This window comes from Burkholderia sp. AW33-5 (assembly GCF_053427615.1).
On the sequence record NZ_JBSAXA010000017.1, the window covers coordinates 1 to 55,907 of the forward strand.

General features: G+C 68.0%; 50 protein-coding genes (1 of these 50 running past the window's edge). 23 read left to right on the forward strand and 27 right to left on the reverse strand.

Annotated features, from left to right (window positions below; translation table 11 throughout):
• Positions 1 to 46 precede the first annotated feature (46 nt).
• Entirely contained in the window at positions 47 to 2,203 is a 2,157-nt protein-coding gene (gene metG, locus ACV22V_RS23515) for a methionine--tRNA ligase (protein ID WP_448015699.1), read from the reverse strand.
• Between the two features lie 369 nt (positions 2,204 to 2,572).
• Positions 2,573 to 3,214 carry an OmpA family protein gene (locus ACV22V_RS23520; RefSeq protein WP_059527561.1) on the reverse strand — a complete coding sequence of 214 codons (642 nt, stop codon included), beginning with the start codon at positions 3,212 to 3,214 and terminating at the stop codon, positions 2,573 to 2,575.
• 350 nt (positions 3,215 to 3,564) lie between these two features.
• Here ACV22V_RS23520 and apbC point away from each other — a divergent pair, with 350 nt between their 5' ends.
• From apbC to ACV22V_RS23545, 5 genes are all read left to right on the forward strand, one after another.
• Positions 3,565 to 4,656 (forward strand): iron-sulfur cluster carrier protein ApbC, encoded by a 1,092-nt coding sequence (gene apbC, locus ACV22V_RS23525; RefSeq protein ID WP_059820258.1) that lies wholly within the window; start codon positions 3,565 to 3,567, stop codon positions 4,654 to 4,656.
• A 133-nt stretch (positions 4,657 to 4,789) separates the two neighbouring features.
• Complete coding sequence (gene sodC, locus ACV22V_RS23530; RefSeq protein WP_059527554.1) at positions 4,790 to 5,326, forward strand: superoxide dismutase [Cu-Zn]; 537 nt, start codon at positions 4,790 to 4,792, stop codon at positions 5,324 to 5,326.
• Between the two features lie 112 nt (positions 5,327 to 5,438).
• Positions 5,439 to 6,008, forward strand: a complete 570-nt coding sequence (gene dcd / locus ACV22V_RS23535) for a dCTP deaminase (RefSeq protein ID WP_006398615.1) — start codon at positions 5,439 to 5,441, stop codon at positions 6,006 to 6,008.
• Positions 6,009 to 6,089: 81 nt separating this feature from the next.
• Positions 6,090 to 8,369, forward strand: coding sequence for an Orn/Lys/Arg family decarboxylase (locus ACV22V_RS23540; RefSeq protein WP_448015700.1), 2,280 nt, complete (start codon positions 6,090 to 6,092; stop codon positions 8,367 to 8,369).
• Positions 8,369 to 9,196 carry a lysozyme inhibitor LprI family protein gene (locus tag ACV22V_RS23545; RefSeq protein WP_059701913.1) on the forward strand — a complete coding sequence of 276 codons (828 nt, stop codon included), beginning with the start codon at positions 8,369 to 8,371 and terminating at the stop codon, positions 9,194 to 9,196. The genes ACV22V_RS23540 and ACV22V_RS23545 overlap by 1 nt, the downstream gene beginning before the upstream one ends.
• 90 nt (positions 9,197 to 9,286) lie before the next feature.
• Here ACV22V_RS23545 and ACV22V_RS23550 read toward each other — a convergent pair whose 3' ends face one another.
• The 5 genes from ACV22V_RS23550 to ACV22V_RS23570 all read right to left on the reverse strand — a co-directional run bounded on the left by ACV22V_RS23550 (position 9,287) and on the right by ACV22V_RS23570 (position 15,245).
• Positions 9,287 to 9,970, reverse strand: coding sequence for an HAD family hydrolase (locus tag ACV22V_RS23550; RefSeq protein WP_059692251.1), 684 nt, complete (start codon positions 9,968 to 9,970; stop codon positions 9,287 to 9,289).
• A 94-nt stretch (positions 9,971 to 10,064) separates the two neighbouring features.
• Positions 10,065 to 11,474 carry an argininosuccinate lyase gene (gene argH / locus ACV22V_RS23555; protein WP_059701917.1) on the reverse strand — a complete coding sequence of 470 codons (1,410 nt, stop codon included), beginning with the start codon at positions 11,472 to 11,474 and terminating at the stop codon, positions 10,065 to 10,067.
• Positions 11,475 to 11,585: 111 nt separating this feature from the next.
• Complete coding sequence (locus ACV22V_RS23560) at positions 11,586 to 13,964, reverse strand: fimbria/pilus outer membrane usher protein (protein ID WP_448015701.1); 2,379 nt, start codon at positions 13,962 to 13,964, stop codon at positions 11,586 to 11,588.
• 24 nt (positions 13,965 to 13,988) lie between these two features.
• The gene (locus tag ACV22V_RS23565) at positions 13,989 to 14,702 is read right to left on the reverse strand and encodes a fimbrial biogenesis chaperone (protein ID WP_059527540.1); all 714 of its coding nucleotides are present in this window, start codon (positions 14,700 to 14,702) and stop codon (positions 13,989 to 13,991) included.
• A 6-nt stretch (positions 14,703 to 14,708) separates the two neighbouring features.
• A complete protein-coding gene (locus ACV22V_RS23570; protein ID WP_448015702.1) occupies positions 14,709 to 15,245 on the reverse strand; it encodes a Csu type fimbrial protein in 537 nt (178 codons plus the stop codon).
• A 299-nt stretch (positions 15,246 to 15,544) separates the two neighbouring features.
• Here ACV22V_RS23570 and ACV22V_RS23575 point away from each other — a divergent pair, with 299 nt between their 5' ends.
• Positions 15,545 to 16,540, forward strand: a complete 996-nt coding sequence (locus tag ACV22V_RS23575) for a Csu type fimbrial protein (RefSeq protein ID WP_448015703.1) — start codon at positions 15,545 to 15,547, stop codon at positions 16,538 to 16,540.
• 6 nt (positions 16,541 to 16,546) lie between these two features.
• On the opposite strand, the gene ACV22V_RS23580 is transcribed toward ACV22V_RS23575, so the two are convergent.
• A complete protein-coding gene (locus tag ACV22V_RS23580; protein WP_448015704.1) occupies positions 16,547 to 17,356 on the reverse strand; it encodes a helix-turn-helix transcriptional regulator in 810 nt (269 codons plus the stop codon).
• A 162-nt stretch (positions 17,357 to 17,518) separates the two neighbouring features.
• Here ACV22V_RS23580 and ACV22V_RS23585 point away from each other — a divergent pair, with 162 nt between their 5' ends.
• Positions 17,519 to 18,271 carry a class I SAM-dependent methyltransferase gene (locus ACV22V_RS23585; protein WP_059527529.1) on the forward strand — a complete coding sequence of 251 codons (753 nt, stop codon included), beginning with the start codon at positions 17,519 to 17,521 and terminating at the stop codon, positions 18,269 to 18,271.
• A gap of 147 nt (positions 18,272 to 18,418) precedes the next feature.
• On the opposite strand, the gene ppc is transcribed toward ACV22V_RS23585, so the two are convergent.
• The gene (gene ppc / locus ACV22V_RS23590) at positions 18,419 to 21,433 is read right to left on the reverse strand and encodes a phosphoenolpyruvate carboxylase (RefSeq protein WP_448015705.1); all 3,015 of its coding nucleotides are present in this window, start codon (positions 21,431 to 21,433) and stop codon (positions 18,419 to 18,421) included.
• A gap of 218 nt (positions 21,434 to 21,651) precedes the next feature.
• On the opposite strand from ppc, the gene hemC reads away from it, so the two are divergent.
• From hemC to ACV22V_RS23605, 3 genes are read left to right on the forward strand one after another with little or no spacing between them, the layout of a single operon-like run.
• Positions 21,652 to 22,653 (forward strand): hydroxymethylbilane synthase, encoded by a 1,002-nt coding sequence (hemC, locus tag ACV22V_RS23595; RefSeq protein WP_448015706.1) that lies wholly within the window; start codon positions 21,652 to 21,654, stop codon positions 22,651 to 22,653.
• On the forward strand, positions 22,653 to 24,629 hold the full coding sequence (gene hemDX / locus ACV22V_RS23600; RefSeq protein ID WP_448015707.1) for a fused uroporphyrinogen-III synthase HemD/membrane protein HemX: 1,977 nt from the start codon (positions 22,653 to 22,655) through the stop codon (positions 24,627 to 24,629). The genes hemC and hemDX overlap by 1 nt, the downstream gene beginning before the upstream one ends.
• A gap of 2 nt (positions 24,630 to 24,631) precedes the next feature.
• Positions 24,632 to 25,819 (forward strand): heme biosynthesis HemY N-terminal domain-containing protein, encoded by a 1,188-nt coding sequence (locus ACV22V_RS23605; protein ID WP_448015708.1) that lies wholly within the window; start codon positions 24,632 to 24,634, stop codon positions 25,817 to 25,819.
• 105 nt (positions 25,820 to 25,924) lie between these two features.
• Here ACV22V_RS23605 and ACV22V_RS23610 read toward each other — a convergent pair whose 3' ends face one another.
• The 3 genes from ACV22V_RS23610 to ACV22V_RS23620 form a co-directional block, all read right to left on the reverse strand.
• Positions 25,925 to 27,229: an MFS transporter gene (locus ACV22V_RS23610; protein ID WP_059527504.1), complete on the reverse strand. Its 1,305-nt coding sequence runs from the start codon at positions 27,227 to 27,229 to the stop codon at positions 25,925 to 25,927.
• 131 nt (positions 27,230 to 27,360) lie between these two features.
• Positions 27,361 to 28,119 (reverse strand): SDR family oxidoreductase, encoded by a 759-nt coding sequence (locus tag ACV22V_RS23615; protein WP_059527501.1) that lies wholly within the window; start codon positions 28,117 to 28,119, stop codon positions 27,361 to 27,363.
• 75 nt (positions 28,120 to 28,194) lie between these two features.
• Positions 28,195 to 29,634 carry an aldehyde dehydrogenase family protein gene (locus tag ACV22V_RS23620; protein ID WP_059527496.1) on the reverse strand — a complete coding sequence of 480 codons (1,440 nt, stop codon included), beginning with the start codon at positions 29,632 to 29,634 and terminating at the stop codon, positions 28,195 to 28,197.
• Positions 29,635 to 29,897: 263 nt separating this feature from the next.
• Between ACV22V_RS23620 and ppa the strand changes: the two genes are divergently transcribed.
• Positions 29,898 to 30,425, forward strand: coding sequence for an inorganic diphosphatase (ppa, locus tag ACV22V_RS23625; protein WP_011885693.1), 528 nt, complete (start codon positions 29,898 to 29,900; stop codon positions 30,423 to 30,425).
• A gap of 57 nt (positions 30,426 to 30,482) precedes the next feature.
• Here ppa and ACV22V_RS23630 read toward each other — a convergent pair whose 3' ends face one another.
• Together ACV22V_RS23630 and ACV22V_RS23635 are read right to left on the reverse strand one after the other, a co-directional pair.
• Complete coding sequence (locus ACV22V_RS23630) at positions 30,483 to 31,343, reverse strand: GIY-YIG nuclease family protein (protein ID WP_448015709.1); 861 nt, start codon at positions 31,341 to 31,343, stop codon at positions 30,483 to 30,485.
• Between the two features lie 105 nt (positions 31,344 to 31,448).
• Entirely contained in the window at positions 31,449 to 32,630 is a 1,182-nt protein-coding gene (locus ACV22V_RS23635) for a GNAT family N-acetyltransferase (RefSeq protein ID WP_059692260.1), read from the reverse strand.
• A 109-nt stretch (positions 32,631 to 32,739) separates the two neighbouring features.
• Between ACV22V_RS23635 and ACV22V_RS23640 the strand changes: the two genes are divergently transcribed.
• Both ACV22V_RS23640 and ACV22V_RS23645 read left to right on the forward strand, forming a co-directional pair.
• Positions 32,740 to 34,446, forward strand: coding sequence for an NAD+ synthase (locus ACV22V_RS23640; protein WP_448015710.1), 1,707 nt, complete (start codon positions 32,740 to 32,742; stop codon positions 34,444 to 34,446).
• A gap of 83 nt (positions 34,447 to 34,529) precedes the next feature.
• Positions 34,530 to 34,868, forward strand: a complete 339-nt coding sequence (locus ACV22V_RS23645; RefSeq protein WP_006398637.1) for a P-II family nitrogen regulator — start codon at positions 34,530 to 34,532, stop codon at positions 34,866 to 34,868.
• 168 nt (positions 34,869 to 35,036) lie between these two features.
• On the opposite strand, the gene ACV22V_RS23650 is transcribed toward ACV22V_RS23645, so the two are convergent.
• Together ACV22V_RS23650 and ACV22V_RS23655 are read right to left on the reverse strand one after the other, a co-directional pair.
• Positions 35,037 to 36,119, reverse strand: a complete 1,083-nt coding sequence (locus ACV22V_RS23650) for a porin (RefSeq protein ID WP_059528295.1) — start codon at positions 36,117 to 36,119, stop codon at positions 35,037 to 35,039.
• 577 nt (positions 36,120 to 36,696) lie between these two features.
• Positions 36,697 to 37,623: a LysR family transcriptional regulator gene (locus tag ACV22V_RS23655; RefSeq protein WP_448015711.1), complete on the reverse strand. Its 927-nt coding sequence runs from the start codon at positions 37,621 to 37,623 to the stop codon at positions 36,697 to 36,699.
• A gap of 136 nt (positions 37,624 to 37,759) precedes the next feature.
• On the opposite strand from ACV22V_RS23655, the gene ACV22V_RS23660 reads away from it, so the two are divergent.
• Entirely contained in the window at positions 37,760 to 38,257 is a 498-nt protein-coding gene (locus ACV22V_RS23660; RefSeq protein ID WP_448015712.1) for an N-acetyltransferase family protein, read from the forward strand.
• A gap of 55 nt (positions 38,258 to 38,312) precedes the next feature.
• On the opposite strand, the gene ACV22V_RS23665 is transcribed toward ACV22V_RS23660, so the two are convergent.
• The 4 genes from ACV22V_RS23665 to ACV22V_RS23680 form a co-directional block, all read right to left on the reverse strand.
• Positions 38,313 to 39,092 (reverse strand): ABC transporter ATP-binding protein, encoded by a 780-nt coding sequence (locus ACV22V_RS23665; RefSeq protein ID WP_059527484.1) that lies wholly within the window; start codon positions 39,090 to 39,092, stop codon positions 38,313 to 38,315.
• An 18-nt stretch (positions 39,093 to 39,110) separates the two neighbouring features.
• Positions 39,111 to 39,824 (reverse strand): ABC transporter permease, encoded by a 714-nt coding sequence (locus tag ACV22V_RS23670; protein WP_059527481.1) that lies wholly within the window; start codon positions 39,822 to 39,824, stop codon positions 39,111 to 39,113.
• Entirely contained in the window at positions 39,821 to 40,510 is a 690-nt protein-coding gene (locus ACV22V_RS23675; RefSeq protein WP_059527478.1) for an ABC transporter permease, read from the reverse strand. Before ACV22V_RS23675 ends, ACV22V_RS23670 begins: the two co-directional genes overlap by 4 nt.
• A gap of 227 nt (positions 40,511 to 40,737) precedes the next feature.
• On the reverse strand, positions 40,738 to 41,514 hold the full coding sequence (locus tag ACV22V_RS23680) for an ABC transporter substrate-binding protein (RefSeq protein WP_059451025.1): 777 nt from the start codon (positions 41,512 to 41,514) through the stop codon (positions 40,738 to 40,740).
• A gap of 367 nt (positions 41,515 to 41,881) precedes the next feature.
• On the opposite strand from ACV22V_RS23680, the gene ACV22V_RS23685 reads away from it, so the two are divergent.
• Positions 41,882 to 42,580 carry a pirin family protein gene (locus tag ACV22V_RS23685; RefSeq protein WP_448015735.1) on the forward strand — a complete coding sequence of 233 codons (699 nt, stop codon included), beginning with the start codon at positions 41,882 to 41,884 and terminating at the stop codon, positions 42,578 to 42,580.
• A gap of 70 nt (positions 42,581 to 42,650) precedes the next feature.
• Here ACV22V_RS23685 and ACV22V_RS23690 read toward each other — a convergent pair whose 3' ends face one another.
• On the reverse strand, positions 42,651 to 43,202 hold the full coding sequence (locus tag ACV22V_RS23690) for a Spy/CpxP family protein refolding chaperone (RefSeq protein WP_059701941.1): 552 nt from the start codon (positions 43,200 to 43,202) through the stop codon (positions 42,651 to 42,653).
• Between the two features lie 224 nt (positions 43,203 to 43,426).
• Between ACV22V_RS23690 and ACV22V_RS23695 the strand changes: the two genes are divergently transcribed.
• Positions 43,427 to 44,152, forward strand: a complete 726-nt coding sequence (locus tag ACV22V_RS23695) for a response regulator (protein WP_059527468.1) — start codon at positions 43,427 to 43,429, stop codon at positions 44,150 to 44,152.
• On the forward strand, positions 44,136 to 45,452 hold the full coding sequence (locus ACV22V_RS23700) for an ATP-binding protein (protein WP_059527465.1): 1,317 nt from the start codon (positions 44,136 to 44,138) through the stop codon (positions 45,450 to 45,452). The genes ACV22V_RS23695 and ACV22V_RS23700 overlap by 17 nt, the downstream gene beginning before the upstream one ends.
• 40 nt (positions 45,453 to 45,492) lie before the next feature.
• Here the strand turns inward: ACV22V_RS23700 and ACV22V_RS23705 are convergent, their stop codons facing one another.
• Positions 45,493 to 45,759 carry a double-stranded DNA-specific endonuclease gene (locus ACV22V_RS23705; protein ID WP_006398649.1) on the reverse strand — a complete coding sequence of 89 codons (267 nt, stop codon included), beginning with the start codon at positions 45,757 to 45,759 and terminating at the stop codon, positions 45,493 to 45,495.
• Positions 45,760 to 46,264: 505 nt separating this feature from the next.
• Here ACV22V_RS23705 and ACV22V_RS23710 point away from each other — a divergent pair.
• The gene (locus ACV22V_RS23710; protein WP_059692265.1) at positions 46,265 to 48,022 is read left to right on the forward strand and encodes an ABC transporter permease; all 1,758 of its coding nucleotides are present in this window, start codon (positions 46,265 to 46,267) and stop codon (positions 48,020 to 48,022) included.
• 22 nt (positions 48,023 to 48,044) lie between these two features.
• On the forward strand, positions 48,045 to 49,382 hold the full coding sequence (locus tag ACV22V_RS23715) for an ABC transporter ATP-binding protein (protein WP_059468207.1): 1,338 nt from the start codon (positions 48,045 to 48,047) through the stop codon (positions 49,380 to 49,382).
• A 70-nt stretch (positions 49,383 to 49,452) separates the two neighbouring features.
• Here ACV22V_RS23715 and ACV22V_RS23720 read toward each other — a convergent pair whose 3' ends face one another.
• Both ACV22V_RS23720 and ACV22V_RS23725 read right to left on the reverse strand, forming a co-directional pair.
• Positions 49,453 to 49,947, reverse strand: coding sequence for a hypothetical protein (locus tag ACV22V_RS23720; RefSeq protein ID WP_059527457.1), 495 nt, complete (start codon positions 49,945 to 49,947; stop codon positions 49,453 to 49,455).
• Entirely contained in the window at positions 49,944 to 50,534 is a 591-nt protein-coding gene (locus tag ACV22V_RS23725) for a hypothetical protein (RefSeq protein ID WP_257140722.1), read from the reverse strand. Before ACV22V_RS23725 ends, ACV22V_RS23720 begins: the two co-directional genes overlap by 4 nt.
• Positions 50,535 to 50,782: 248 nt before the next feature.
• Between ACV22V_RS23725 and ACV22V_RS23730 the strand changes: the two genes are divergently transcribed.
• The 3 genes from ACV22V_RS23730 to ACV22V_RS23740 all read left to right on the forward strand — a co-directional run bounded on the left by ACV22V_RS23730 (position 50,783) and on the right by ACV22V_RS23740 (position 53,111).
• A complete protein-coding gene (locus ACV22V_RS23730; RefSeq protein ID WP_059527452.1) occupies positions 50,783 to 50,968 on the forward strand; it encodes a hypothetical protein in 186 nt (61 codons plus the stop codon).
• Positions 50,969 to 51,118: 150 nt separating this feature from the next.
• Positions 51,119 to 52,540 carry an alpha,alpha-trehalose-phosphate synthase (UDP-forming) gene (gene otsA / locus ACV22V_RS23735; protein WP_223962544.1) on the forward strand — a complete coding sequence of 474 codons (1,422 nt, stop codon included), beginning with the start codon at positions 51,119 to 51,121 and terminating at the stop codon, positions 52,538 to 52,540.
• Entirely contained in the window at positions 52,533 to 53,111 is a 579-nt protein-coding gene (locus ACV22V_RS23740; RefSeq protein ID WP_059527446.1) for an AAA family ATPase, read from the forward strand. Before otsA ends, ACV22V_RS23740 begins: the two co-directional genes overlap by 8 nt.
• A gap of 25 nt (positions 53,112 to 53,136) precedes the next feature.
• Here the strand turns inward: ACV22V_RS23740 and ACV22V_RS23745 are convergent, their stop codons facing one another.
• Positions 53,137 to 54,504, reverse strand: coding sequence for an MFS transporter (locus tag ACV22V_RS23745; protein ID WP_448015713.1), 1,368 nt, complete (start codon positions 54,502 to 54,504; stop codon positions 53,137 to 53,139).
• Positions 54,505 to 54,687: 183 nt separating this feature from the next.
• Positions 54,688 to 55,068: a DUF5594 family protein gene (locus tag ACV22V_RS23750; RefSeq protein ID WP_448015714.1), complete on the reverse strand. Its 381-nt coding sequence runs from the start codon at positions 55,066 to 55,068 to the stop codon at positions 54,688 to 54,690.
• Between the two features lie 117 nt (positions 55,069 to 55,185).
• Here ACV22V_RS23750 and ACV22V_RS23755 point away from each other — a divergent pair, with 117 nt between their 5' ends.
• The gene (locus ACV22V_RS23755) at positions 55,186 to 55,587 is read left to right on the forward strand and encodes a hypothetical protein (protein ID WP_059689438.1); all 402 of its coding nucleotides are present in this window, start codon (positions 55,186 to 55,188) and stop codon (positions 55,585 to 55,587) included.
• Positions 55,588 to 55,770: 183 nt separating this feature from the next.
• Here ACV22V_RS23755 and ACV22V_RS23760 read toward each other — a convergent pair whose 3' ends face one another.
• A protein-coding gene (locus tag ACV22V_RS23760; RefSeq protein ID WP_059527437.1) for a hypothetical protein crosses the window boundary here: on the reverse strand, positions 55,771 to 55,907 show its 3' end. The gene runs 241 nt beyond the window's last position; only the last 137 of its 378 coding nucleotides appear in the window; its start codon lies beyond the right edge, outside the window; its stop codon occupies positions 55,771 to 55,773.

Below are 55,907 nucleotides of genomic sequence, written 5' to 3' on the forward strand. Positions count from 1 at the left end.
TCACATCGGTGCGGGGCTTTCTCGTGCAAGCGGCCGTGCGTGCGGCTTACTTCACGCGCATGCCGGGCTTCGCGCCGCTGTGCGGCTCGAGGATGTAGAGACCCGGCTCGGCCTTCTCGTCGGCAGCCGACGCGGCGAGCACCATCCCTTCGGACAGCCCGAACTTCATCTTGCGCGGCGCGAGGTTCGCGACCATCACCGTCAGCTTGCCGACGAGCTGCTCGGGCTGGTACGCGGACTTGATGCCCGAGAAAACGTTGCGGGTCTTTTCCTCGCCGATGTCGAGCGTGAGCTGCAGCAGCTTGTCCGAGCCTTCGACGGCCTGGCACGCGACGATCTTCGCGATACGCAGGTCGACCTTCGCGAAATCGTCGATCGAGATCGGACCGTCGTCGGCGCCGCTCGCGGCGGCCGCCTTCGCGTTCGCCTTGGCGTTCTTGCCTTCCTTCGCGGCGTTGGCCGTGGCCGCGGCAGCGGCGCCGGAGGCCTCCGCCTGCAGCGAATCGCGGTTCGCGGCGAGCAGCGCGTCGATCTGCTTCGGATCGACCCGCGTCATCAGGTGCTGGTACGCCTTGATCGGCCGCGTGGACGACAGCGGTTTCGCGGCGTCGGCCCACGCGAGCGGCGCGATCCCGAAGAAGGCCTCGACGGCTTCGGCCACGCGCGGCATCACCGGCTTCAGCGCGAGCGACAGCAGGCGGAACGCCTCGAGGCTCACGCTGCAGGTTTCGTGGAGGGCGACCGCATTGGCCGGATCCTTCGCGAGTTCCCACGGCTTCGCGCCGTCGACGTATGCGTTCACTTCGTCGGCGAGTTCCATCGTCTGGCGCAGCGCGCGGCTGTATTCGCGCGCTTCGTAGTGCGCGGCGATCGCGGGAATCGCATCGCGCAGCTTCGCGACGAGCGGATGGTTCATCGCGCTGTCCTGCACGCGGCCATCGAAGCGCTTCAGCAGGAAGCCGGCCGCGCGGCTCGCGATGTTGACGTACTTGCCGACGAGATCGCTGTTCACGCGCGCCTGGAAGTCGTCGAGGTTCAGGTCGATGTCTTCCATCGTCGCGTTCAGCTTCGCGGCGAAGTAGTAGCGCAGCCATTCCGGATTCAGGCCGGTGTCGATGTAGCTCTGCGCGGTGATGAACGTGCCGCGCGACTTCGACATCTTCGCGCCGTCGACCGTCAGGAAGCCGTGCGCGAACACGTTGGTCGGCGTGCGATGGCCCGAGAACTCGAGCATCGCCGGCCAGAACAGCGTGTGGAAATACAGGATGTCCTTGCCGATGAAGTGGTACTGCTCGGCGGTCGAGCCCGACCGGATCCACGCGTCGAAGTCGATGCCCTTGCGGTCGCACAGGTTCTTGAAGCTCGCGTAATAACCGACCGGCGCATCGAGCCACACGTAGAAGTACTTGCCGGGCGCGCCCGGGATCTCGAAGCCGAAGTACGGCGCGTCGCGCGAGATGTCCCAGTCGGCGAGGCGGGCTTCGCCGGCGTCGCCGAGCCATTCGCGCATCTTGTTGGTGGCTTCGGGCTGCGCGAGGCCGCTGACCCATTCGCGCAGGAACGACTCGCAGCGCGGGTCCGACAGGCGGAAGAAGTAGTGCGTCGACGTCTTGCGCACCGGCGTCGCACCGGACACGACCGAATACGGATTAAGCAGTTCGGTCGGCAGGTAGGTCGAACCGCACACTTCGCAGTTGTCGCCGTACTGGTCCTTCGCGTGGCACTTCGGGCATTCGCCCTTGATGAAGCGGTCCGGCAGGAACATTTCCTTGACCGGGTCGTACGCCTGCTCGATCTCGCGCTCGGCGATCAGGTCGTTGTCCTTCAGCGCGAGGTAGATCTTCTCGCTCAGCACGCGGTTCTCGTCCGAGTCGGTCGAGTAGAAGTTGTCGAACGACACGCCGAAGCTGTCGAAATCGCGCTTGTGCTCGGTCCACACGCGGTCGATCAGCTGCTTCGGCGTGAGGCCTTCCTTCTCCGCGCGCAGCATGACCGGCGTGCCGTGCGTGTCGTCGGCGCCGATGTAGTAGACCTCATGGCCGTGCATTCGCAGCGTCCGCACCCAGATGTCGGTCTGAATGTACTCGACCAGATGGCCGATATGAATCTGGCCGTTGGCATAGGGCAGTGCGGACGTAACGAGGATCTGGCGGCTGCCTTGCGGCGCCGCGGCCTGCACGGAAGTGAGGTCGGATGCGGACATAGGGTCTGTAGAAGAACGGCGGGAAACGACGGAAACTGCGATTCTAGCAGGGGCGCGGGCAGGTCAGCCGGCGCGGGCGCCATGGACCGGGCGCCGGAGGGGGCGGGGCCGCCGTGGCGGCGTGCCCGGCGGCGCGATGCTGCGGCGCAGCACGCAAATTCCGGGCAAAAAAAACCGGGGCGGATACGGCCCCGGAGCAACAACGACAAGAGGAGAATGGTGACGCGCCGGCTGCGCCAGCCGCGTACCGTAAAGACAGACCGCGGGCCGAGACAGAAGTTCGAAATTTTTTTCGATTTGTTACGGGCCCCGCGGGAAGCCTTGTGCGGCGGGGGCGCGCGCCCCCGTTTCCTCCTCTCGCGGCGATGCTTACTGCTGTGCTGCGCGCAGGTAGATCTCGACGCGGCGGTTTTGCGCACGGCCGGCTTCGGTCGCGTTGTCCGCGATCGGGTTCGACGGGCCCATGCCTTGTGCCGACAGGCGGCCGCCGGCGACGCCGCGCTGCACCAGCGCGTTCACGACGCTCTGCGCACGGTTCTGCGACAGCGTCTGGTTCAGCTGTGCCGAGCCCGTGCTGTCCGTGTAGCCGACGATCGATGCCGTCACTTGCGGGTTCTGGTTCAGCGTCGTCGCCAGGTCGTTCAGCAGCGGCGTGAAGGCCGGCGTGATCGCGTACTGGTTCGTCGCGAACGTCACCGAGCTCGGCACGTTCAGCTTCAGCGAGCCGTCCGGCTGCTCGGTCACCTGCGTGCCCGTCTTGGCTGCCGACGGCGCGAGCTTGTTCTTGATCGCTTGCCAGTTGTAACCCGTCACGCCGCCGACCAGTGCGCCGACGCCCGCGCCGATCGCCGCGCCCTTGCCGCCGCCGGCCAGCGCGCCGATGCCCGCGCCCAGCGCCGCACCCGTGCCGGTGCCGACGGCCGTATTGTTGCCTTGCTGCGTGGCGCAGCCTGCCAGCAGCGCGCCGGCGAGTGCGAAGACGGACAGGCGAGTCGCGATTTTCATGTTCATCTTGGATTCCTCTCTTGGTTGAACGAGTCGACAACGACAAACAACAGTTACGGCTCCCTGCACGGACGCCCGAAAAAGGAAGGGCAGGCCCGTGCTCGCGGCAGCCGCCGAGGCGGCTGCATGCCCTGTTCGCCAGCGGGGCTGTTCCGGACAGGGCGACGCATCAGCCTCTACAATATAGGCGGTGGGCGGCCGATTTGGCCCCATAGCATGCCGCACGCGAAGATTGCTCCGACGCGCGCGTTCGCGCAATGGCGTGCAACAGATTCTTTCACTTTTCCCGATTTTCGCAGCGTTATTTGATATTTTTTGACGTTCGCGCGAGAGAAAAACGTTTTCACGGAGTTTCGATGAGCATTGACCGGGCACAAGTCGACGCCGCATTGGCGGCTGTCGTCGACCCCAATACCGGCCGTCCGTACGCGGCGAACAAGGGCGTGCGCAACGTCGCGATCGACGGCGACGCCGTGGCGGTCGACGTGGTGCTCGGCTATCCCGCGCGCAGCCAGCACGACGACGTGCGCGCGCGCATTGAAGACGCGCTGAAAGCCGTGCCGGGCGTGCGCGACGCACGCGTCGCCGTGTCGCAGGAGATCGTCGCGCACACGGTGCAGCGCGGCGTGAAGCTGCTGCCGAACGTGAAGAACATCGTCGCGGTCGCATCGGGCAAGGGCGGCGTCGGCAAGAGCACGACGGCCGTGAACCTCGCGCTCGCGCTCGCCGCGGAAGGCGCGTCGGTCGGCATTCTCGACGCCGACATCTACGGTCCGTCGCTGCCGACCATGCTCGGCATTCACGGCCAGCGCCCCGAGTCGCCGGACAACCAGTCGATGAATCCGCTGGTCGGCCATGGGCTGCAGGCGAACTCGATCGGCTTCCTGATCGAGGAAGACAACCCGATGGTGTGGCGCGGCCCGATGGCGACGTCGGCGCTCGAGCAGCTGCTGCGGCAGACCAACTGGCGCGAGCTCGACTACCTGATCGTCGACATGCCGCCGGGCACGGGCGACATCCAGCTCACGCTCGCGCAGCGCGTGCCGGTGACGGGCGCCGTGATCGTGACGACGCCGCAGGACATCGCGCTGCTCGACGCGAAGAAGGGCCTGAAGATGTTCGAGAAGGTCGGGATTCCGATCCTCGGCATCGTCGAGAACATGAGCATCCACATCTGCTCGAACTGCGGCCACGAAGAGCACATCTTCGGCGCGGGCGGCGCCGAGCGGATGGCCAAGGATTACGGCGTGAACGTACTCGGCAGCCTGCCGCTCGACATCGCGATCCGCGAGCGCGCCGACAGCGGCACGCCGACGGTCGCGGCCGAGCCGGACGGCGCGCTGGCGCGGCGCTACCGCGACATCGCGCGCGGGGTCGCGCTGGCGATCGCCGAGCGCGCGCGCGACATGACGTCGAAGTTCCCGTCGATCGTTGTTCAAAATACGTAAAACCCTTGCGGGGCGGGGCCTCACGCTGTTTACGGCGCCGCGAGGCGCGGTATCATGGCGACTTTTCCCGGGTCCCTTTACCCGCCCGGCATGGCCGCCGTATCGAACGGCCGCCAGCCGGCATGAGGATCGAATGAACCAACGACATCACGGCGTGTACGCCGGCCGCGCGCGGCGCGCGCTGCTGGCCGCCGCCGCGCTGGGCCTGCTGGCCGGCTGTACCTCTTTTTCCTCGTCGCACGAGAAGCGCGCCGACGCGCAACTGCAGCCGACCGTCGGCTCGCAGACACGCGGCGCGGTAACGTTCGTCGAACGCCCGGACGGCGTCCAGGTCACGTACAACCTGGCCGGCCTGCCGCCGAACAGCGATCACGCGCTGCAGGTGCACGAGCGCGGCGACTGCAACGCGGGCGACGGCTCGAGCGCCGGCCAGGTGTTCGCGCCGGCCGCCGACCGGTTGCGCGCGGGCGCGCGCGTCGCCGGCGATCTCGGCAACATCCATGCGGATGCGAACGGCGTCGCGGCCGGTTTCATCGTCGCGCCCGATCTGGCCCTCGACGGCGTGCGCTCCGCGCTGAATCGCGCGGCGCTGGTGCACCGCGAACCGAGCGACCCGGCGTTTCCGCAGCATGCGGCGGGCCCCGCGCTCGCTTGCGGCGTGATCCGTTGACGGCCGCCGCGTGCGCGCGCCGATGATCGCGTAAAATGTCCGCCTTCCCCGGCCGCCGCCTTGAACCGGCGGCCGTCGTTTACCGTCACGCAGCGTTTCCTGGCGCCCCGTTATGAGCATCAAGTCCGACAAGTGGATTCGGCGCATGGCCGAAGAACACAAGATGATCGAGCCGTTCGTGCCCGATCAGGTTCGCGCGTCCGAGGACGGTCGCAGGATCGTCAGCTACGGCACGTCGAGCTACGGCTACGACATCCGCTGCGCGGACGAATTCAAGATCTTCACGAACATCAACTCGACGATCGTCGATCCGAAGAACTTCGACGAGGGTTCGTTTGTCGATTTCAAGGGCGACGTGTGCATCATCCCGCCGAACTCGTTCGCGCTGGCCCGCACCGTCGAATATTTCCGCATCCCGCGCACCGTGCTCACCGTCTGCCTCGGCAAGTCGACGTACGCGCGCTGCGGGATCATCGTCAACGTGACGCCGTTCGAACCCGAGTGGGAAGGCTACGTCACGCTGGAATTCTCGAATACCACGCCGCTGCCCGCGAAGATCTACGCGAACGAAGGTGTCGCGCAGGTGCTGTTCTTCGAAAGCGACGAAGTGTGCGACGTGTCGTACGCCGATCGCGGCGGCAAGTATCAGGGTCAGCGCGGTGTCACGCTGCCGAAAACCTGATCTGGTTGCATAACGTCTCACCAGTTTCCGGGTGACCGCTGCGCGTGACGCGCCGCGGTCGTTCTTTTTGGAGAATCGCCCATGAAGTTTCGTTTCCCCGTCGTCATCATCGACGAAGATTTCCGCTCCGAGAACATCTCGGGCTCCGGCATCCGGGCGTTGGCCGAAGCGATCGAGAAGGAGGGCGTCGAAGTCCTCGGCCTCACGAGCTACGGCGATCTGACGTCGTTCGCGCAGCAGTCGAGCCGCGCGTCGTGCTTCATCCTGTCGATCGACGACGACGAACTCATGCTCGGCGAAACGGGCCCGGACGGCGAGCTGCCCGAACTCGCGACCGCGATCATCGAGCTGCGCGCGTTCGTCACCGAAGTGCGCCGCCGCAACGCGGACATCCCGATCTTCCTGTACGGCGAAACGCGCACGTCGCGCCACTTGCCGAACGACATCCTGCGCGAACTGCACGGCTTCATCCACATGTTCGAGGACACGCCGGAGTTCGTCGCGCGCCACATCATCCGCGAGGCGAAGGTCTATCTCGACTCGCTCGCGCCGCCGTTCTTCAAGGAGCTGGTGAAGTACGCGGACGAAGGCTCGTACTCGTGGCACTGCCCGGGCCACTCGGGCGGCGTCGCGTTCCTGAAGAACCCGCTCGGCCAGATGTTCCACCAGTTCTTCGGCGAGAACATGCTGCGCGCCGACGTCTGCAACGCGGTCGACGAACTCGGCCAGCTGCTCGATCACACGGGCCCGGTCGCGGCGTCCGAGCGCAACGCGGCGCGCATCTTCAGCGCGGACCACCTGTTCTTCGTGACCAACGGCACGTCGACGTCGAACAAGATCGTCTGGCATGCGACGGTGGCGCCGGGCGACATCGTGCTGGTCGACCGCAACTGCCACAAGTCGATCCTGCACGCGATCACGATGACGGGCGCGATTCCGGTGTTCCTCACGCCGACGCGCAATCACTTCGGCATCATCGGCCCGATCCCGCGCGACGAATTCAAGCCGGAGAACATCCGCAAGAAGATCGAGGCGAACCCGTTCGCGCGCGAGGCGCTGCGCGAGAACCCGGACATGAAGCCGCGGATCCTGACGATCACGCAGAGCACGTACGACGGCGTCGTCTACAACGTCGAGATGATCAAGGACCTGCTCGGCGACCTGCTCGACACGCTGCACTTCGACGAAGCGTGGCTGCCGCATGCGACCTTCCACGATTTCTACCGCGACATGCACGCGATCGGCGACGGCCGTCCGCGCACGGGCGCGCTCGTGTTCGCGACGCACTCGACGCACAAGCTGCTCGCGGGCATCTCGCAGGCGTCGCAGATCGTCGTGCAGGATTCGGAGAACCGCACGTTCGACAAGCACCGCTTCAACGAGGCGTACCTGATGCACACGTCGACGAGCCCGCAGTACGCGATCATCGCGTCGTGCGACGTCGCGGCCGCGATGATGGAGCCGCCGGGCGGCACCGCGCTCGTCGAGGAATCGATCGCCGAGGCGATCGACTTCCGCCGCGCGATGCGCAAGGTCGACGCCGAATACGGCGACGACTGGTTCTTCAGCGTGTGGGGTCCGGACGAACTGTCGGAAGAAGGCATCGGCTCGCGCGAGGACTGGATGCTGAAGCCCAACGACCACTGGCACGGCTTCGGCCCGCTGGCGGAAGGCTTCAACATGCTCGACCCGATCAAGGCGACGATCATCACGCCGGGGCTCGACGTCGACGGCGAGTTCGGCGAGACGGGCATTCCGGCCGCGATCGTCACGAAGTACCTGGCGGAGCACGGGATCATCGTCGAGAAGACGGGCCTGTACTCGTTCTTCATCATGTTCACGATCGGCATCACGAAGGGCCGCTGGAACTCGATGGTCACCGAGCTGCAGCAGTTCAAGGACGACTACGACAACAACCAGCCGCTGTGGCGCGTGCTGCCGGAATTCGTCGCGCAGCATCCGCGCTACGAGCGCGTCGGCCTGCGCGACCTGTGCACGCAGATCCACGACGTGTACCGCGCGAACGACATCGCGCGCCTGACGACGGAGATGTACCTGTCGGACATGGAGCCGGCGATGAAGCCGTCGGACGCGTTCGCGAAGCTCGCGCACCGCAAGATCGACCGCGTGCCGCTCGACGAGCTCGAAGGCCGCGTGACGAGCATTCTGCTCACGCCGTACCCGCCGGGCATCCCGCTGCTGATTCCGGGCGAGCGCTTCAACAAGACGATCGTGAACTACCTGCGGTTCGCGCGCGACTTCAACGAGCGCTTCCCGGGCTTCCACACCGACATCCACGGCCTCGTCGCGGAAGAGGTGAACGGCCGCGTCGAGTACTTCGTCGATTGCGTGCGCGACTGATGGCGGCGCAGGGACGAATCCGGACGATGCGTGCGGCGCTGGCCGCGCTCGTCGTCTGGGCAGGCTGGTCGGCAGGGCCGGCGGGGCTGAACGCCGCGCATGCGGAAGTGGCGGCGGCCGACCCGATCGACGTCGCGATGCGGCAGTGTCTCGCGCGGCGCGACCGGTCGTCGACGGCCGGCCAGATCCAGTGCATGGGCGAAGCGCAGCAGCAGTGGCAGGCGGTGATGGACGGTGCGTACCAGCGCCTGTCGAACGACGCGCCGGCCGACGCGAAGCGCGGCTGGCAGGACAGCCAGCGCCGGTGGGTCACGTGGCGCAAGGATGAAGTTCATCTGCTGAAGGCCGTGTACGACACGACGCGCGGCACCGCGTACGCGATGTCGAGCGCCGACATGCAGTTGCAGCCGGTGCGCGATCGCGCATTGGCGCTGCGCGCGGCGGCCGACCGCTATGCGCCGCCTGCCGCCGTGCCGGTGGCGGCCACGAGCGGTGCGCAAGGCGACACCCGGGGCGGTGCGGGCACTGCCGCGGCAGCCACCGGCAAGCCGGCGAACGCGCCGCGCGAACCGGCCATTCGCCGCGTGCGGCCGTGCGTGCAGGATGCCGCGTGCGAGCACGCGCTGTTCGATTTGAATCGCTATTACCAGAAGCTGCGTCGCAAGATGCCCGCGCATTCGGCCGCGACGCTCGTGCGCGCGCAGCGCGCGTGGGTCGCGTTCAGCGATGCGACGGCGCCGCTCGTCGGCGAGGACGGACGCGTCGACCTGATCGGCGCGCGCATCGCGACGATGAAGCGTCTGTCGGAAACTGCCGGCAACGACTGACGATCGCCGCGACGCCGGTCATTCGGCGCGGAAACGGAAAACGGGCACCCGAGGGTGCCCGTTTTGCATGTGGCGTGCCGCGCGCGGCGCCTACGCGGGCTGCTGCGTGTCCAGACGGCCGAACCACGACGGCACGAGCGCGACCGCATCGTCGAGCGACGCGAGCACGTGCAGGCTCAGCGCGACGATTTCGGGCGTCGGCGCCTTCAGGTCGGGCACGGTGACGACCGATGCGCCCGCGCCGGCGGCCGATTGCGCGCCGAAGTCGCTGTCCTCGAACGCGACGCACGCGTGCGCCGGCACGCCGAGGCGTTCGGCCGCGAGCCGGTACACGGCCGGGTCGGGCTTGCCGCGCGCGACTTCGTCGCCGCCCGCGATCGCGCGGAAGAACGGCAGCACGCCGACCGCATCGAGCCGCGCACGGATCACGTCGCGCGCGGACGACGATGCGACCGCGCACGGAATGCCGGCCTGCGCGAGCGTCTCGAGCAGCGCCAGTGCGCCCGACTTCAGCGGAAATTTCGGATGAGGTTCGGGCGCGGCGAGCCGTTCGCGCACGAGGGTGCGCACGGCGTCGAACGTGTCGGTGTCGCCGATCAGCCTCGCGAGAATGACCTGGCCCTCGGCGAACGAGCGGCCGACGATCTGCAGGTAGTCGATCTCGGTCAGCACGACGCCGTGTGCGGTCGACACGTCGATCCACGTGTTCATGATGGTCCGCTCGGAATCGACGAGCAGGCCGTCCATGTCGAAGAGCGCGGCGGAGAAGGTCATCGGCGGTATCCGGGAAGCGGGAAGGGCGTCGGGCGGCGCGGCGGCCGCCCGAGCGAAAGACCGACGCCGAAGGCGCCGGTCCGTGCCGGCTGGCTTACTTGCCGAGCGCGGCGCGAGCGGCCTTGACCGCCGCACGCACTTGATCGGGCGCGGTGCCGCCCGGGTGGTTGCGGCTTGCGACCGAACCTTCGAGCGTCAGGTAGCCGAACACGTCGTCGCCGATCAGGTGCGCGACGTTCGGCAGTTCCTGCTTCATTTCGTCGAGCGTCAGGTCGGCGAGGTCGATCCCGCGATCGTCGCAGATCCGCACCGCGTGCGCGACGGCTTCGTGCGCATCGCGGAACGGCAGCCCGCGCTTCACGAGATAGTCGGCGAGGTCGGTCGCGGTCGAGAAGCCCTGCAGCGCGGCCGCGCGCATCGCGTCCGGCTTCACCGTGATGCCGGCGACCATTTCGGCGAAGATCCGCAGCGTGTCGGCGACGGTGTCGACCGTGTCGAACAGCGGTTCCTTGTCTTCCTGGTTGTCCTTGTTGTACGCGAGCGGCTGGCCCTTCATCAGCGTGAGGAGCGCCATCAGGTGGCCGTTCACGCGGCCCGTCTTGCCGCGCGCGAGCTCGGGCACGTCCGGGTTCTTCTTCTGCGGCATGATCGAGCTGCCGGTGCAGAAGCGGTCGGCGATGTCGATGAAGCCGACGCGCGGGCTCATCCACAGCACGAGTTCTTCGGAGAAACGCGACACGTGCGTCATCACGAGCGCGGAGGCCGCCGTGAATTCGATCGCGAAGTCGCGATCCGACACCGCGTCGAGCGAGTTCGCGCAGATGCCGTCGAAGCCGAGCGTCTTCGCCACGGCGTGACGGTCGATCGGATAGCTGGTGCCGGCGAGCGCGGCCGCGCCGAGCGGCAGGCGGTTCACGCGGGTGCGGCAGTCGCGCATGCGCTCGGCGTCGCGCGTGAACATCTCGACGTACGCGAGCAGGTGGTGGCCGAAGGTCACCGGCTGCGCGACCTGCAGGTGCGTGAAGCCCGGCATGATCGTGTCCGCGTTCTGTTCGGCGAGGTCGATCAGCGCGCCGCGCAGGTCGTTCAGGAGGCCGCCGATGCGGTCGATCTCGCCGCGCAGCCACAGACGGATGTCGGTCGCGACCTGGTCGTTGCGCGAGCGGCCGGTGTGCAGGCGCTTGCCGGCGTCGCCGATCAGCGCGGTCAGGCGCGCCTCGATGTTCAGGTGGACGTCCTCGAGATCCAGCTGCCATTCGAATTCGCCGCGCTCGATCTCGCCCTTGATTTGCGTCATCCCGCGTTCGATGGCGGCGAGGTCGTCGGCGCTGATGATCTTCTGCGCCGCGAGCATGCTCGCGTGCGCGAGCGAGCCGGCGATGTCGACGAGCGCGAGGCGCTTGTCGAAAAACACCGACGACGTGTAGCGCTTGACCAGCTCCGACATCGGTTCCGAGAAGCGGGCCGACCAGGCCTCGCCCTTTTTGTGCAGTTGGGACGTCATGGCGATTCTTCGAAGGGGAGTTGGGCGGCGTGCGCCGCCGAGGGAATCCCGCAATTCTAGCATTCGCGGGGCTGGCGGCCGGCGCGCGCGTCGGCCGCAAACGGGCGCGGATTACCGGGGGCCGCAGGTCAGCGGCCCGATGCGCGGCAGCGTGCCGTCGTCCGGGCGCCGGTACGCGAATTCGACGGCGCAGTCGCGGCCGCCGCCCGAGATTTCGAGATGATTGTCCGCGCCGAGGCCGTCGACGAAGGTCAGGCCGTCGTAGCCGACGATCGTGCGCTGGCCGCTTTCGACGTGGCGAACCTCGAGCCCGGGCGGCAGCGGGGTGCCGTCCGGCGCGCGCAGCGCGATCGACGCGGCGCTGTAGCGCGTCACCGCGAAGTGCGCGAGCACGCCGGAACGCGCCTGCGGCACGACGTCGAGCGTCGTGTCGGCGATCCGCGCGTCGGCGGGCAGCGCGGTGCCGTCGATCGCGACGCGATTGCTCTGGTACGCATTCAGGTCGGGCACGAGCAGGTAGCCGGCCCGGTCCGTCTCGCCGATCAGCCGGTTCTGGTGCAGCACGGGGACGCGCCCGGTGTCGGTCGAGACGAGCGCGAAACTGTCGTCGACGCGGCGCGCGGTCATCAGCCGGCCGTCCATCAGCACGAACGCACCCGTGACGTTGACCGACGCGTTGCCGCGCCCGTCGAACGATTGCGCGAGCAGCGTGACCTGGCCGGCGCGGCCGAGATACTGCAACTGCCCCTGCGCGTAGCGGATACCCGCGTTGGCGCCCGCCTGCACGTTCCAGCCGATGCCGCCGCCGTAATCGGGCGGCTTCGTCGCGTTCAGCGTGTAGGTCGAGTCGCCGTTCTGCCGGCCGGCGTTCGCCGAGACGGAGGTGTTGCCGCCGAGCCCGATGCTCAGGCTCACGAAGAAGCCGCGTGCGTCGTGCTGCCGGAAATCCTGGAAGCCGCTGAACGTGATCGAGCTCAGCCCGCCGAGATTGACGAGGTACGCGATCGAGCCGATCCGCGACGGGGCGACGCCCGGATACTTGAGGCCGAGATAGCTGAACGACAGCGTCTGCGCGCGCAGGAACGGGAACGAGACCGTCACGCGGTCGGTGGCGCGCGAGACCGGCACGCCTTCGCGGCTGCCGAGGTCGCCGTAGTCGCCGAAGGCGCGCAGCGTCTGCGCATCGATCGAGAAGCGCGGCGTCACGTACTGGTAGCCGACGCCGGCCTGCACGCCCGCGCGGCCCGGCGCGCTGAGCGCCAGCGATGCGTTCGCCACGCCACGCTCGCCGAGGCGCGCGAGCGCGCCGGCGCCCGCGTTGTAGACGCCGGCCGTCGCTTCCGCATGCGCCTCGACGGTCAGCCGCTCGCTGATGCCGTAGCGCAGCGAGCCGCTCGCCGCCGGCGTGCGCGCATAGTCGAACGAATCATTGCCATACGCGCGGCGCAGGAACCCGGCTTCCGCCGAATAGCTGGCGAGGCCGGGCGCGAGCAGGCGCGTGTCGACGTACAGCGGAATGGTCGTCGCGATCGAGCGGCCGAGCGCGTCGCGCGTGACGACCGTCGCGTTGCCCGCGCCGGTGATTCCGGGCACGCTGTTGATCACGAACGGCCCGCTCGGCACGTCGCCGCTGAACTGGCGCACGTTGTTCACGTAGAGGTCGACGGAAGTCGGCACGACCGCGCTGCCGGACAGCGCCGGCACCGGGAACGTGACGAGGTCGGGGCGCAGGCCGAAGTTGCTGCGCCACTGCACGCCGCCGAGGCGCAGCGAGCGGGTCCATGACAACGACGACGAAATCGTGTCGCCGATCTGGGTCGTCGTGAGCGTGCCGGGATTCGAGTGGCTCCACGACGTGTCGTAGCGCACGTAGCGCCGGCGGTCGTCGTACAGGTACGCGATGCCGGTGCTGCTGAACACGCCGGCCGGATCGAAATAGCGCGCCTCGCTCCAGACCGCGAGCGGGGCGTGGGCGATGGTTTGCGCGTAGGCGTCGTAGTTCAGCACGAAGCCGCGGCCGGAGGTGGCGGGCGGCGCGGCCGCGAGCGCGCGCGTATCGAACGTGTGCGGGATGCGCAGCGCATCGGACACGCGCAGATCGAGCGTCTGCCGACCCGCGTCGTAGTCGTAGCGCAGCCCCGCGAGCGTATCGAGTGCGACGAGCGTGTTCGACGGCACGGTCGCCCGGTCGCCGGTCGCGATGCCCAGGTCGTTCAGGTCGGCGGACGCAGCGTACAGCCGGCCGTCGATTCGCTGGAAGCGCGCGATGCGGTGCGTCGGTTCACCGTTGAGCGACACGTCGAGAAACAGTGTGTCGGGTGCAGGCGCGGCTGCGGCTGCCGCCTGCATCGGCACCGGCGCCGGCTGCGCACGGACGGCGCCGGCATGCGGTGCCAGCGCCGCCGCGAGTGCCAGCACCGCGGCGGCGGGCCGGGCGTATCGGGCGGGGCAGGCAGCCCGGAGGGCCGTGCTCGTTGTCGGAACGGGCAACGTCGTGCGATCCTCCGGCGTGGATCAGGGCGGTGCCAGCCGGGCTTCGACCGGCTGCGCGTTGACGGTCGCCTGGATCCTGACGAACCCGGCCGCGCCCGCGTCCAGCTTGAGCGGCCAGCGTCGCGTGCTGCCCGCGAGCGCATAACCGAGCAGGCCGCGCGTGACGTCGTGCACGGTGCCGCGCGCGTCGACGAGACGCACCGCGGAAATCTGCGCACGACGTCCGCCGCGGTTGTCGACCGCGAGCCGCGTGCCGGATCCGTCGCGCTCGACGCGCCAGTCGAGGCGTGGCGTTTGCGGTGTGCCGGCGGGCTCGACGAAGATGGGCACGGAATAGCGCAGCCGGATCGTGATGCCGTTCTCGGCCGGCGTGCCGGGCGCGGGCAGTTCGTCGATCAGCACGCGATAGCTCTCCTCGGCGGCCGGCGCGCCGCGCCCCGTGCGTACGAGCCGGATCAACTGCTCGGCGTTCGCGCCGATCTGCAGCAGCGGCGGCGAGGCGGCGAGCGCGTCGGTCGGCGTCATCACGTCGTCGCCGTTTTCCTGCGTCCAGCGATAGGCGCGGACCTGGCCGTAGATCGGCTGCCCGCCCGGATTGCTGAGCGTCATGCTCGCCGCGGCCGCCGACGGCGGCAGCTCGATCGTCACGGGCGTGATCTGCAGTGTGGCGGCGCACGTGGCCGCGGACGCCGACGCGACGCACAGCGCGGCCAGGGCGCGCGGGATCGATGCCACGGCGCGTCAGAAGTACACGGTGGCGGTGACGGCGGCTTGGTAGGTGTCCGGCTTCGGCGTCGCTTGCGTCGGCACCTGGCCGTACACGTTCAGCACCTGCGCGGAGCCGGTGCCGGTGCCGCCGACCGTGTCGGTGCCTTGCGTGTTGCCCCAGACCGTCGTGTGGCCCGAGTCCTGGTAGAGCTGGTAGCCGACCGTCGTGCCGGTATTGCCGCTCGTCGTCCCGGCCATCAGCCGGCTGGAGACCGTCGAGCCGCTGACCGAGCCGGCATCGAGTCCGATGTTGTACGGCGTCGAGTTCGAGCAGGTGACGGAGACAGTGGTCTGCTGGTTGATCGCCGCCGTGAGCACGCCGGACGAGCCGAATGCAAGCGGATTCGCGGCGATCGCGCAGTTTGCCTGGATCGTGAGCGTGACGTTGAACTGGGCGGTGGCCGTGCCGTTCGAATAGACTGCGGCAACGGTGACGGGCTGCAGCGCGGGCGCGAATGCGAAGATGGCCGCGAGCGCGGCTGAAAGAATACGACGTCGGGAAGCGTTCATTATGATTATCTCCTGCCGTTCAATGGGGTCGCCCGGCCGCGGAGTGCCTGCCGCGTGGTCTGTTGCCGGTCGCCGTAACCGCTCTGTCGTTGGTGGAAGACTACTCCACGGATTCGGTCGCGCGCAATGGAGAAAACGCCGACTCGGAGCGCATTGTCAGGGGTTCGAGATCGATGGCCATCGGCGGTTTTGACATGGATCAAGTAACAGTGCGAATGATCGGTGCGCGGACGGATACCATGAGGACGCTGCCCGGGCCGGAAGCCGGGTCGAACGGACGGGCATTTTCGGGGGAATGCATGGCGGATCACGGACTCCACACGGCGCGCCGCTGGTTGCGTGCGCTATCGTGCCTGTTGCTGGTCGTGCTGCTCGGCTTGCCGTGGATGTCGGCCCGCGCGGACTCGTGTTCGGTGACGCCGCCGGTGCCGAGCTTCGGCTCGGTCAGTCCGATTACGCAGCAGGCCTATACGACGAACAGCACGATGACCGTGAGTTGCACGTGGGACACACTGAGCCTGAACACAGGTGTGCTCGTTTGCGTGAACCTCGCCGGCACGAGCCCGCGCTACCTGACCAACGGGGCGAACCAGATGCAGTACGACCTGTATCAGGACTCGGGTTATTCGCAGCCCTGGGGCGCCGTCAGCACCGGCACGACGCCGATATCCGTCTCGTTGACGAAACCGGGGCTCGGCACGTCCGCGAGTACGAACGTGACCATCTACGGCCGCATCGCGGCGAACCAGCCCACCGTGCCGACCGTGAACAATGCCAGCACGGTCTATACGCAGAGCTTCAGCGGCAACCAGGCCGCCTACAGCTACAGTTTTTCGCTGCTCGGCGTGCTGCCGACGCCATGCGCATCGCAGGCGACGGCGGGCACGATGAGTTTTACCGCCACCGCCACCGTCATCAACAACTGCATCATCAGCGCGACCGGCGTTGCGTTTCCGGCGTCGGGCGTGCTGGCGTCGGCGCTGACCGCGAGCGGCTCGATCAGTGCGCGATGCACGAACGGCGATGCATTCCAGATTGCGTTGAACGGCGGCGCCAGCGGCAGTGTCACTGCACGCACGATGCGACGCACGGGCGGCGGCTCGGTCAGCTATCAGCTCTATCAGGACAGCGCCTTCACGCAACCGTGGGGCGACGGCACCGGCGGCACGACGATGGCGACCGGAACCGGGAGCGGGTTCGCGCAGGCGATCACGATATACGGCCGCGTACCCGCGCAGACGACACCGGCGCCCGGCAACTACAGCGACACCATTACCGCGACGATCAGCTTCTGAGCCGCGTCAATCGCGCACGAGCACGACCAGCTTCAGGTCTTCGCGATGCGCGGGCTTCAGCGTGATCTGCTGATACACGAGGCGGCCGTCGGCCGGATGGTCGAATTCGCGCAGGCCGCCTTCGCGCTCGAACACGTCCTGCGACGCCCAATACTGCGCGAAGGCATCGCTGCCGGCCATCAGTGCGTCGATCAGCGCGCGGGTCGGCGCATCGGCGAGATGGCGGATCGAGTCGGCGCGGAATTCGGCCGCGAGTCGCCGCGCGCGGGTTTCCCAATCGACGATCAGCGTGCGCGCGGCCGGCGCCATGAACGTGAAGCGCAGCAGGTTGCGGTCGTGTTCGCCGTCGAGCCAGCCCGTGAACAGCGCGGCGGCCGGTGCATTCCATGCGAGCGCGTTCCATTGCCGGTCGAGCACGTAGGCGGGCGTGGCGATCGCGGCGACGGTTGCCGCGAGCGTCGGCGGCAGGTCGCCGGCCGCGACGTCGGGCTCGGCCGGATCGCGCTGCGCGGCCAGTTCGAACAGGTACGCGCGTTCGGCCTTCGACAGTTGCAGTGCGACGGCGATCCGCGCCAGCGCATCGGCCGATGCCGACACCGGGCGGCCCTGCTCGATCCACGTGTACCAGGTGGGGCTGACGCCGCACAGCTGCGCGACTTCCTCGCGCCGCAGCCCCGGCGTGCGGCGGCGCGGGCCGGGCGGCAGGCCGACGGCCTGCGGCGACAGCCGTTCGCGGTGCGCGCGGATGAATTCGCCGAGTGCGCGGGCGGGCGTCGCGTCGAGGGGCGGGGTGGGGGCGGAGGGCGGCAGGTTCATGCGGAAACGGCTGAAAAGGGGCGCCGAAGGCGCGACAAGGATCAGGCAGGTGTAACAAATACCAGAATAACTGCTTAACTTGTACTGGTACAAGCGCGGCCCTATTGTAGCGATTCGCGCGCTGACAGGCAGCGAGCGCACCACCCAAAGAAGGAGCGAACGATGAAACACCACGACCAGGTCGCCGACGCATTCGGCACGACGGCCGCCGCCTACCTGACGAGCACGGTCCACGCGACGGGCGCCGATCTGCAGGCGCTGGCCGACGCCGTGCGCGCGACGCCCGACGCCGCGGTGCTCGATCTCGGTTGCGGTGCGGGCCACGCGAGCTTCGCGGTCGCGCCGCACGTGCGCGAGGTGGTCGCATACGATCTCGCGGCGCCGATGCTCGCGACCGTCGACGCCGCCGCGCGCGAGCGCGGGCTCGCGAACATCCGCACGCAGCAGGGGCCGGCCGAACGGCTGCCGTTCGAAGCCGGCACGTTCGACTGGGTGGTCAGCCGGATGAGCGCGCACCATTGGCACGACGTGCGCGCGGCGCTCGCCGAGGTGCGTCGCGTGCTGAAGCCGGGCGGCCGCGTGCTGATGATCGACATCGCAGGCAACGACCATCCGCTGCTCGACACCTATCTGCAGGCCGCCGAAGTGCTGCGCGACGCGTCGCACGTGCGCGACTACCGTGCCGACGAATGGCTCGCGATGTTCCGCGACGCCGGGTTCGACGCGCACGTGCAGAGCCGCTGGCGCTTGCCGATCGATTTCGATACATGGGTCGAGCGGATCCGCACGCCGGCCGACAGCGTCGCGGGCATCCGCGCGCTGTGGGCGCATGCGCCCGACGAGGTGCGCGGCTACTACGCGGTGCGGACGGACGGCTCGTTCGAGCACGACGCGTTGCTGATCGACGCGCAATGAGCGTATGAGGCAACACGGCGGCCGGCGCCGTCGGCCGCTCCATGAAAAAAAGCCGCGATACGCGTGGTTGCGTATCGCGGCTTTCGTTTTGCGGCTTTCGCTTCGCGATGCCGGCGCGGCGCCGGGCAGGCCCGCGCCGCGCACGGATCAGCCCGTATTGCGCAGGCCGGCCGCGATCCCGTTGATGGTCAGGTGAATCCCGCGGCGCAACCGCGCGTTCGTGTCGCCCGCGCGGTGACGCTTGATCAGCTCGACCTGCAGGTGGTTCAGCGGATCGAGATACGGGAAGCGGTTCTTGATCGAGCGCGCGAGCAGCGGGTTGGTCGCGAGGCGGCCTGTGTGACCGGTGATTTCCGCGAGCGCCTGCGACGTGCGCTCCCATTCCGCGACGATCCGCTCGAACACGTGCTTGCGCAGCTTGCGGTCGGCGACCAGTTGCGCATAGCGCGACGCGACCGCGAGATCGGTCTTCGCGAGCACCATGTCCATGTTCGACAGCAGATTCGCGAAGAACGGCCAGGTCTTGTTCATCTTCTTCAGCAGCGCGACGCGCTTCGTGCGTTCGGCCGCGTCCTGCGCGCCGTCGAGATACGCGCTCACCGCGCTGCCGAAGCCGTACCAGCCCGTCAGCAGCAGCCGGCACTGGCCCCACGAGAAGCCCCACGGAATCGCGCGCAGGTCTTCGATCCTGCGGTGCTTCGGATCCTGCAGCTTGCGCGAGGCCGGGCGGCTGCCGATGTTCAGCTCGGCGATCTCGGTGATCGGCGTCGACGAGAAGAAGTAGTCGGTGAAACCGGGCGTTTCATAGACGAGCGCGCGATACGACGCCATCGCGGCGTCGGACAGCGTCTGCATCACGGCTTCGAACGCGGGCAGCTGGGCGGGCGCGTTCGATTGCGGCAGCAGCGACGCCTCGAGCGTCGCGGCGACCACCGTCTCGAGATTGCGCCGGCCGATCTCGGGGTTCGCGAACTTGCTCGCGATCACCTCGCCCTGTTCGGTCAGGCGGATCTGGCCGTTCACGGTGCCCGGCGGCTGCGACAGGATCGCCTGGTAAGTCGGGCCGCCTCCGCGGCCGACCGTGCCGCCGCGGCCGTGGAACAGCCGCAGCGTGATCTTGCGTTCGCGGAACAGGTCGACGAGCGCGAGCTCCGCGCGATACAGCTCCCAGTTCGACGTCAGGAAGCCGCCGTCCTTGTTGCTGTCCGAGTAGCCGAGCATCACTTCCTGCTCGGCGCCCTGGTGCGCGATCAGCGCGTCGATGCCCGGCAGTGCGAAGTATTCGCGCATGATGCGCGCGGCGTCGCGCAGGTCGGGGATCGTCTCGAACAGCGGAATCACCATCAGGCCGTTGCGCGCGCTGTCGTGAGCGGCGCCGAACGCGCCCTCGAGCAGCCCGGTTTCCTTCTGCAGCAGCAGGACTTCGACGAGGTCGCTGACCGTCTCGGTGTGCGAAATGATGTAGTTGCGTACCGCGCGCGGGCCGAACTGCGCACGCACCTCGCGTGCCTTCTCGAACACGCCCAGCTCACTCTGCGCGAGCGCCGAGTATTCGATGTACGGCGAGCGCAGCGGACGCGGATCGGCAAGCGCGGCAAGCAGCGCGATCAGCTTGTCGTCCTCGGAGAGCGACGCGTAGTCTGCGTGCACGCCGGCACGCGCGAACAGCTCGGCGACCACGGCTTCGTGGATGTCGGAGCTCTGGCGCAGGTCGATGCTCGCGAGATGGAAGCCGAACACCTCGGCCGCGCGCACGAGCGGTGCGAGGCGCGGCGCGGCGAGCGACGTGCCGTGGTGTTCGTCGAGCGAGGCGGTCAGCACCTTGAGGTCGGCGACGAAGGCCTCGGAATCGGCATACGGCACCGCGCGCACCGGCGGCGCGCCGCGGCCGGCGCTGCGCACGGGCACCGTGCCTTCGCCGAGTCGTACGCGCGCGCTTGCGGCGAGCCGCGTGTAGATGCCGATCAGCGCACGGCGATACGGTTCGTCGACACGGTGCGGCGACTGGTCCGGCGACGCGGCTGCGAGCGCTTTCACCGCGTCGTTCGCGCCGACCAGCAGGTTCGACACCGACAGCTCGGCGCCGAGCTTGTGCACCTGTTCCAGGTAGTGTTCGAGAATCACGGCGGCCTGGCGGTTGATCGCTTCTTCGAGCGTCGGGGCGGTCACGTTCGGATTGCCGTCGCGGTCGCCGCCGATCCAGCTGCCCATCTGGAAGAACGCGGGCACGCGCGCGGACAGGCCGTGCTCGGCGAGCGCGGCCTCGATGTCGCCGTACAGCGCGGGCAGCTCGTCGAGGAACGTCGCGCGGTAGTACGACAGCGCGTTCTCGATCTCGTCGCCGACCGTCAGGCGCGCGTCGCGCAGCATACGGGTCTGCCACAGCGCGGTCACGCGCGCGCGCAGCATCGATTCGTTGTACGAGCGTTCGCGCGCCGTCAGCGGCTGGTCGCGCTCGGCGAGCAGGCGCGCGATGTCGTGCTGCGCGTCGAGGATGCTCTTGCGCTGCACTTCGGTCGGGTGCGCAGTCAGCACCGGGACGATCAGCGCATCGTCGAAGAAGCGCTGCAGCAGGCGCTTCGACGCGTTGCCGGTCGTCTTCAGCTGCTCGAGCGCGTACGCGACGGTGCCGGGCTGTGCCGCGGAGCCGGCTAGCGCGTGGATGCGGCGGCGGCGGTTGTGATGGCGGTCTTCCGCGATGTTCGCCAGATGCGAGAAATAGCTGAACGCGCGCACGACGCTCACCGTCTGCTCCGGCGTCAGCTTGCGCAGCTTTTTCTCCAGCGTTTGCGCGGCCTCGCTGTCGTCCTCGCGGCGAAACTTCACCGCCGTCTGGCGAATGGTCTCGACGACGTCGAACACGGTGTCGCCTTCCTGTTCGCGCACCACGTCGCCGAGCAGGCGGCCGAGGTAGCGGATGTCCTCGAACAGCGGGCCGTCCTTGTCCTCGCGCGTGCGGGCGCCGGGCTTCGCCGCGCCGGCCTTGCCGTTGGCCGGGGTGGCGGTCTTGATCGCGCGTTTTGTCTGACGTATCGGGTCTTTCGGTTTCGTTGCCGTTTTCGCACGGCCGCTCGCGGCGGTGGCGATGGAGCCCGTCTGGGCGTCGGAGGAGGGCAAGGCAGCATTGCGGCGCGTCGTACGCGCCGATCCGGAAGACTTCACGATGGGTTTCCTTGGGAAAGCTCGAGTCAAAAGGGACTGCGGGGACTGCGGAAACTACGGGAACTGCGGTCAAGCAACCAGCTACGTGCGGCACATCCGCGCATCGGTGTCGCCGCCGGCGCCGAAGCGCGGCGGGCGCAGGCGCCGGGCCCGGGCGGGCCGGGGCGTGCGTGCTACCATTGTTCGATCTTCAATCCCGTCCTTCGATTGTTCCTGCAATGAATTCCGAGATCTCTTCGGCCGGGCCGCGGTCGGCACAAGCCCCCGTGACGCTGACGATTGCTTCGCGCGAGAGTCGCCTGGCGATGTGGCAAGCCGAACATGTGCGTGATGCGCTGCGCAAATTATATCCAGCTTGTGACGTGAAAATCCTCGGGATGACGACCCGTGGCGATCAGATTCTCGACCGCACGCTGTCGAAGGTCGGCGGCAAGGGCCTGTTCGTGAAGGAACTGGAGAACGCGCTCGCCGACGGCCGTGCCGACCTGGCAGTGCATTCGCTGAAGGACGTGCCGATGGCGCTGCCCGACGGCTTCTCGCTCGCCGCGATCATGGAGCGCGAGGATCCGCGCGACGCGTTCGTGTCGAACGACTACGCGTCGCTCGACGCGCTGCCGGCCGGCGCGGTCGTCGGGACGTCGAGCCTGCGCCGCGAGGCGATGCTGCGCGCGCGTTATCCGCACCTGAACGTGCTGCCGCTGCGCGGCAACCTCGACACGCGCCTGTCGAAGCTCGATCGCGGCGGTTATGCGGCGATCATTCTCGCGGCCGCGGGCCTGAAGCGCCTTGGCCTCGAAGCGCGAATCCGCGCGCTGATCGGCGTCGAGGACAGCCCGCCGGCCGCCGGCCAGGGCGCGCTCGGCATCGAAATCGCCGCGCATCGCACGGACGTCGCCGGATGGCTCGCGCCGCTGCACGACCCGCGGACCGCGCTCGCGGTCGAGGCCGAGCGGATGGTGTCGCGCGCGCTCGGCGGCAGCTGCGAGGTGCCGCTCGCCGCCCACGCGGTGTGGCGCGCGGGCGAGCTGTACCTGACGGGCCGCGTGTCGACGACCGACGGACAGCGCGTGCTGACCGCGGAGGAGTGCGGTGCCGTCATGACCGTCGCCGATGCGCTCGCGCTCGGCCGTGCCGTGTCCGACGAGCTCGAGGCGCAGGGCGCGCGCGACATCGTCAACGCACTGCTCGCCGGCTCGCAGGCCGGCAAGGGCGACGCCTGATGGCGGGCGGCGCGCGCGCGTTCACCGCCGTCCTGACACGCCCGTACGGTCAGTCGGCCGCACTTGCGGCCCAACTGGCCGAGGCCGGTTGCGACGTGCTCGAATTCCCGCTGATCGACATCGCGCCGGTCGACGATCCGGCGCCGCTCGACGCCGCGTTCGCGGCGCTTGAGCGTTACGCGCTCGTGATCTTCGTGTCGCCGAACGCGATCGACCGCGCGCTCGCGCAGTACGGCGCGATCTGGCCGAATGCGCTGCCGGTCGGCGTCGTCGGCCCCGGCAGCGTCGCGGCGCTCGAGCGCCACGGCATCGCGGCGCCCGCGCATCGCGTGATCGCGCCGCAGGCGCCCGCCGATGGCGGCGTCCCGCATTACGATTCGGAAAGCCTGTTCGCGAGCATCGAGGCCGCGTTCGGCGGCGCGCACGCGCTCGCCGGCCGGCACGTGCTGATCGTGCGCGGCGACGGCGGCCGCGAATGGCTCGCCGAGCGGCTGCGCGAAGCCGGGGCGGAGGTCACGCTGGTCGCCGCGTACCGGCGCGTCGTGCCCGAGCCGCGCATCGGCGCGTGGGAGCGCGTGCATGCGCTGCTCGCCGGCGCGCCGCACGCGTGGCTCGTCACGAGCTCGGAGGGCGTGCGCAACCTGCACGAACTCTCTCGCGCGCATCTGAACGACGCCGAGATCGAGGCGCTGAAGCATGCGCCGCTCGTGACGCCGCATCCGCGCATCGAGCAGACCGCGCGCGCACTGGGTTTTGATAGGATTACGCTGACCGGCGCGGGCGATGAGCGCATCGTCCGCGCGTTTCGAACGATGGCCGACGAGGCCGTCCAACCGGCGACAGCCGCACCGGTGACTAAACGCATGACAGATACCAACGATTCCAAAGGCGTCGCTTCCCAGCCGGCCGCTGCATCCGCACCGCCGTCCAGTCCTCCTTATCTCGCGTCCGAACCGCATGCGCGCCGCGGCGGCAGCGCGGCGCTGTGGTTCGTCGTCGTCGTGCTCGGCTGCGCGGCGGGTGTGGGCGGCTACGCGCTGAACCGCAAGGTCGATCGGCTCGACGAGTCGTTCGTCGCGCGCCAGAAGGCGCTCGATGCGCAGACGGCCGAAACCCGCACGAAGACCGAGCAGGCGCTCGCGAGCACGCATCAGGTCGACACGCAGCTTGCGCAGCTCGACGGCAAGCTCGCCGACGCGCAGAGCGCGCAGCAGGCGCTGCAGCAGCAATACCAGGACCTGTCGCGCAACCGCGACGCCTGGATGCTCGAGGAGGTCGATCAGATGCTGTCGAGCGCGAGCCAGCAACTGCAGCTGACGGGGAACACGCAACTCGCGCTGATCGCGCTGCAGAATGCCGATGCGCGCCTCGCGACGTCGCAGAGCGCGCAGGCCGTGACGGTGCGCAAGGCGCTCGCGCAGGACATCGAGAAGCTGAAGGCCGCACCGTCGGCCGACCTCACGGGCCTCGCGATCAAGCTCGACGACGCGATCGCGAAGATCGACGCGCTGCCGCTGTCCGGCGAGGCGATCGTCCCGCATGCGGCACCGAAGGCCGTGCCGACCGACGCTGCTTCGTCGGCCGCGGCCGTGGCCGGCGAGCCGCGCTGGAAGGTGTGGTGGCATGACTTCTCGGCCGGGCTCGGTCAGCAGTTGAAGGGCCTCGTGCAGGTGCGCCGGATCGACAACGCCGACGCGATGCTCGCATCGCCGGACCAGGGCTACTTCGTGCGCGAGAACGTGAAACTGCGCCTGCTCACCGCGCGGCTGTCGCTGCTCGCGCGCAATGACGGCGCGATGAAGGCCGACCTGCATGCGGCGCAGGCGTCGCTCGGCAAGTATTTCGACCAGGCATCGAGGGACACGCAAACCGTCGAGGATCTGCTCAAGCAGGTCGACGGCGCATCGCTGACGGTCGCGGTGCCGAACCTGAACACGAGCCTGAACGCCGTTCAGCAGTTCAAGAGCCGGGGGTAACGATGACGCTTCGAGGAATCGTCTGGCTCGCGATCCTGTTCGCGATCGCCGCGGCACTCGCCACCGTCGGCCATTTCGACGCGGGGCAGGTGCTGCTCGTCTATCCGCCGTATCGGGTCGACGTGTCGCTGAACCTGTTCGTGATCTCCATCGTCGTGTTGTTCATCGTCGTGTACGCGCTGCTGCGCATCGTGCGCAACATCTGGCGCATGCCGCAACGGGTCGCCGCATATCGTGCGCGCTCGCGCAACGAGAAGGCACAGGCGTCGCTGCGCGACGCGATCGCGAACCTGTACGCAGGCCGCTTCTCGCGCGCCGAGAAGGCCGCGCGCGACGCGCTCGCGGTCGATGCGAACCAGGGCGCCGCGAGTCTCGTCGCGGCGACCGCCGCGCACCGGATGCACGAATACACGCGCCGCGACGACTGGCTGTCGAAGATCGACGCGCCGGAATGGCAGGACGCACGGCTGCTTGCCGCGGCCGACATGCGCGCGGATGCGCGCGATGCCGACGGTGCGCTCGCCGCGCTGGCCGACCTGCAGGCGGGCGGCAAGCGCATCCATGCGCAGCAGGTCGCGCTGCGCGCACAGCAGCAGTTGAAGAACTGGGCCGAGGTGCTGAAGCTCGCGAAGGCGCTCGAGAAGCGCGAGGCGCTGCATCCGGCCGCCGCCGTGCGGCTGCGCCAGCAGGCGGCGGAGAATCTGCTGCGCGAACGCCGGCACGACCCGGACGCGCTCCTCGAGGTGTGGCAGTCGCTGTCGCCGCTCGAGCGCCAGTCGCCGCGCCTGGCCGATCTCGCGGCCGACTTGCTGGTGACGCTCGAGCGCCGCACCGAAGCGCGCCGCATCGTCGAGGAAGCGCTCGCGCACAACTGGGACGCGCGCCTCCTGCGCCGCTATCCGGACACGGCCGGCGGCGATGCGTTGCCGCTGATCCAGAAGGCCGAAGGGTGGAAGAAGGATCACCCGGAGGATGCCGACCTGCTGTTCGCGCTCGGCCGTCTCTGCCAGCAGCAGCAGCTGTGGGGCAAGGCGCAGTCGTTCCTCGAAGCCGCGCTGAAGCAGGCCGACAACGAGGCGCTGAAGGTGCGTGCGCACCGTGCGCTCGCCCGCCTGTTCGAGCATCTCGGCGAAACCGACAAGGCGGCCAAGCATTACCGCGAAAGCGCGCTCGCGATCACCGTGGTCTGATGCGGCGGCGCTTGCCAGCCGCGCGTAAAAAAGCCCCGAACGCCAATCGGCCTTCGGGGCTTTTTCATGCATTGCACTGCGGCAGGCACGTCGTGACGTGCGGCATCACCTGTCGACCAGCCGCTTCGGCACCGACAGCGCAAGCAGTCCGCCGAGCACGAGGAACCCGGCGAGCATGTACATGCCCGCGTCGTTGGCGCCCGTCGCCTGCTTGAGCCAGCCCATCATGTACGGGCTCAGGAAGCCCGCGAGGTTGCCGATCGAATTGATCATCGCGATGCCCGCTGCAGCGGCCGCACCACCGAGGAACGCGGTCGGCAGGCTCCAGAACAGCGGCAGCGTCGTCAGGATGCCCATGGTCGCGAGCGTGAGGCCGAGCATCGCGAGCGCCGTCTGGTGCGCCCAGATCACCGACAGCACGAGCCCGAGCGCGCCGAACGCGGCCGGAATCGCGAGGTGCCAGCGTCGTTCGCGGCGCTTGTCCGCACTGTGCGCGATCAGGATCATCGCGACCACCGCCGCCGCATACGGAACCGCCGACAGCAGGCCGATCATGAACGTGTCGGTCACGCCGGTTGCCTTGATGATCGTCGGCAGCCAGAAGCCGACGCCGTACAGCCCCATCACGAACGAGAAGTAGATGAGCGCCATCAGCCACACGCGCGGACTCGCCATCACCGCGCCGAGCGGCAGGTCTTCCTTCGTTGCTTCCTCCGCGTCGACGTTGCGCGCGAGCAGCGCCTTTTCGTCGTCGGTGAGCCATTTGGCCTTCGCGATCCGGTCGTCGAGCGCGAAGAACACGAGCACGCCGGCCAGCACCGACGGGATCCCTTCGAGCAGGAACAGCCATTGCCAGCCGTGCCAGCCGCTCACCCCGTTGAACGCCTTCAGGATGAAGCCGGAGATCGGCCCGCCGATCACGCCGGACAACGCGACTGCCGTCATGAAGAACGTCGTCATCCGGCCGCGCCGGTGCGCGGGATACCAGTAGGTGAGGTACAGGATCACGCCGGGGAAGAAGCCGGCTTCGGCGACGCCGAGCAGGAAGCGCATCACGTAGAACATCGCGGGCGTCGTGACGAACATCGTCAGGATCGAGATCACGCCCCACGTCGCCATGATGCGCGCGATCCAGACGCGCGCGCCGACCTTGTGCAGGATGATGTTGCTCGGCACTTCGAACAGGAAGTAGCCGAAGAAGAAAATCCCGGCGCCGAGCCCGTAGACCGTGTCGCTGAGATTCAGGTCGCTCGCCATCTGCAACTTCGCGAAGCCGACGTTCACGCGGTCGAGATACGCGACCACGTAGCACAGCAGCAGGAGCGGCGTGAGCCGCCAGGACACCTTGCGGTAGGTTGCTTCCTCGAATGCGCCGGACGAGCCCGGCAGCGACTGCGTCGATGTTGCCATGTTGTCTCCAGTTCTTGTCGTTGTCCGGACCTGGCGCGTCGGCGCCCGATCCGGTGTCGTGCGAAGCAATGATGATGCTTGGATACGGCGCAGGCCGGCGATGCCGGTGCGCGCAATTCACGGCGGTGCGGCTAGATGCAGCGCCCGCCGTCGACTTCGAGGCAGACGCCGGTGATGAACTCGGCTTCGTCGGATGCAAGGTACAACGCCGCGTTCGCAATGTCCTGCGGCGTCGAAAAGCGGCCGAGCGGAATCGTCGCCAGGAACCGGCGGCGATTCTCCGGCGTGTCCTCGCAGCCCATGAACTCGGTCATCAGGCCCGTCTCGCCGAGCACCGGGTTGATGCAGTTCACGCGGATCCGGTCGGCGCCGAGCTCGGCCGCGAGCGACTTGCTCGCGGTGATCATCGCACCCTTCGTGCTGTTGTACCAGACGAGGCCCGGGCGCGGCCGCACGCCGGCCGTCGACGCGACGTTCACGAACACGCCGCCGCCCTGGGTGCGGAAATATGGCACGAAGGTCTGCACGCTCCAGAACAGGCTCTTCATGTTGACGGCATACACGCGGTCGAACTCGGCTTCCGTCACGTCGAGCACCGGCTTGTTGCGGTGCGTGGTGCCGGCGTTGTTCACGACGATCTGCACCGAATGGAAATCGTCGAGCGCGGCTTGCAGCAGCGCGCGCCAGTCGGTGTCCTTCGACACGTCGCCCGCGACCGCGATCGCCTTGCCGCCCGCCAGCGCGATCTCGCTCGCGACGCGCTCGGCCGCCGCGCCGTTCAGGTCGTTGACGACGACGTTCGCGCCTTCTCGCGCATAGGTCTTCGCGATGCCCTCGCCGAAGCCCGAACCGCCGCCCGTGACGATGGCCGTCTTGCCGCTCAGCCGCATGATGTGTCTCCTGTGTTGGAAGCGTGCGTGGTGTTTCGGTGCGCGGCCGGTCGTCGCCGGCCGCGTTCGTCCGGTTCAGCCGTGCCGGATCGCGATCGTCTTCAGCGCGGTGAAGCCGTACAGCGCCTCGAAGCCTTTCTCGCGACCATGCCCCGAATGGCCGACGCCGCCGAACGGCAGCTCGACGCCGCCGCCCGCGCCGTAGTTGTTGATGAACACCTGGCCCGCGCGCAAGCGGCGCGCGAGACGCAGCTGACGTGCGCCGTCGCGGGTCCAGATGCCGGCGACGAGGCCGTACGGCGTGCCGTTCGCGAGCGCAACCGCTTCGTCTTCGTCGACGAAGCGCATTGCGGCAAGCACCGGGCCGAACACTTCTTCCTGCGCGAGACGATGCGACGGCGGCACGTCGCGCAGCAGCGCGGGGGCCTGATAGAAGCCGCTTTCGGGCGCCTCGGCGACGACCTGGCCGTGCGCGGCCATCGGAATGCCGTCGTGCTGCGCGTCGGACAGGAAATCCCACACGCGCTGCTGCTGCTTCGCGTTGATCAGCGGGCCGCAGTCGAGATCCGCGCGGCTCGGGCCGACACGCAGCCCGTTGAAGGCGGTGGCGAGCCGTTCGACGAGCGGCTCGTACACCGCGCGCTCGATCAGCACGCGGCTGCCGGCCGAGCAGGTCTGCCCGCCGTTCTGCACGATCGCCGACACGAGCACGGGCAGCGCCGCGTCGAGATCGGCGTCGGCGAACACGATCTGCGGCGACTTGCCGCCGAGCTCGAGCGTGACGGGGACATGATTCTCCGCCGCCATCTGCGTGACCAGCTTGCCGGTTGCGGGCGAGCCGGTGAACGAGATGTGGTCGATGCCGGGATGGCGCGCGAGCGCGGCGCCTGCTTCATGGCCGTAGCCGGTGACGACGTTCAGCGCACCGGACGGCAGCCCGGCTTCGGCGGCCAGCTCGGCCACGCGCAGCACGGACAGGCACGCATCCTCGGCCGGTTTCACGACGCATGCGTTGCCGGCCGCGAGCGCCGCGCCGACGCTGCGCCCGAAGATCTGCATCGGGTAGTTCCACGGCACGATGTGGCCGGTGACGCCGTGCGGCTCGCGCACCGTCAGCACCGTGTAGCCGGCTTGATAGGGAAGGGTCTCGCCGTGCAGCTTGTCGGCGGCGCCCGCGTAGAACTCGAAGTAGCGCGCGAGCGCGGCGGCGTCGGCACGTGCCTGCTTCAATGGCTTGCCGGTGTCGCGCGCCTCGATCGCGGCGAGTTCCTCGAGGTGGTCGGCGACGCGCGCGGACAGCCGCATCAGCACGCGGCCGCGCTCGGCGGCGCTCGCCGCGCCCCAGGGGCCCGCGAACGCGTCGCGGGCCGCGGCGACCGCGCGCTCGATGTCGGGCGCGGTGCCGCGCGCGATCGTTGCGAACGGCTGACCGTCGGATGGGTCGACGACCGGAATCGTCTCCAGTTGCGCGGGCAGCGTCCATTCGCCCGCGATGAAGTGCTTCGCCTCTTCCATGCCTGCTCCTGTCGACCCGGGTTGGCGCTTCGGCGCTTGCTCGGGCCCCATGCAAATCTGTTGGTGCTTCAGCGGTTACGCGGATCCCATGCAACGTCGCCCGCGGTTCGATGGCCGGACATCCGGAACGATTATCGCGCCGATCGTCATCCGGACGCCACCGGTCGATTGGCTATAATGGCGCATTCCCTGCGGGGACGCCCGCGGCGGTGCATCGGCTGCGGCGCCCTGTCCCGAATTCCCATCGACCAACAGAGAGCGCTATGAGCTTCAATCATGTTCCGGCCGGCAAGGACCTGCCGCACGATTTCAACGTGATCATCGAGATCCCCGCGCAAAGCGATCCGGTGAAGTACGAGGCGGACAAGGAGCTGGGTCTCCTCGTCGTCGACCGCTTCATCGGCACGGGCATGCGCTACCCGGTCAACTACGGCTACATCCCGCAGACGCTGTCGGGCGACGGCGATCCGGTCGACGTGCTGGTGATCACGCCGTTCCCGCTGCTGGCCGGCTCGATCGTGCGTTCGCGCGTGCTCGGCATGCTGCAAATGACCGACGAGTCGGGCGTCGACGCGAAGCTCGTCGCCGTGCCGCACGACAAGGTCTGCCCGATGACGGCGAACCTGAAGTCGATCGACGACGTGCCCGAGTACCTGAAGGACCAGATCAAGCACTTCTTCGAGCAATACAAGGCGCTCGAGAAGGGCAAGTGGGTGAAGGTCGAAGGCTGGGCCGGCATCGACGCCGCGCACAAGGAAATCGCCGACGGCGCCGCGAACTACAAGAAGTAAGCCGGCAGGTCGGCCTCGAGGCCGGTTCGTTCGGAACGCAAAACCGCGCGTGTCTCCTCAGGAGGCCGCGCGGTTTTGTTTTGTGCGCGCGGTGGCGCGTGCGAGGGTTTTCTTGCGGGCCGGCGCCGGCTGGGCGCCGGCACTCGGCGCGGCCTTCGCACGTTTCGCGCCCGTTGCGCGGCGCGCCGGGGCAACGGGGGGCGTGACGGCCTCGATGACTTCGGCGGTGGCCTTCCTTGCCGACGGACGGCCGCGCGCCGGGGCGGAAGCAGGGGCGGCGGGTCCGTTCGCAGCAGGCTTGCCGCCGGCTGCCGACGCTTTCCGTTTCGGCAATGCGTTCGTGGCCGGCTTGTCCCGTTTTGCCGGCGTGCCGCGCGCGGCGGTCTTTTTCCTTTCCGTGTCGTCGGCGGTCCCGGCACGTTTCCTCGAGACAGGCGAGGTTTTTGCCGACGTTGGCGCCGTTGCGGCGCGTCGGGTCTTCGCGGTTTTCGCGGACGCGGTCTTTTTTCCGGCAGTTCCGTTCTTCGCGGGCTTATCGCGAGCCTCTTCAGTTTCGGCCGGCTCGTTCGCAATGTCGGCGCGCTTCGCCTTCACCTTCTTGCCGTCCTGCGGCACTGCGGCGTCGACGTTTCCGTCGATCGACATCCCGGCCGGCAACACCGATTCGAGCGTCCGGATCCCGGCCGCCAGCTCGCGTTTCTGCGCGGCCGTGAGCCGCTTCACCCAATATTCGGCGCGCGACGCGATCGACCGGTCGGGCAGCGGGAACGATGCGAGCACGGCGCGCGGCTTGCGCGAGCGCGTATAGCGCGCGCCCTTGCCGGACGCGTGCTCGTCGAAGCGCGCGGCGACGTCGGTCGTGATGCCCGTGTAGACGCTGTCGTCGGCGCACTCGATCAGATACAGAAACCAGGACATGGGAAGGCGGCGGGATGCGAAGCCGTCAGTGTCTCAGAAATGGCGGGCGTCAACGCCACCGATCGCCGTGACCGTCGCCGAAGCGGATGTGCCGGCCGGCCAATGCTACCCGGCACTCCGCCGGAACGGATCGTGTTCGCGCAGCTCGTCGACGTACGCGTGGATATGCTCGGTCTCGCGTTCGAGAAAGCGCGCGACCGCATCGGAGAACGCCGGATGCGCGAGCCAGTGCGCGGAATGCGTGACGGTCGGCAGGAAGCCGCGCGCGAGCTTGTGCTCGCCCTGTGCACCGCCTTCGAACGTGTCGAGCCCGGCCTCGATGCAGAACTCGAGCAACTGGTAATACGCCGTTTCGAAATGCAGGCACGGCACGTGTTCGAGCGCGCCCCAGTAGCGTCCGTACAGCGTGCCGCCGCTGCCGTTCGCGCCGCGCCGGTACACGGCGAGCGAGCTCGCGATCGGCTTCCCGTCGGCTTCGGCGATCACGAGCAGCAGGTTCTCCGGCATCGTCGCGCCGATCGCGCGAAAGAAGTCGAGGTTCAGGTACGGGCTCGAATAGTGCTCGCGGTAGGTCTGCCGGTAGCAGCGCGTGAAGAAGCGCCAGTCGGCGTCGGTGATCTGTTCGCCGGTAAGCCGCCGGAACGTGACGCCGGCATCGCGCACCTTGCGCCGTTCCGCGCGGATGTTCTTGCGCTTCTTCTGCTCGAGCGTGCCGAGGAAGTCGTCGAAATCGCGATAGCCGTCGTTGAGCCAGTGGAACTGCACGCCTTCGCGCAGCATCATTCCCATTGACTCGAGCAGCCGCGCTTCGTCTCCGGTCGGGAACAGCACGTGCAGCGACGACACGTCGCTCTGCTCGGCGAACGCCAACAGCGTGGCCGCGAGCCGGCGGCGTGCGTCATCATCGGCGGCGAGCAGGCGCGTGCCCTGCACGGGCGTGAACGGTACCGCGCACAGCAGCTTCGGGTAATAGGGCAGGTCGTTGCGCTGGTACGCATCGGCCCACGCCCAGTCGAACACGTATTCGCCGTACGAATGCTGTTTCGCGTACACGGGCGCGGCGGCCGCGAGCCGGCCCGTGCGCGCGTCGGTCAGCGTGACGAAGTGCGGCGACCAGCCGGTGTCGTCGACCGCGCAGCGCGCGACGTGCAGCGCGTCGAGGAATTCGTGGCGCAGGAACGGCGTCGGCTGCGCGTCGCGCTCGAGCAGTGCGTTCCATTCGTCGGCCGGCACCTCAGCGGGGGACGACAGGATGCCCGTGCGATAATCGATGCGTTCGTGTTTCAAGCGTGAATCCGTACTGTTGGATGCCGCCGGATGCGTGCCGCCGTGGCCCGCATCCGGGACGATTTCGTCAGCCGTTCAGGGCGCGCCGCCGGGCTGCGCCGATCCCGTCATGAAGACCCGACTCGCTCTCGCCCAGATCAACGTCACCGTCGGCGATTTCGCCGGCAACGCCGCGCGGATCATCGCCGCCGCCCGCGCCGCGCACAACGACGGTGCGCACCTGATGATCGCGCCCGAACTCGCGCTGTCCGGCTACCCGCCGGAAGACCTGCTGCTGCGGCCCGCGTTCTACACGGCGGCGGCCGCCGCGCTCGACACGCTCGCCGATGCGCTGCGCGCGTTCGACGGGCTCGCGGTGCTGGTCGGCCATCCGCTGCGGAGCGCGGGCGGCGATCCGCACGCGCCAGCCGTCGATGGTAATGCAAACCGCCCGATCGAGCGCGGGGTGCCGCCGACCGACACCTACAACGCGGTGTCGCTGATCGTCGGCGGCGAGATCGTCGGGACGTACCGCAAGCAGGATCTGCCGAACGCGGACGTATTCGACGAGAAGCGCTACTTCGCGACGGACACCGAGCCGCTCGTGTTCGAGCTGGAAGGCGTCAGATACGGCGTGATCATCTGCGAGGACGCCTGGCATGCGTCGGCCGCGCAGATCGCGAAGGCCGCCGGCGCACAGGTGCTGCTGATCCCGAACGGCTCCCCGTACCACATGAACAAGGAAGCGCTGCGCATCGACATCCTGCGCGCGCGGATCCGCGAAACCGGGCTGCCGATGGTGTACGTGAACCTCGTCGGCGGCCAGGACGAGCTCGTGTTCGACGGCGGCTCGTTCGTGCTCGACGCGCAGGGCGCGCTCGTCGCGAAGATGCCGCAGTTCGACGAAGGGCACGCGATCGTCGAGTTCGACGGGGCGCGCCCGCTGCCCGGCGCGATCGCGCCCGAGTTGCCGGTCGACGCGCAGGTCTATCGCGCGCTCGTGACCGGCGTGCGCGACTACATCGGCAAGAACGGTTTTCCCGGTGTGCTGATCGGGCTGTCGGGCGGCGTCGATTCGGCGCTGGTGCTCGCGGTCGCCTGCGACGCGCTCGGGCCCGAGCGCGTGCGCGCGGTGATGATGCCGTCGCGCTACACGGCCGACATCTCGACCACCGACGCGGCGGAGATGGCGCGGCGCGTCGGCGTGCGCTACGACGAGATCGCGATCGCGCCGATGTTCGACGCGTTCCGTGCGGCGCTCGCGGGCGAATTCGCGGGCCGCGCGGAGGATGCGACGGAAGAGAACATCCAGGCGCGCATCCGCGGCACGCTGCTGATGGCGCTGTCGAACAAGTTCGGCTCGATCGTGCTGACGACCGGCAACAAGAGCGAGATGGCGGTCGGTTACTGCACGCTGTACGGCGACATGGCCGGCGGCTTCGCGGTGATCAAGGACATCGCGAAAACGCTGGTCTACCGGCTGTGCCGCTATCGCAACGCAACGACGGACTACGGGCTGCGCGACGTGATTCCCGAGCGAATCCTGACGCGCGCGCCGTCGGCCGAGCTGCGCGAGAACCAGACGGACCAGGACAGCCTGCCGCCGTACGACGTGCTCGACGCGATCATGCGGATGTACATGGAGGAGGACCGGCCGCTCGCGGAGATCGTCGCGGCCGGCTATGCGGAGGCCGACGTCGCGCGCGTGACGCGGCTCATCAAGGTCAACGAATACAAGCGCCGCCAGGCGCCCATCGGCATTCGCGTCACGCATCGCGCATTCGGGCGCGACTGGCGCTATCCGATCACGTCACGCTTTACCGAACGTCTCGACTGAGCCGCGCTGGGCCGTACGCGGCCGGCCGGCTTACAATCGGGATCGCGATTCTGCATCCAAACGAGCATTGAGGGACAACCATCATGAAACGCATCACCGCCATCATCAAGCCGTTCAAGCTGGACGAAGTCCGCGAAGCGCTCGCCGAAGTGGGCCTCACCGGCCTGACCGTGACGGAAGTGAAGGGCTTCGGCCGCCAGAAAGGGCACACGGAGCTGTATCGCGGCGCCGAATACGTGGTCGACTTCCTGCCGAAGATGAAGATCGAGGTCGTCGTCGCGGAAGCGCAGGTCGACCAGGTGATCGACGCGGTGATCGGCGCGGCGCGCACCGGCAAGATCGGCGACGGCAAGATCTTCGTGTCGGACGTCGAGCGCGTGATCCGCATCCGCACCGGCGAAGAGAACGAAGCGGCGGTCTGAGCGCCGCTTCGGGCACGGTTGACCCAATCGGTCGATCGGGCCGTGGATCATACGATCTCGGCCCGCCAATAAAAAACGGTGCGGATACCCGGAAGGGTACCGCACCGATACGCGCCTCTCGCAGCAGCGTGGAAAGTGTTGTCGAATCGTTCTCTGGACGGCGCCTGATCAGAACAGGTGCTGGATGCCGGCGTAGACGCCGGTCTGGCTGCCGCCCGGATGCGGGTTGCCGGTCGAGACGTCGGTACCCGCGCCGTTTGCGTTCAGGCCGAAGTTCGCGGTCTTGCTGTTGCGTACCGTCGCGACTTGCACGTCGAACAGCGTGCGCTTCGAGATGTTGTACGAGCCGCCGACCGTGTAGATGTTCGCGTTGCCGCCGCCGTGGTTGGCGTTCACGTGGTACACGGCCGCGATCAGCGCTGCCGCCGGCGTTGCCTGCCACGTCACGCCGCCCCAGACCTGCTGGGTGCTGGTCACGCCATTGTTCGCGGGCGGGCCGCCGCTGCCGTCTGCGTGCGATGCCTGGTAAGCTGCCTGCAGCTTGAACTGGCCGAGGAACACGTTCAAGCCGGCAAAGTATTCACGCGAATAGTTGAACACGTCCGAGAAGCGGCCGTTGCTGTCGCGCGTTTCGTCATAGATGCCGCGCAATTGGAACAGCGCGTTCGTGTACGTGATCTGAGCGCCGGCTGCACGACCGGGTTGTTTCGGGTCGGTGTTGCCGTTGAAGCTGGTCGAGTTCGAGAACGCGAACTGGCCGTAGAAGTCGAGGCCGTAGAGCGACGGCGACTGGTACGACACGTTGTTGCTGGTCTTGTTCCAGTTGCGGCCGCGCACCAGCGATGCCGACGACCAGCTCGACTGGCCCAGCGGATCGAAGTCCCACACACCGTTGGCGATCGCGAGTTCGCGACCCAGCAGCAGCGTACCGTAGCGGTCGTTCGAGATACCGACGGTCGCGAAACGATCCCAGATCGAGCCTTGGGTGACGGTGCCGTTCATTGTGTTGAACGCGCCTTCGAGGTGGAACAGGACCTTGTTGCCGCCGCCGATGTCCTCGCTGCCCTTCAAGCCCCACAGGCTCGTGCCCCAGTCGCCGCTTTCTGCGCGAACGCGATGGCCGTCCTGCAGTCCGTTCATGTACTCGAGGCCGGCATCCAGGCGACCATACAGCGTGACGCTGCTCTGCGCGTGCGCCGTAACCACCCCAGCAGCCATCAGCGCGGCCGCGACCAAAGCTTTCTTCATCATCTCCTCCATACCCTGTCAAAAAGTCAACCCAGACTGCACGAGATGCCCGGAGCAGCGAGCGCCGGGCAAAAGCGAAAAGCGGGATAACCAGGGAGACCTCGTGCAGAGCCGGTAAGCGCGGCACGCGGGCAAGCGGACGGAAAACCGTTGAGCGGTCCCGCGCGGCCGGGTCGGCTTGCGGGGTCTCCTTGTTGTGTCGTGAAGCTAAACTACATTTCACGAACTTCGTTTTGCTACTTTGGTTACTAATTTAGCAAAAATACAATTTTGTGGCGATGGAAATCGTTGTTTGACTAACCGCTGTCGCCAATTTGCCATGCAACACCGTGCGCGATGGCTGCCCAAAGGGGCGTCGATTCCCGGAAAACCCTTGTCACACAAGGGAGACATGGATTCGATAAGCATGGGTCAAGGATTGCCACTATTGACGCCATCGGGGCGCGAGCGTAAGCGCCGCAGAGACGAAATTGGTAAGTATTTCGTAATGATTTGGCGGCGGTCAGCCGTTGCCGGGCGAGGCCCAACAACGCTTGTCCGGCAACGGCTGACCGCCGCCCGCCGTGGACGCGCGCCAGGCTCAAGCGGATGCCGCCCGGGCGTCGAGCAACTGCGCGCGAAGCCATCGGTGCGCGTCGGTGCGCGCGTGCTTCGCGTGCGAGTAGATTTTCACGGTGTAGCGCGGGATCTCGAACGGCGCGGGGACGATGCGGATCGGCGCCGCGTGGCGCAGCGCCTGCGCGGCGCGGTTCGGCACCGTCATCAGGAGTGCCGATTCCGCGATCACGAACGGCGCGGCCAGCACGCTGGGCAACTGCACGGCGACCTGCCGCGCGAGGCCGAGACGGTCGAGCACGTAGTCGACGACGCCGCGCGACTCGTTCCACGGCGTGACGACCACGTGGCGTGCCGCGAGGTACTGGTCGAGCGTCAGCCGCCGGCGGATGTCCGGATGCGTGGCGCTCGCGATCACCACGTAGTCGTCCGAGAACCAGTCGAAATCCTCGATGCCCGGCGCGTCGCCGGCCGACTCCTCGTGATAGCCGAGCGCGAAGTCGATGCGTCCGGCCGCGAGTTCGTCGATCGAAATCTTGCGGTCGGAGTGGACGACGCGGATCCGCAGCCGCGGCGCGACCTGCTCGATGCGCGCGAGCAATGCCGGCAGCACGGCGAATGCCGTGTAGTCGCTCGCGGCGAACACGAATGTGCGGTCGCTTTGCGCGGGATCGAACCGGCGCGCGCGGGCGAGCCCCTTCGACATCGTGTCGAGCGCATCGCCGGCCCAGGTGGCGATGTCGTCGGCGCGCACGGTCGGCTGCATCTCGTTGCCGAGCCGCACGAACAGCGCATCGCCGATCGCGTCGCGCAGCCGGGCGAGCGCGTGGCTCAGCGCGGACGGGCTCATCGCCAGTTCGTGTGCGGCCGCGGCGACCGACCTGTGGCGGTACAACGCGTCGAACGCGAGCAGCAGGTTCAGGTCGAGACGGCGCAGGTCGGGATGCATCATGTTCATGTCAAGATGAAGAAACTGCACTTCCTGCAGTTGAACCGCGAACGTAGCATGTCGATCTGTCCGGCGCCAGGCGCGCTTGCGCGGGCGCCGCATTCCGTTTTCAGTCCGGGCCGAAGGAGGGCTCCTCACCGTGCAAATCGACATTCGTTCCGCCACCGTCACCGACGTGCCGCAAATCCTGCGCTTCATCACCGAGCTGGCCATCTACGAGAAGGCGGAGCATGAAGTGGTCGCGACGCCTGCGTCGCTCGAGCGCAGCCTGTTCGGCGAAGGAACGCCCGCGCGCGCACTGATCTGCGAGGTCGACGGCGAGCCGGCCGGCTTCGCCGTGTATTTCTCGTCGTATTCGACGTGGCTCGGCCGCCAGGGCTTGTATCTCGAGGATCTGTACGTATCGCCGCGCTTTCGCGGCGCGGGTGCCGGGCTGCGGCTGCTGAAGGCGCTCGCGCGCATCGCCGTGGACACCGGCTGCGGGCGCTTCGAATGGAGCGTGCTCGACTGGAACGAGCCGGCGATCCGCTTCTACGAAAGCGTCGGCGCGGCGCCGCAAAGCGAATGGGTGCGCTACCGGCTCGCGGGCGATGCGCTGCGCGCGTTCGCCGACGGCGCACCGGTGGACGCCGTGTAAACGCAAAACGGGCGCCGCATGGCGCCCGTTCGCGTGTCGTCGCGCGTCGCGCGCGTTACTTGAGGCTGCCCGACAGGAACCCGCGCAGGCGTTCGCTCTTCGGGTTGGCGAACACCTCGGACGGCACGCCTTCCTCCTCGACGCGCCCCTGGTGCAGGAACATCACGTGATTCGACACGTTGCGCGCGAAGCCCATCTCGTGCGTGACGACGATCATCGTGCGGCCTTCCTCGGCCAGCTTCTGCATCACCTTCAGCACTTCGCCGACCAGTTCCGGGTCGAGCGCGGACGTGGGTTCGTCGAACAGCATGACGTCCGGATGCATCGCCAGCGCGCGCGCGATCGCGACACGCTGCTGCTGCCCGCCCGACAGGTGCGACGGATACTGCTTCTCGACGCGCGGCGCGAGGCCGACCTTTTCGAGATACTCGCGCGCACGGTCTTCGGCTTCCTTTTTCGGGATGCCGAGCACGTTGACGGGCGCTTCCATCACGTTCTCGATCACGTTCATGTGCGACCAGAGATTGAAATGCTGGAACACCATCGACAGCTTGGTGCGCACGCGTTGCAGCTGCTTCGAATCGGCCGCGCGCAGCGCGCCCGTCTTGTCCGGCGTGGTGCGCACTTCCTCGCCGTCGACGATGATGCGGCCCGCGTTCGGCTGCTCGAGGAAGTTGATACAGCGCAGCATCGTGCTCTTGCCGGAACCGGACGAGCCGATCACGCTGATCACGTCGCCCGAGTTCGCCTTCAGCGACACGCCCTTGAGCACCTCGTTGTCGCCGTACCGCTTGTGCAGATCGTCGACGAAAAGCTTTTGAGTCTGGGAATTCATCAATAGTCCTGCGAAAACTTACTTGCCTTGCGGGCGCAGATACGCGAGCCAGCGACGCTCGGCCTGGCGGAACAGCCACACGAGCGTGAACGAGATCGCGAGATAGAGCAGGGCGGCGATCCCGAATGCGTGGAACGACATGTAGGTCGCCGAGTTCACGTCGCGCGCGATCTTCAGGATGTCCGGCACGGTCGCGGTGAACGCGACGGTGGTCGCGTGCAGCATCAGGATCACTTCGTTGCTGTAGAGCGGCAGCGCGCGGCGCAGCGCCGACGGCAGGATCACGCGGCGATACATCGTGAAGGTGGACATCCCGTATGCGCGCGCGGCCTCGATCTCGCCGTACGACGTCGCCTTGATCGCGCCCGCGAAGATCTCGGTGGTGTACGCGCAGGTGTTCAGCGTGAACGCGAGCAGCGTGCAGTGCATCCCGTCGCGGAAGAACGCGTCGAGCAGCGGCGTGCCGCGCACGACCTGCAGGCTGTAGAGGCCGGTGTAGCAGAGCAGCAATTGCACGTAGAGCGGCGTGCCGCGAAACACGTACGTGTAGAGCCACACCGCGCCCGACAGCCACTTCCTTTTCGACACGCGGGCCACGGCGAGCGGCACCGACAGGCAGAAGCCGAGGCCGATCGACACGACCAGCAGCCACAGCGTGATCGCGACGCCGGTGATCCGGAAGCCGTCGGTGTAGAGGTAGTTGCGCCAGTATTCTTGGATGAGTTCGATCATAGGTCAGCCTTGCGGACACCGGTCGAGTAGCGCTTTTCGAGCCAAATCAGCACGAAGTTCGAGATCGTCGTGATGGCGAGGTAGACCGCACCGGCGATCAGCGTGAAGAAGAAGAACCGCAGCGTGCCCTTGCCGGCGTCCTGCGACGCCTTCACGACGTCCGCGAGGCCGATGATCGACACCAGTGCGGTCGACTTCACGAGCACCTGCCAGTTGTTGCCGATGCCCGGCAGCGCGAAGCGCATCATCTGCGGGAACATGATCCGCGTGAACACCTGCCAGTTGGTCATCCCGTACGCGCTGCCGGCCTCGAGCTGGCCGCGCGGCACCGACAGGAATGCACCGCGGAAGGTCTCGGTGAAGTACGCGCCGTAGATGAAGCCGAGCACGAGCACGCCGGCGAGGAACGGATCGATGTCGATCTGGTCCCAGCCGAGTGCGTCGGTCGCCATGTTCAGCCAGATCTGCAGGCTGTAGAACAGCAGCAGCATCAGCACGAGGTCCGGCACGCCGCGGATCAACGTGGTGTAGACGGTGCCGACACCGTTCGTGAAGCGGTTGCGCGACAGCTTCGCGCCCGCGCCGAGCAGGCCAAGCAGGAACGACAGCGCGAGCGAAAGCACCGCCAGTTTGACGGTTTGCCAGGTGCCTGCGAGGATCAGCGGGCCGTAGCCTTGTAGAAACATATGTGGTCCCTGGTGTGGTCCCGGACGGCGCACGCGGTGCGCCGCGAAAGACGCGCCCGCCAAGCTGCGCGGAACGCCCCGTGCGTATCATGACCGTCCGCCCCGGCAACGGTGCCGGGCCAGCCCGTCGCGGGGAGCGGCGGGCGAGGGGCGGGCGGCGCGTGGTGGACTGCCTGTACTGCCGGACGCGGGGCGCCCCCGCATCCGCTTCCCGTCATTGTCTGCGCTCAGCGAGCCGAGTAGACGCTGAACGAGAAATACTTGTGCGACAGCCGGTCGTACGTGCCGTCCTTGTGCATGTCGGCCAGCGCCTTGTTGATCTTGAGCTTCAGGTCCGTGTCTTCCTTGCGCAGGCCGATCGCGGTGCCGTCGCCGATCGTCTTCGGATCCTTCACTTCCGGACCGGCGAACGCGAAGCCCTTGCCGCGCGGCGTGCGCAGGAAGCCGTAGTCGGCCTGCAGTTCATCCTGCAGCGTCGCGTCGAGGCGGCCCGAGCCGAGATCGGCATAGACCTGGTCCTGGTTCTGGTAAGGAATGATCGTGACGCCTTGCGGTTCCCAGTACGCCTTCGCGTAGGATTCCTGCGTCGAACCCTGCTCGACGCCGACGCGCTTGCCCTTGAGCGACGCGACCGTCGGCAGCAGCGGCGAGCCGGCCTTCGCGATCATCCGCGCGGGCGCGTCGTACACCTTGTCGGAGAAGTCGATCTGTTCGCGACGCTTGTCCGTGACGGTCAGCGACGACACGATGACGTCGTACTTCTTCGCCTTCAGCGCGGGAATGATCCCGTCGAGATCCTGCGCGACCCACACGCACTTCACGTTGATGCGCTTGCAGATTTCCTTGGTGAGATCGACGTCGAAACCGACGATCTCGCCGCTCGGCGCGGTCGACTCGAACGGCGGGTAGCTGGCATCGACACCGATCCGCACGGTCTTCCATTCTTTCGCGAAGGCGCTGCCCGCCACGAGGGCGAGGGCGGCGCACAGGGCGGCCTTCTTCATTTCCATCCTTTTGTCGCTCACTTCCGGGGGGCGCTCGCGGCCGGTCGGGCCGGGCGCCGCGGCGTATTCTAGACGGCCAAAATTCGTGTTTCGGCGCGCGGGCAACGGCGCTCGCCGGACGGGCGAACGCCAAAAGGGCGGTATTTTACCCGAACGCGATACCCGGAAAACGGCAATCCGGCGCGACCGATGGATTCTTCGATCCGGGCGTTGCGGCAATCGTGGTATTCGCAACGAGCATTGCGCCGATTGGATTCGTGGGTGCAACGATGCGGTGCGCGGGCGGCGGATTGTGGCGCGCTTGGCGTGCCCCTACAGTGCAGGTAAACCCGAAGAAAGAATGTCTGCCTGCCGGAGTGCCCGCCCCATGTTCCAGATCCGCCGCGCCGCCGACCGCTGCCACACGCGCCAAGGCTGGCTCGAGTCGAGTCACAGCTTTCCGCCTGTCGGCGACGCCGAGGCCGCCCGTCCGCCGTTCGGCGCGCTGCGCGCGCTGAGCGAGGACCGGATCGCGCCGACGCGCGGCTTCGGGATGCAGCCGCGCCGCGACCTCGAAATCGTCACTTACGTGCTGGACGGCGCGCTCGCGCACCGCGACAGCCTTGGCAGCGGCGCCATCGTGCGGGCCGGCGGCATCCAGCGGATGAGTGCCGGCACGGGGCTCATGCACAGCGAAACCAATGCGTCGCGCGACCGGGTGCTGCATCTGCTGCAGATCTGGCTGCAGCCGGCCGGGCGCGGCGGGCGGCCCGGTTACGCGGAGCGGCATTTCGCCGACCACGAGAAGCGCGGCCGCCTGCGGCTCGTCGCGTCGCCGGACGGCGGCGACGGCGCGCTGTCGATCGGTGCGGATGCGCGGATTTTCGCGGGGCTGATCGACGGCGACGAGGAGGCGGTATTCGGTGTGCCGGCCGGACGTGGCACTTATGTGCACGTGGCGCGTGGCGACGTGGAGGTCAACGGCCGCGCGCTGGCCGCGGGCGACGGCGCGCAGATCGCCGGGGTGGACGCGATCGCGTTCGCACGCGGGCGGGCAGCCGAGGTGCTGCTGTTCGACGTCGCCTGAAGCGAAACAGGGGACGCGGGCCAAGTACCCGCGTCCCCTGCGATGCCGCCCGGGGAGGCGGCCCGCCGGCTTACTGCGCCGGCGCCGACGCGGCCTTGGCCGCGCGGTGCTCCTGCCAGCGTTCCTTCATCTTCTCGTGACGCTGTTCCATCCGCGCAAACTGTTGCTTCAGCGCGGTGCTGACCGTCGTCTTCTGCTGGTCGTTCAGTCCGTTGTAGAACGCGAGCCAGGCGGCCGAGCTTTGCTCGCGCAGCTGCGCATTCTGCTGCTCGGCCTGCTGGCGGGCGGCGTGCATCGCGTTCAGGTCGAGGATCGGCTGATTCTGCTGCGCCTTGAACTGCTCGCGCATCTGCTCGTGGCTCTTGCGCATCGCCTCATGGTTCTGCTTCATCGTGTTGACGGCCGTCTGCCATTGCTGCTCCTGCGATGCGTTGAGCTTCAACTGATCGTGCAGCTTCATGATCACGCCGAACGGGCCGCCGTCATGGCCGCCGTGCATCTGGTGCATGCCGGGGCCGCCCGGCGGCGGCATGTCGTTGGGCTGCGCGGCATGCGCGGTGCCGAATGCGAGAGCGAGCACGGTGGCGGCCGCGATGGCCACGCGGGAAGTCTTCTTATACATTTCAGAAACTCCTGTATCCAAAGGGTCCGGCGATGCGGTGCGCGGGTGACGCGTGTGCCGCATCCGGTAAGACGCAGGTTAGCGGCGCGTGTCCCGGCGGGTGTTACGCGGGGTGGCTGCCGGGTTACGGTGCATTACAGTTCCCTTGCGCCGTAACCCGCAGTAACCCTTTCGTTCCTTTGTTTCGTTCTTCGACTCCGCACTCGCGCGGTAAACTTCGAGCCATGACTACCCAGATCCTCATCGTCGACGACGACCAAGAACTCCGTGACCTGCTGCGCGACTATCTCGTGCGCCAGGGGATGGAAGTGTCCGTGCTGCACGACGCGGCGACGCTCGAGAAGCGTCTCGAGCGCGAGCGGCCCGACCTGATCGTGCTGGACCTGATGATGCCGGGCGTGGACGGCCTGACCGCGCTGCGCCAGCTGCGCGCGGCCGGCGACGACATCCCCGTGATCATGCTGACGGCGCGCGCGGACGACGTCGACCGCATCGTCGGGCTCGAACTCGGCGCGGACGACTACCTCGGCAAGCCGTTCAACCCGCGCGAGCTGCTCGCGCGCGTGCAGGCGGTGCTGCGCCGCCGCCGGGCGACGCCGTCGGCGGCGGCGCCCGAGCAGCGCGAGCCGTTCGCGTTCGGCCGTTTCGTGCTCGACTTCCAGGCGCGCACGCTGGCGGTCGACGGCAAGCCGGCAACGCTGTCGAGCAGCGAATTCGCGCTGCTGAAGATCTTCGTGAACCACGCGCTGCGCACGCTCACGCGCGAGCGGTTGCTCGAGCTGCTGCACGGGCCCGAGTACGACGGCACCGACCGCGGCATCGACGTCCAGGTGTGGCGCCTGCGCCGTATCCTGGAAACGGATCCGTCGACGCCGCGCTTCATCCAGACGGTGCGCGGGCGCGGCTACGTGTTCGTGCCCGACGGCGAGGCCCATGCGCAAACCCATTGATTCACTGTTCGGACGGCTGGCGCTGCTGGTCGTCGGCGTGCTGCTCCTGTCGCACTTCGCGTGGTTCTTCGCGATGCGCCTCGAGCGCAGCCAGATGCAGACGCGTTACGCGGTCGAGGAGGCCGCCTTCCTCGTCGATGCCGTGCGCCAGCACGTCGAGCGCACGCCCGACCAGCCGCTGCCGTCGCGGGTGCGGCTGGTGTCGCCGGACAGTCCGGACGTGCCGACGAGCGCAGGCTCGAACCTGCCGGCGCCGCTCAAGCGTTTTCGCGACGACGTGAGCGAGCGCATGCCGGCTGGCACCCTGGTCGAGATCGGCGCGCCGGGCCACCCGCCGGTGCTGTGGGTCAAGGAGCCGACCGACCGCAACTGGATCGTGGTGCCGGTGCAGCCGCTGCGCCCGCCGCGCTCGCTCGACCGGATGCTGCTGTGGCTCGGCACGATCTTCTCGGCAGGCGTGATCGCCGCGCTGTTCGCGGCCTGGCAGTTGCAGCAGCCACTGCGTTCGCTGGCGCGCGCCGTCGCGCGCTTCGGCCGCGGCCAGCCGGTGCCGCCGCTGCGCGAGCGCGGCCCGCGCGAGCTGCGCCAGCTCACGCATGGCTTCAATCAGATGGTGGAACAGGTGTCGCAGGCCGAGAGCGATCGCGCGGTGATGCTGGCTGGCGTCGCGCACGATCTGCGCACGCCGCTCGCGCGGATGCGCCTGCGGGCGGAAATGATGGACGACGCGCGGCTGCGCGACGGCGTGGTGCGCGATGTCGACTCGATGTCGCACATCGTCGACCAGTTCCTCGTGTTCGCGCACGGCGGGGCGGACCGCAGCGAGCCCGTACCGGTCGACCAGACCTGCGAGCGGATCGCGCGCAGCTATCGCGCGGTCGCACCGAACGCGCCGGCAGTCCAGACGCATCTGGCCGCCGACGAAGGTTTCCGCCTGCCGACCGCGACACTTGACCGGATCCTGTCGAACCTGCTGGACAATGCGCATGCGTACGGCGCGCCACCCGTGCTCATCGAGACGTTGCGTACGCCGACGGGTTACGTGTTGTCGGTCAGCGACAGCGGCGGCGGGATCGCGCCGCGCGACCTGGCGGCCGCGACACGGCCGTTCGTGCGGCTCGACCCCGCGCGCGGCGGCAATGGCCACAGCGGGCTCGGGCTCGCGATCGTCGAGCGGCTGGTGCTGAGGCTGGGCGGGGCGTGCGAGATCGGCAATCGTCCCGAGGGCGGCCTGCGCGTGGCGATGACGTTCCCGTTCGACGTGGTGCCGAAGGACGAACTGCACGCCCAGGCCGCGTAAGCGGCGGATGCGGCGCCTGCCGGGCAGGCGCCGCGCGGCATCATTCGCCGAACAGCGTGCCGAGCGTCTCGGCGGCGTTGCTGTCGATGGTGTTGTAGGTCACGCTCGTGGCCTCGAAGATATAGACGGTCGTATAGCGGCCAAGGCGCTCCAGAATCTCGTCCTGCAGCGATTCCGGCACGACGTTCATGTTCAGATACCATGCCGTCGACGACAGCCGCGTCTGGAACGACCCATATTCCTGCATCAGCTCGTAGAACGCATCGGCATCCTGATCGCGGCAGACGATCACCAAGTTTCCTGCCATTCCCTTCCTCCCGCTGGTCGGTCGATCCCTGGCGGCTGTGGTCGACACCGACGCCAGGGGCTAGCCCCGATCATACCTGCTTCGCCGCAATCGTCCGATGACGTCCGGCATGGTTTGCGTCCGCATGCGGCTGGCGGGTTCCCGGCCGGCCCGGATCACGGCATAATTCGGGGCCTGCATGCCGGCCGGAGGACTGCGGCCGGGCTGCTCCGCATCGCACGCCTGCTGTTCGCCCGCGTGCCGGGCACGATCCGTGCGCCGTCCGCGCGTCGCATGGCGCCGCGCCGGCCCCGGACGGTTGAACCTGAAATACAGGTTGGTGTAGTGTCGTGCCGTCGCGGCCCGACTCGCCGCGCCGGGGGCGCAGCGTGCACGCACGGCGCCTCGCGCCGGCGTCAGATCGTGAATCAATCGAATTACCGCGTCGAATTACCGCGCCCGTGCGCTTTGCCATGAATCAACATCGTCTGCCGGCTTCGTTCGGCCTTACCGGGGAGGGCGCCTGATGGACGTCGGATTCTTCAATCCGAACCGGACCGCCAACGCGTCCGCGTGGCGCGTTCTGCCGAACCGGTGGGACTTCATCGCGTTCCCGCTGATCATCTGCCTGATCGCGATGGCGGTCGTCGGCTTTCATGAAACGATGGCGCCGATCGGGACCCTTCAAACCCAGAAGATCTCGCTCGATCCGTCGAACCTGCCCGAATACGCGTTGCGCACCACGCTGCGGATGCTCGCCGCGATGGTCGCGTCGCTTGCGTTTACGCTGGTCTACGGCACGCTCGCCGCGAAAAGCCGCCGCGCCGGCATGGTGCTGATCCCGATCCTCGACATCCTGCAGTCGGTGCCGGTGCTCGGCTTCATCTCGTTTACGGTCACGTTCTTCCTCGCGCTGTTCCCGAGCCGCGTGCTCGGCGCCGAACTGGCCGCGATCTTCGCGATCTTCACGAGCCAGGCGTGGAACATGACGTTCAGCTTCTACCAGTCGCTGCGCACGGTGCCGCGCGATCTGGACGAAGTGTCGCGCGGCTTCCACCTGACGTCGTGGCAGCGCTTCTGGAAGCTCGAGGTGCCGTTCTCGATGCCGGGGCTGATCTGGAACATGATGATGTCGATGTCGGGCGGCTGGTTCTTCGTCGTCGCGTCGGAGGCCATCACCGTCGGCAACCAGACCATCACGCTGCCCGGGATCGGCGCGTATCTCGCGCAGGCGATCTCGGACAAGAACCTCGGCGCGATCGGCTGGGTGATCCTGACGATGACGGTGGTGATCCTGGCCTATGACCAGTTCCTGTTCCGCCCGCTGATCGCGTGGGCCGACAAGTTCCGGATGGAGAACACCGCGTCGGGCGACGCGCCGCAATCCTGGCTGCTCGACCTCGTGCGCCGTACGCGCCTGATCCATCAACTGCTCGTGCCGGCCGGCTGGTTCTTCGCGAAGGCCGCGCGGATTCCGCTGCGTCTGCCGGTGTCGGGCGCGATGCGCTTCACGCTGCCCAAGGTCGAGAAGAAGGCGTCGCGCACGGTCGACATCGCGTGGGCGGTGCTCGTGCTGCTCGGCACGGCCTATATCGTGTGGCGTGTCGTCAGCTTCGTGTCGACCGGCGTGACGATGGCCGAAGTCGGCCACGTGATCGTGCTTGGGCTCATCACGCTGCTGCGCGTGGTCGTGCTGATCTCGATCGCGTCCGTGATCTGGGTGCCTGTCGGCGTGTGGGTCGGGCTGCGCCCGAAACTCGCCGAGAAGCTGCAGCCGCTCGCGCAGTTCCTCGCCGCGTTCCCGGCAAACCTGTTGTTCCCGGTGTTCGTGATCGTGATCGCGCGCTTCCACCTGAACGCCGACATCTGGCTGTCGCCGCTGATCGTGCTCGGCACGCAGTGGTATATCCTGTTCAACGTGATCGCGGGCGCGACGTCCTATCCGAACGACTATCGCGAAGCCGCGACGAACTTCCGGATCCGCGGCTGGCAGTGGTGGCGCCAGGCGATCCTGCCCGGCATCTTCCCGTACTACGTGACCGGCGCGATCACCGCATCGGGCGGCGCGTGGAACGCGAGCATCGTGTCGGAAGCGGTGCAGTGGGGCACGACCCGGATCGAGGCGCACGGCCTCGGCGCCTATATCGCGCAGACCACCGCCGCCGGCGACTTTCCGAAGATCATCCTGGGCATCGCCGTGATGTCCCTGTTCGTTACCCTGTTCAACCGCCTGCTGTGGCGCCCGCTGTATGCCTTCGCCGAAGCGAAGCTGCGGCTCGACTGAGACCGATTGAGAGCGAAACGCGATGCACAATCCGAATGCTGTAAACGCCCCCGTCCAGACGTCCCAGCCGCCGCGCCTCGGTGAGGAAATCCTGCGCGTCGATCACGTCTGCCGCGGCTTCAACAAGACGCAGGGCGAACTGCTCGTGCTCGACGACGCGAACCTGTCGCTGCGCGAAGGCGAGATCGTCGGGCTGCTCGGCCGTTCGGGCTCGGGCAAGTCCACGCTGCTGCGGATCATCGCCGGGCTGATCGAGCCGACCGGCGGTGAAGTGACCTACCTCGGCAAGCCGCTGACCGGCCCGGCCGAAGGCGTCGCGATGGTGTTCCAGACCTTCGCGCTGTTTCCGTGGCTGACCGTGCTGCAGAACGTGGAAGCCGGGCTGGAAGCGCTCGGCGTTGGCGCGCGCGAGCGGCGCGAACGCGCGCTCGCCGCGATCGACCTGATCGGTCTCGACGGCTTCGAGAACGCCTACCCGCGCGAGTTGTCGGGCGGCATGCGTCAGCGCGTGGGCTTCGCGCGTGCGCTCGTCGTCGACCCGACGATCCTGCTGATGGACGAGCCGTTCTCGGCGCTCGACGTGCTGACGGCCGAAACGCTGCGCACCGACCTGCTCGACCTGTGGACGCAAGGCCGCATGCCGATCAAGTCGGTGCTGATCGTCACGCACAACATCGAGGAAGCGGTGTTCATGTGCGACCGGATTCTCGTGCTGTCGTCGAACCCGGGCCGGGTGATCGCCGAGATCAAGGTGCCGTTCAAGCATCCGCGCAATCGCCTCGACCCGGCCTTCCGCAAGCTCGTCGACGACATCTACGCAAAGATGACCGCACGCCAAACCGGCGAGGCGACGAAGAAGGGGCTCGAGCTCGGAAGCTGGCTGCCGCAGGTGTCGACCAACCTGATGGCCGGCCTGATCGAGACGCTCGCGATGGCGCCGTACCACGGCCGTGCCGACATGCCGGAAATCGCGCGCACGCTGCATCTGGAGGTCGACGACCTGTTCCCGATCGCAGAAGTGCTGCAATACCTCGGCTTCGCCGACGTGCGCGAAGGTGACGTGTTCCTGACGCCGCCGGGGCGCGTGTTCGCGGAATTCGGCACGCAGGAGCGCAAGCTGATGTTTGCGGATCACCTGCTGAAGCACGTGCCGCTCGCCGCGCGGATCAAGAAGGTATTGAACGAGCGCCCTGGCCATCGCGCGCCGCGCGTGCGCTTCGAGCAGGAGCTGGAGGATTTCCTGTCGGACGGCGCGGCCGAGGAAACCCTCGACGCGGTGATCGACTGGGGCCGTTACGGCGAGATCTTCTCGTACAACGACCAGACCGAAATCTTCAGTCTCGAGGACGTCGAGTCCTGAGCCATCGCGCCGGGCCGCAGGGCCCGGCATTCGTATGCGCCGCGCGTGTCGGGCGCCGCGCATCGCCTCGTTACTGCAGGTTGCCCCAGCGGTCGACGGCCGGTTCGGCCGACGCCCACTTCCAGTGCGTGCCTTGCTGGCACGCATTCGCGAAATACCAGTCGGCCTTGTCGCCGTCCTTCACCGAGAACGCGAATTCCTTGCACAGCGCGAGTGCCGTCGAGTACGCACGCGTGACGCGCACCTCGCCTTCGCCGTTTTCGAGCGGCAGCGTGTTCTTCACCTTCCACGGCTTCACTTCGCCGACGGCCAGGCTGCCCGCCGCCTTCGCGATCGCGTCCTGCTGATTCTGATGAAGCTGCTTCATCGTGCGGTTGACGGCCTCGTCGGTCGCCGCCTGCACGGCGATCCCGACACCGACGCCCACGGCCGGGTTCGCGGTGACGAGGCCCGTCGCCGCGCCGGCGAGCGCGCCGCTCGCCGCGCCGACCGAGCCGCAGCCCGACAGCGCGGCGCTGGCCGCGCACAGCGCGCCGATCGCCGCGATACGGATCGCGACGCTCATTGCAGCGCGCCCCAGCGTTCGGTCGCGGGTTCCGCCGACGCCCATTTCCACACGGGGCCGTCGCGGCAGATCGTGGCGACGTAGAACGCCGATTCGGCGGCCTTGTCGGCCTTCGCGGGCGTGTCGACCGCGAACACGATTTCCTTGCAGTCGAGCGGGCCGATGCTGATCATCCGGCTGACCGTCACGCGGCCCTGTTCGTCGTCCTCGATCGGGAACGAGTGGTGGGTCGTCCACGGCGCGACGCCGCCGACGTCGAGCGGGCCGGCCGCTTTCGCGATCTGCTCCTGCGTGTAGCGGTGCGCGACCCGCTGCGTGTACTGGACGCCCGCACGCGCGCCGGCGACGGCGCCGAGGCCGATACCCGTCGCGACGGCGGCGTTGCTGGTGACCTTGGAGGCAATCGCGGCGCCCGCGATACCGGCGCCGGCAGTCGCGCCTTCGCTGTACAGCGAGTTGCAGCCGGACAGCAGTGCGGCCGTGGCGATCGCGGCCAGCACGATGCGCGCCGGCATGGCCCGACGCGGCGGTTCGAAACGAATGTTCATCCCTGAGTGCAAGTCCTGTCTGGGTGAGCGGCGGCGCATGCGCGCCCCATGCCGCGTCATTGTTTCGCAATTGTCATAGGAAAATTGCAAAGCTTTGACAAATCGGCGGGCGACGGCTCGCGCGCGTACGCGCGGCGCTATTGTCGGACAGTTGGCTGAGCGGGGGTCGAAACGTTACAAATTGAAGGCAATTGTTACCGTGCCATGCGAGCAAGGCACCTAGACTGTTTTGTTATGGAATGTTTCTACGACGGCCCCGAGCCGCGTTGCATATGAGACACCCAGCCATGCGCCGTTCGAAACGGTTTTCTCCCCGGCCGCCCGATGCGGGTGCCGAGCGCCCGCGTCCGCAGACCGACGCGCCGGCCGGCGCGCCCGACGAGACGCCGTCCGACGGCGATCACAACCAGGGCGGCGCACGCCCGGAAGGGCTCGACTATCAACGCGACCTCGGCCAGGAGCAGGACGCCTGATGCCGTCGCCGTTGCATTCCGCCGCCGCATTTCATTGCGCTCTTTGTTGCATCGCTCACATCTGAATCGCCGCGCGACCGCCTTCGGGCCGTCGCGTTTGCCTTGGCGCGCGCCGCGCGTCATCCAATCGAATCGAGGAGGGGAAGCCGCATGAGCAGATTGATCGTGGTATCGAACCGTGTCGCCGCCGGCGAGGACACGCGCCCGAGCGCAGGCGGCCTCGCGGTCGGCGTGATGGACGCGCTGAAGGAAACCGGCGGCGTGTGGTTCGGCTGGAACGGCGAGATCGTCGGTACGCCCGACGCCGCACCCGCGATCCAGCGGGACGGCAACGTCACGTATGCGACGCTCGGGCTGACCCGGCGCGATTACGATCAGTACTACCGCGGCTTCTCGAACGCGACGCTGTGGCCGGTGTTCCACTACCGCGGCGATCTCGCGCGCTTCGACCGGCAGGAGTATGCCGGCTATTTGCGCGTGAACGCGATGCTCGCGAAGCAGCTCGCCGCGCTGCTGCGGCCCGACGACCTGATCTGGGTGCACGACTATCACCTGCTGCCGTTCGCGCATTGCCTGCGCGAACTCGGCGTGAAGAACCCGATCGGCTTCTTCCTGCACATCCCGTTTCCGTCGCCCGACATGCTGCGCGTCGTGCCGCCGCACGAGGAACTCGTGAAGTTCATGTGCGCGTACGACATCGCGGGTTTCCAGACCGATGCCGACAAGCAGGCATTCACCGACTACATCGAGCGGCGCGGCATCGGCGCGGCGAGCGACGACGGGATGCTGCATGCGCACGGCCGCGTCGTGAAGGTCGCCGCCTATCCGATCGGCGTGCATCCGGATGCGATCGCCGAGGCGGCTGTTCAGTACGGCTCGCGCAAGCCGGTGAAGATGCTGCGCGATGCGCTCGCCGGCCGCAAGCTCGTGATGAGCGTCGACCGGCTCGACTATTCGAAGGGGCTCGTCGAACGCTTCCAGTCGTTCGAGCGGATGCTCGCCAACGCGCCGGGCTGGCAGGGGCGCGTGTCGCTCGTGCAGATCGCGCCGCCGACGCGCTCCGACGTTCAGACCTACCAGCGCATTCGCGAAACGCTCGAAGGCGAGGCCGGCCGCATCAACGGCCGCTTCTCGCAGCTCGACTGGACGCCGATCCAGTACCTGAACCGCAAGTACGAGCGCAATCTGCTGATGGCGTTCTTCCGGATGTCGCAGGTCGGCTATGTGACGCCGTTGCGCGACGGGATGAATCTCGTCGCGAAGGAATACGTCGCGTCGCAGGATCCGGCCGATCCGGGCGTGCTCGTGCTGTCGGAGTTCGCGGGCGCGGCGGCCGAGCTGACCGGCGCGCTGCTCGTCAATCCTTACGACCTGTCGCAGATGGCCGACGCGCTCGAGCGCGCGCTGTCGATGCCGCTCGCCGAGCGGCAGGCGCGTCACGAAGAGAACCTCGCGCGCCTGCGCGAGAACAACCTGTCGGTCTGGCGCGATACGTTCGTCGCCGACCTGCGCAGCGTCGCGGCGGCCGCGTCGGTCACGCAGCGCGCGGGCCGGCGAGCCGTGCATGTCTGAGCGCATGGAGGAGGGCGGCGCGGAGGCGGCGTCCGCTCGCTTCTTCGTCGTCACGGGCGGCCCCGGCTCCGGTAAGAGCACGCTGCTCGATGCGCTCGAGCGCTGCGGTTTCGCGCGCTCGCACGAGGCCGGGCGAGGTGTGATCCGCGACCAGATGGCGATCGACGGTCCGGCGCTGCCCTGGCGCGACCGGGCCGCGTTTGCCGAGCAGATGCTGAACTGGGAGATGCGTTCGTATCATCTCGCACGAGGCGCGCGCGGACCCGTGTTCTTCGACCGCGGCGTGCCGGACGTGATCGGCTACTTGCGTCTGACGGGCCTCGCGGTGCCCGCGCATGCGGAGGCTGCGGCGCGGCGCTTCCGTTATCACCGGCGCGTGTTCATCGCGCCGCCGTGGCCCGACATCTACACGCGGGACACCGAGCGCCGGCAGGATTTTGCCGAGGCAGTGCGCACCTACGACGCGATGGTCGATTGCTATACGGCCTACGGGTATCGGCTGATCGAGCTGCCGTGCGTGAGCGTGAAGGCGCGCGTGCGCTTCGTGATGGACGCCCTCGACGCCGCGTGACGGGCGGGCGCCGCGCGCGGCGGCGTCAGGTCGTCGCGTCGGAGCGCGGCGATGCGATGCGCAGCATGCTGACCACCGCGGCGAGCGCCGCGAACACCGTGGCGACATAGAGCGCGATCGTCGGCCCGCGGTCGGGCGCCAGCCCGAAAATCAGTGCGACGAGCGCGGCCCCGAGCGTCTGGCCCGTCAGGCGTGCCGTGCTCAGCATCCCGCCCGCGCCGCCGCTGCGCTCGCGCGGCGCCGACGACAACATCGCGCGATTGTTCGGCGACTGGAACAACCCGAAACCTGCGCCGCACAGTGCCATCCGCCACACGATGTCGACGGTGCCCGGATGCGCGCCGATCGTCGCGAGCGACAGCAGCCCGGCCGCGAACAGCGCGAGCCCGATTCCGCCGAGGATGCCGGCCGAGTAGCGATCCGACAGCACGCCGGCAAGTGGCGCGGCGAATACGATCACGAGCGGCCACGGCGTCATGTAGAGGCCGGTTTCGACCTGCGAGAATCCGAGCGAATGCTGCAGCCAGAACGGCAGCGCGACGAACGCGAGCATCTGCGACGTGAACGACGCAACCGACGTGCAGATCGACAGCGCGAACATCGGGATGCGCATCAGGTCGACCGGCAGCAGCGGTGCCGGCTGCGACAGCTGCCGTTTCACGAAGAAGTAGCCGACGGCGCACGCGATCGCCAGTTCGCCTGCGACGTACGCGTGGCTTTCGCCGTGACCGAGCCCGTCGACGGCCATGATGAGCAGGCCGAACACGCACGCGTTCATCAGCGCGCTCGGGAAGTCGTACGGCGCGTCGTGCAGCGGGTTGGCCGGCAGCGCCCGGAGGCTGCCGAACACCGCGGCGATGCCGATCGGCACGTTGACCGCGAACAGCCAGGGCCACGACGCGACCGACAGGATCGCCGATGCGACCGTCGGGCCGATCGCCGACGACAGCGCGACCACCATCGCGTTGATCGACAGCCCGCGCCCGAGCATCGACGACGGGTAGATCATCCGCACGAGCGCGGCGTTTACGCTCATGATGCCGGCTGCACCGAAGCCCTGTATCACGCGCATCACGGCGAGCACGGGCAGCGAGCCGGCGAGCGCGCAGCCGAGCGACGCCGCGGTGAAGAGCGCAAGCCCGGCGATGTAGATGCGGCGATAGCCGACGCGTTCGCCGAGCGACGCGAGCGGCAGCAGCGTGATCGTGACCGCGAGCTGGTACGCGTTGACGATCCAGATCGACGCGGCATCGGACGCGTGCAGGTCGCGCGCGATCGTCGGCAGCGCGACGTTCGCGATGGCGCCGTCGAGCACGGCGAGCGTGATGCCCAGTGCGACGCAGACGATTGCCCAGTAGCGTTGCGGAAGCGGCAGGCCGGTATCGGCGTTCATGACGGGAGCAAAGGCGTGATTGTCCGCGTGCCCGGATGCCGGTTGCGTGCGCAACCATGCTCGCGGGTGGCGGCGGTGAACGGTCCGGTCAGCCTGGCGGCGCCGGAGCGGGACCGGTCGAGTGTATCACCGGACCGTTTCGCGCGACGCCGCCAGCGTCCGGCCGGCGGCCGGGGCGTGCGCTCAGCCTTCGAAGTCGAGGCCGCCGAGCCGCACGAGCGGGTCGGCCTGCGTGCGCGACGCGAGATCGATGTCGCGCGCGCCCTGCCATGCGCTCAGTTTCCTCGGCAGCGCGCTCAGGTAGTACTCGAATCGCGCGGGCCCGTCGGGTGCCATCAGTCGTTCGATCTCGTCGGTGTCCCAGGTCAGCTCGAGGTTCAGCGGATGCGCGAAGCCGCTCACGTGCTCGTGCGGCGCGCTGCGGATCTGCACGCGCGTCGGTTGCCCGTGCCCGCCGTATGGGACGACGCCGGTCAGCACGTGGTCGGCGAAGTAGGCGGCGATCGCCTGCGCAATGCGCGGCGCGAATTCGGTATCGAAACGGCGGGCGGTTTCGGGCTGCATGAAGGCGTCTCCTGTGTGCCGAAAATCGTAGCACGACGGTGCCGCATTTCGGTGTGCGTGATACGCGTAATGGCGCGTTACCACTTGCTGCATCTATTACGGCCGTGCGCAGCCACAATGCATCGCATCAAGTACCACTTCGCGTGGGAGTCCATCATGAAAAGAATTGCCGCAGTGTGTGTCCTCGCCGGTTCGCTCGCCGTGGCGGGCCCGGCGTCCGCGCATGGCCGCGACGGGGGCGCCATCATCGGCGCACTGATCGGCGGCGCGGTGCTCGGCGCGATCGTGACGTCGGCGATGAATCCGCCCGTCGCGTACCAGGCGCCGGTGTATCAGGCACCGGCCTATCAGCCGCCGACGTACTACCAGGCACCGGCTTACCAGCAGCCGGCTTATCCGACCTATCAGCAGGCGCAGTACCAGGACGACGGCCCGGACTACTGCTACGACCGCTATCAGCGCCCGTACGTGTGCGGCGCGCCGGTGTCGGGCGGCTATGCGCGGCCGGCCGGGTGGTAAGCGGGCACGCGTCTGACGAGTGGGCAGGCTCGGTGCTGCATCGCCGGCGTTGCCGGACTCCCGGCAGGGCGGACGACAAAAGGCCCTCGCAGTGATGCGAGGGCCTTCATGTTTTGGCGGTCGTCTATCGGTTCGTTTCGGTCTCGTGTGAACCGTGTGCGGATACAAACGGTTGCAATTGCGTCAGTGGCGATGGCCGCCGCCGTTGCCTTGGCCGTTCCCGCCGCCGTCATTCCAGTCGGCGCGACGTCCGTCGCCGCGGCCCCAGCCGCCATGACGGGCGCGCTCGCCGCGGTCGCGGTCCCAGCCGCCGCGGTCAC

Bases quoted from the DNA above. Each gene is read 5' to 3' on its own strand.
- ACV22V_RS23715 (WP_059468207.1), top strand. From the start codon at position 48,045: ATGCACAATCCGAATGCTGTAAACGCCCCCGTCCAGACGTCCCAGCCG.
- ACV22V_RS23655 (WP_448015711.1), bottom strand. From the start codon at position 37,623: ATGATGCATCCCGACCTGCGCCGTCTCGACCTGAACCTGCTGCTCGCG.
- ACV22V_RS23700 (WP_059527465.1), top strand. From the start codon at position 44,136: ATGCGCAAACCCATTGATTCACTGTTCGGACGGCTGGCGCTGCTGGTC.
- ACV22V_RS23690 (WP_059701941.1), bottom strand. From the start codon at position 43,202: ATGTATAAGAAGACTTCCCGCGTGGCCATCGCGGCCGCCACCGTGCTC.
- sodC (WP_059527554.1), top strand. From the start codon at position 4,790: ATGAACCAACGACATCACGGCGTGTACGCCGGCCGCGCGCGGCGCGCG.
- hemC (WP_448015706.1), top strand. From the start codon at position 21,652: ATGAATTCCGAGATCTCTTCGGCCGGGCCGCGGTCGGCACAAGCCCCC.
- ACV22V_RS23645 (WP_006398637.1), top strand. From the start codon at position 34,530: ATGAAACGCATCACCGCCATCATCAAGCCGTTCAAGCTGGACGAAGTC.
- ACV22V_RS23610 (WP_059527504.1), bottom strand. From the start codon at position 27,229: ATGGCAACATCGACGCAGTCGCTGCCGGGCTCGTCCGGCGCATTCGAG.
- ACV22V_RS23755 (WP_059689438.1), top strand. From the start codon at position 55,186: ATGCATCGCATCAAGTACCACTTCGCGTGGGAGTCCATCATGAAAAGA.
- ACV22V_RS23605 (WP_448015708.1), top strand. From the start codon at position 24,632: ATGACGCTTCGAGGAATCGTCTGGCTCGCGATCCTGTTCGCGATCGCC.
- ACV22V_RS23640 (WP_448015710.1), top strand. From the start codon at position 32,740: ATGAAGACCCGACTCGCTCTCGCCCAGATCAACGTCACCGTCGGCGAT.
- ppa (WP_011885693.1), top strand. From the start codon at position 29,898: ATGAGCTTCAATCATGTTCCGGCCGGCAAGGACCTGCCGCACGATTTC.
- ACV22V_RS23665 (WP_059527484.1), bottom strand. From the start codon at position 39,092: ATGAATTCCCAGACTCAAAAGCTTTTCGTCGACGATCTGCACAAGCGG.
- ACV22V_RS23750 (WP_448015714.1), bottom strand. From the start codon at position 55,068: ATGCAGCCCGAAACCGCCCGCCGTTTCGATACCGAATTCGCGCCGCGC.
- ACV22V_RS23720 (WP_059527457.1), bottom strand. From the start codon at position 49,947: ATGAGCGTCGCGATCCGTATCGCGGCGATCGGCGCGCTGTGCGCGGCC.
- apbC (WP_059820258.1), top strand. From the start codon at position 3,565: ATGAGCATTGACCGGGCACAAGTCGACGCCGCATTGGCGGCTGTCGTC.
- ACV22V_RS23670 (WP_059527481.1), bottom strand. From the start codon at position 39,824: ATGATCGAACTCATCCAAGAATACTGGCGCAACTACCTCTACACCGAC.
- ACV22V_RS23650 (WP_059528295.1), bottom strand. From the start codon at position 36,119: ATGATGAAGAAAGCTTTGGTCGCGGCCGCGCTGATGGCTGCTGGGGTG.
- ACV22V_RS23740 (WP_059527446.1), top strand. From the start codon at position 52,533: ATGTCTGAGCGCATGGAGGAGGGCGGCGCGGAGGCGGCGTCCGCTCGC.
- ACV22V_RS23680 (WP_059451025.1), bottom strand. From the start codon at position 41,514: ATGAAGAAGGCCGCCCTGTGCGCCGCCCTCGCCCTCGTGGCGGGCAGC.
- ACV22V_RS23745 (WP_448015713.1), bottom strand. From the start codon at position 54,504: ATGAACGCCGATACCGGCCTGCCGCTTCCGCAACGCTACTGGGCAATC.
- ACV22V_RS23695 (WP_059527468.1), top strand. From the start codon at position 43,427: ATGACTACCCAGATCCTCATCGTCGACGACGACCAAGAACTCCGTGAC.
- otsA (WP_223962544.1), top strand. From the start codon at position 51,119: ATGAGCAGATTGATCGTGGTATCGAACCGTGTCGCCGCCGGCGAGGAC.
- metG (WP_448015699.1), bottom strand. From the start codon at position 2,203: ATGTCCGCATCCGACCTCACTTCCGTGCAGGCCGCGGCGCCGCAAGGC.
- ACV22V_RS23570 (WP_448015702.1), bottom strand. From the start codon at position 15,245: ATGAACGCTTCCCGACGTCGTATTCTTTCAGCCGCGCTCGCGGCCATC.
- ACV22V_RS23575 (WP_448015703.1), top strand. From the start codon at position 15,545: ATGGCGGATCACGGACTCCACACGGCGCGCCGCTGGTTGCGTGCGCTA.
- ACV22V_RS23580 (WP_448015704.1), bottom strand. From the start codon at position 17,356: ATGAACCTGCCGCCCTCCGCCCCCACCCCGCCCCTCGACGCGACGCCC.
- ACV22V_RS23725 (WP_257140722.1), bottom strand. From the start codon at position 50,534: ATGCGCCGCCGCTCACCCAGACAGGACTTGCACTCAGGGATGAACATT.
- ACV22V_RS23550 (WP_059692251.1), bottom strand. From the start codon at position 9,970: ATGACCTTCTCCGCCGCGCTCTTCGACATGGACGGCCTGCTCGTCGAT.
- ACV22V_RS23545 (WP_059701913.1), top strand. From the start codon at position 8,369: ATGGCGGCGCAGGGACGAATCCGGACGATGCGTGCGGCGCTGGCCGCG.
- ACV22V_RS23520 (WP_059527561.1), bottom strand. From the start codon at position 3,214: ATGAACATGAAAATCGCGACTCGCCTGTCCGTCTTCGCACTCGCCGGC.
- ACV22V_RS23710 (WP_059692265.1), top strand. From the start codon at position 46,265: ATGGACGTCGGATTCTTCAATCCGAACCGGACCGCCAACGCGTCCGCG.
- ACV22V_RS23620 (WP_059527496.1), bottom strand. From the start codon at position 29,634: ATGGAAGAGGCGAAGCACTTCATCGCGGGCGAATGGACGCTGCCCGCG.
- ACV22V_RS23615 (WP_059527501.1), bottom strand. From the start codon at position 28,119: ATGCGGCTGAGCGGCAAGACGGCCATCGTCACGGGCGGCGGTTCGGGC.
- ACV22V_RS23730 (WP_059527452.1), top strand. From the start codon at position 50,783: ATGCGCCGTTCGAAACGGTTTTCTCCCCGGCCGCCCGATGCGGGTGCC.
- argH (WP_059701917.1), bottom strand. From the start codon at position 11,474: ATGACGTCCCAACTGCACAAAAAGGGCGAGGCCTGGTCGGCCCGCTTC.
- hemDX (WP_448015707.1), top strand. From the start codon at position 22,653: ATGGCGGGCGGCGCGCGCGCGTTCACCGCCGTCCTGACACGCCCGTAC.
- ACV22V_RS23540 (WP_448015700.1), top strand. From the start codon at position 6,090: ATGAAGTTTCGTTTCCCCGTCGTCATCATCGACGAAGATTTCCGCTCC.
- dcd (WP_006398615.1), top strand. From the start codon at position 5,439: ATGAGCATCAAGTCCGACAAGTGGATTCGGCGCATGGCCGAAGAACAC.
- ACV22V_RS23705 (WP_006398649.1), bottom strand. From the start codon at position 45,759: ATGGCAGGAAACTTGGTGATCGTCTGCCGCGATCAGGATGCCGATGCG.
- ACV22V_RS23685 (WP_448015735.1), top strand. From the start codon at position 41,882: ATGTTCCAGATCCGCCGCGCCGCCGACCGCTGCCACACGCGCCAAGGC.
- ACV22V_RS23630 (WP_448015709.1), bottom strand. From the start codon at position 31,343: ATGTCCTGGTTTCTGTATCTGATCGAGTGCGCCGACGACAGCGTCTAC.
- ACV22V_RS23585 (WP_059527529.1), top strand. From the start codon at position 17,519: ATGAAACACCACGACCAGGTCGCCGACGCATTCGGCACGACGGCCGCC.
- ACV22V_RS23675 (WP_059527478.1), bottom strand. From the start codon at position 40,510: ATGTTTCTACAAGGCTACGGCCCGCTGATCCTCGCAGGCACCTGGCAA.